Source organism: Pseudomonas sp. RL_5y_Pfl2_69, from assembly GCF_963970465.1.
Classification (GTDB): Bacteria; Pseudomonadota; Gammaproteobacteria; order Pseudomonadales; family Pseudomonadaceae; genus Aquipseudomonas.
Map to the genome: position 1 here is coordinate 112,408 of NZ_CAXAOU010000002.1, position 56,558 is coordinate 168,965.

At 57.8% G+C, this 56,558-nt stretch carries 54 protein-coding genes, 1 other RNA gene and 1 pseudogene (2 of these 56 only partly in view); 39 read left to right on the plus strand and 17 right to left on the minus strand.

Annotation, left to right across the window (positions count from 1 at the left end; genetic code table 11):
* A protein-coding gene (zapE, locus tag AACY07_RS03740) for a cell division protein ZapE (RefSeq protein ID WP_133078910.1) crosses the window boundary here: on the plus strand, positions 1-284 show its 3' portion. It extends 811 nt beyond the left edge of the window; the window shows 284 of its 1,095 coding nt (coding positions 812-1,095); its start codon lies beyond the left edge, outside the window; it ends in the stop codon at positions 282-284.
* 94 nt (positions 285-378) lie between these two features.
* On the opposite strand, the gene AACY07_RS03745 is transcribed toward zapE, so the two are convergent.
* On the minus strand, positions 379-1,314 hold the full coding sequence (locus AACY07_RS03745; RefSeq protein WP_219261008.1) for a GlxA family transcriptional regulator: 936 nt from the start codon (positions 1,312-1,314) through the stop codon (positions 379-381).
* A 325-nt stretch (positions 1,315-1,639) separates the two neighbouring features.
* On the minus strand, positions 1,640-2,680 hold the full coding sequence (locus AACY07_RS03750; RefSeq protein WP_339473508.1) for an NADP(H)-dependent aldo-keto reductase: 1,041 nt from the start codon (positions 2,678-2,680) through the stop codon (positions 1,640-1,642).
* Between the two features lie 246 nt (positions 2,681-2,926).
* Here AACY07_RS03750 and rplM point away from each other — a divergent pair, with 246 nt between their 5' ends.
* The 7 genes from rplM to AACY07_RS03785 all read left to right on the plus strand — a co-directional run bounded on the left by rplM (position 2,927) and on the right by AACY07_RS03785 (position 7,834).
* Entirely contained in the window at positions 2,927-3,355 is a 429-nt protein-coding gene (gene rplM / locus AACY07_RS03755; protein WP_007917032.1) for a 50S ribosomal protein L13, read from the plus strand.
* Positions 3,356-3,369: 14 nt separating this feature from the next.
* A complete protein-coding gene (rpsI, locus tag AACY07_RS03760; protein WP_003216038.1) occupies positions 3,370-3,762 on the plus strand; it encodes a 30S ribosomal protein S9 in 393 nt (130 codons plus the stop codon).
* 253 nt (positions 3,763-4,015) lie between these two features.
* The gene (gene petA, locus AACY07_RS03765) at positions 4,016-4,609 is read left to right on the plus strand and encodes a ubiquinol-cytochrome c reductase iron-sulfur subunit (protein ID WP_019823829.1); all 594 of its coding nucleotides are present in this window, start codon (positions 4,016-4,018) and stop codon (positions 4,607-4,609) included.
* Positions 4,609-5,820 (plus strand): cytochrome b, encoded by a 1,212-nt coding sequence (locus tag AACY07_RS03770; protein WP_019823828.1) that lies wholly within the window; start codon positions 4,609-4,611, stop codon positions 5,818-5,820. Before petA ends, AACY07_RS03770 begins: the two co-directional genes overlap by 1 nt.
* Positions 5,820-6,599, plus strand: a complete 780-nt coding sequence (locus AACY07_RS03775) for a cytochrome c1 (protein ID WP_019823826.1) — start codon at positions 5,820-5,822, stop codon at positions 6,597-6,599. The genes AACY07_RS03770 and AACY07_RS03775 overlap by 1 nt, the downstream gene beginning before the upstream one ends.
* Positions 6,600-6,785: 186 nt before the next feature.
* Positions 6,786-7,403, plus strand: coding sequence for a glutathione S-transferase N-terminal domain-containing protein (locus AACY07_RS03780; RefSeq protein WP_016779514.1), 618 nt, complete (start codon positions 6,786-6,788; stop codon positions 7,401-7,403).
* Positions 7,404-7,420: 17 nt separating this feature from the next.
* Positions 7,421-7,834, plus strand: a complete 414-nt coding sequence (locus tag AACY07_RS03785; RefSeq protein ID WP_133078913.1) for a ClpXP protease specificity-enhancing factor — start codon at positions 7,421-7,423, stop codon at positions 7,832-7,834.
* A 54-nt stretch (positions 7,835-7,888) separates the two neighbouring features.
* On the opposite strand, the gene AACY07_RS03790 is transcribed toward AACY07_RS03785, so the two are convergent.
* The 4 genes from AACY07_RS03790 to AACY07_RS03805 form a co-directional block, all read right to left on the minus strand.
* Positions 7,889-8,470 (minus strand): BON domain-containing protein, encoded by a 582-nt coding sequence (locus AACY07_RS03790; RefSeq protein WP_133078914.1) that lies wholly within the window; start codon positions 8,468-8,470, stop codon positions 7,889-7,891.
* Entirely contained in the window at positions 8,467-9,060 is a 594-nt protein-coding gene (locus tag AACY07_RS03795; protein WP_019408589.1) for a phosphoheptose isomerase, read from the minus strand. Before AACY07_RS03795 ends, AACY07_RS03790 begins: the two co-directional genes overlap by 4 nt.
* A 135-nt stretch (positions 9,061-9,195) precedes the next feature.
* The gene (locus AACY07_RS03800; RefSeq protein ID WP_133078944.1) at positions 9,196-9,561 is read right to left on the minus strand and encodes a YraN family protein; all 366 of its coding nucleotides are present in this window, start codon (positions 9,559-9,561) and stop codon (positions 9,196-9,198) included.
* Entirely contained in the window at positions 9,561-11,333 is a 1,773-nt protein-coding gene (locus AACY07_RS03805) for a penicillin-binding protein activator (RefSeq protein WP_339473509.1), read from the minus strand. The genes AACY07_RS03800 and AACY07_RS03805 overlap by 1 nt, the downstream gene beginning before the upstream one ends.
* 208 nt (positions 11,334-11,541) lie before the next feature.
* On the opposite strand from AACY07_RS03805, the gene rsmI reads away from it, so the two are divergent.
* From rsmI to lpxC, 18 genes are all read left to right on the plus strand, one after another.
* Positions 11,542-12,423 carry a 16S rRNA (cytidine(1402)-2'-O)-methyltransferase gene (gene rsmI, locus AACY07_RS03810; RefSeq protein ID WP_445261354.1) on the plus strand — a complete coding sequence of 294 codons (882 nt, stop codon included), beginning with the start codon at positions 11,542-11,544 and terminating at the stop codon, positions 12,421-12,423.
* A gap of 140 nt (positions 12,424-12,563) precedes the next feature.
* Positions 12,564-12,917, plus strand: an RNA gene (gene rnpB / locus AACY07_RS03815) — RNase P RNA component class A.
* 357 nt (positions 12,918-13,274) lie between these two features.
* Entirely contained in the window at positions 13,275-13,730 is a 456-nt protein-coding gene (gene mraZ, locus AACY07_RS03820; RefSeq protein ID WP_019408593.1) for a division/cell wall cluster transcriptional repressor MraZ, read from the plus strand.
* Positions 13,727-14,674 carry a 16S rRNA (cytosine(1402)-N(4))-methyltransferase RsmH gene (rsmH, locus tag AACY07_RS03825; protein WP_445261348.1) on the plus strand — a complete coding sequence of 316 codons (948 nt, stop codon included), beginning with the start codon at positions 13,727-13,729 and terminating at the stop codon, positions 14,672-14,674. The genes mraZ and rsmH overlap by 4 nt, the downstream gene beginning before the upstream one ends.
* The gene (gene ftsL / locus AACY07_RS03830) at positions 14,671-14,964 is read left to right on the plus strand and encodes a cell division protein FtsL (RefSeq protein WP_133078916.1); all 294 of its coding nucleotides are present in this window, start codon (positions 14,671-14,673) and stop codon (positions 14,962-14,964) included. Before rsmH ends, ftsL begins: the two co-directional genes overlap by 4 nt.
* Positions 14,961-16,709: a peptidoglycan D,D-transpeptidase FtsI family protein gene (locus AACY07_RS03835; RefSeq protein ID WP_133078917.1), complete on the plus strand. Its 1,749-nt coding sequence runs from the start codon at positions 14,961-14,963 to the stop codon at positions 16,707-16,709. The genes ftsL and AACY07_RS03835 overlap by 4 nt, the downstream gene beginning before the upstream one ends.
* Positions 16,709-18,172 (plus strand): UDP-N-acetylmuramoyl-L-alanyl-D-glutamate--2,6-diaminopimelate ligase, encoded by a 1,464-nt coding sequence (locus AACY07_RS03840; RefSeq protein ID WP_339473511.1) that lies wholly within the window; start codon positions 16,709-16,711, stop codon positions 18,170-18,172. The genes AACY07_RS03835 and AACY07_RS03840 overlap by 1 nt, the downstream gene beginning before the upstream one ends.
* Complete coding sequence (locus AACY07_RS03845; RefSeq protein ID WP_339473513.1) at positions 18,165-19,532, plus strand: UDP-N-acetylmuramoyl-tripeptide--D-alanyl-D-alanine ligase; 1,368 nt, start codon at positions 18,165-18,167, stop codon at positions 19,530-19,532. The genes AACY07_RS03840 and AACY07_RS03845 overlap by 8 nt, the downstream gene beginning before the upstream one ends.
* Positions 19,532-20,614 (plus strand): phospho-N-acetylmuramoyl-pentapeptide-transferase, encoded by a 1,083-nt coding sequence (gene mraY, locus AACY07_RS03850; RefSeq protein WP_133078920.1) that lies wholly within the window; start codon positions 19,532-19,534, stop codon positions 20,612-20,614. The genes AACY07_RS03845 and mraY overlap by 1 nt, the downstream gene beginning before the upstream one ends.
* A gap of 5 nt (positions 20,615-20,619) precedes the next feature.
* On the plus strand, positions 20,620-21,966 hold the full coding sequence (gene murD, locus AACY07_RS03855; RefSeq protein ID WP_339473515.1) for a UDP-N-acetylmuramoyl-L-alanine--D-glutamate ligase: 1,347 nt from the start codon (positions 20,620-20,622) through the stop codon (positions 21,964-21,966).
* On the plus strand, positions 21,963-23,177 hold the full coding sequence (gene ftsW, locus AACY07_RS03860) for a putative lipid II flippase FtsW (RefSeq protein WP_405046739.1): 1,215 nt from the start codon (positions 21,963-21,965) through the stop codon (positions 23,175-23,177). Before murD ends, ftsW begins: the two co-directional genes overlap by 4 nt.
* Positions 23,167-24,237 (plus strand): undecaprenyldiphospho-muramoylpentapeptide beta-N-acetylglucosaminyltransferase, encoded by a 1,071-nt coding sequence (gene murG / locus AACY07_RS03865; RefSeq protein WP_326398461.1) that lies wholly within the window; start codon positions 23,167-23,169, stop codon positions 24,235-24,237. The genes ftsW and murG overlap by 11 nt, the downstream gene beginning before the upstream one ends.
* Positions 24,230-25,690: a UDP-N-acetylmuramate--L-alanine ligase gene (gene murC, locus AACY07_RS03870; protein WP_326398460.1), complete on the plus strand. Its 1,461-nt coding sequence runs from the start codon at positions 24,230-24,232 to the stop codon at positions 25,688-25,690. Before murG ends, murC begins: the two co-directional genes overlap by 8 nt.
* On the plus strand, positions 25,687-26,643 hold the full coding sequence (locus AACY07_RS03875) for a D-alanine--D-alanine ligase (protein WP_133078925.1): 957 nt from the start codon (positions 25,687-25,689) through the stop codon (positions 26,641-26,643). Before murC ends, AACY07_RS03875 begins: the two co-directional genes overlap by 4 nt.
* Positions 26,644-26,647: 4 nt before the next feature.
* A complete protein-coding gene (locus tag AACY07_RS03880) occupies positions 26,648-27,514 on the plus strand; it encodes a cell division protein FtsQ/DivIB (RefSeq protein ID WP_019823789.1) in 867 nt (288 codons plus the stop codon).
* A 15-nt stretch (positions 27,515-27,529) separates the two neighbouring features.
* The gene (gene ftsA, locus AACY07_RS03885) at positions 27,530-28,789 is read left to right on the plus strand and encodes a cell division protein FtsA (protein ID WP_133078926.1); all 1,260 of its coding nucleotides are present in this window, start codon (positions 27,530-27,532) and stop codon (positions 28,787-28,789) included.
* A gap of 73 nt (positions 28,790-28,862) precedes the next feature.
* The gene (gene ftsZ, locus AACY07_RS03890) at positions 28,863-30,077 is read left to right on the plus strand and encodes a cell division protein FtsZ (protein ID WP_019823786.1); all 1,215 of its coding nucleotides are present in this window, start codon (positions 28,863-28,865) and stop codon (positions 30,075-30,077) included.
* A 112-nt stretch (positions 30,078-30,189) separates the two neighbouring features.
* Complete coding sequence (gene lpxC, locus AACY07_RS03895) at positions 30,190-31,101, plus strand: UDP-3-O-acyl-N-acetylglucosamine deacetylase (RefSeq protein ID WP_019823785.1); 912 nt, start codon at positions 30,190-30,192, stop codon at positions 31,099-31,101.
* Positions 31,102-31,180: 79 nt separating this feature from the next.
* Here lpxC and AACY07_RS03900 read toward each other — a convergent pair whose 3' ends face one another.
* From AACY07_RS03900 to AACY07_RS03930, 7 genes are all read right to left on the minus strand, one after another.
* Positions 31,181-32,659 (minus strand): sensor domain-containing diguanylate cyclase, encoded by a 1,479-nt coding sequence (locus AACY07_RS03900; RefSeq protein WP_339473517.1) that lies wholly within the window; start codon positions 32,657-32,659, stop codon positions 31,181-31,183.
* A 132-nt stretch (positions 32,660-32,791) separates the two neighbouring features.
* Positions 32,792-34,111: an OprD family porin gene (locus AACY07_RS03905; protein WP_339473518.1), complete on the minus strand. Its 1,320-nt coding sequence runs from the start codon at positions 34,109-34,111 to the stop codon at positions 32,792-32,794.
* 191 nt (positions 34,112-34,302) lie between these two features.
* Positions 34,303-34,527, minus strand: coding sequence for a hypothetical protein (locus AACY07_RS03910; protein WP_338649192.1), 225 nt, complete (start codon positions 34,525-34,527; stop codon positions 34,303-34,305).
* A 233-nt stretch (positions 34,528-34,760) separates the two neighbouring features.
* Positions 34,761-36,104, minus strand: a complete 1,344-nt coding sequence (locus AACY07_RS03915) for a heavy metal sensor histidine kinase (protein WP_339473915.1) — start codon at positions 36,102-36,104, stop codon at positions 34,761-34,763.
* A gap of 28 nt (positions 36,105-36,132) precedes the next feature.
* Positions 36,133-36,810 carry a heavy metal response regulator transcription factor gene (locus AACY07_RS03920; RefSeq protein ID WP_339473519.1) on the minus strand — a complete coding sequence of 226 codons (678 nt, stop codon included), beginning with the start codon at positions 36,808-36,810 and terminating at the stop codon, positions 36,133-36,135.
* The gene (locus tag AACY07_RS03925) at positions 36,791-39,895 is read right to left on the minus strand and encodes a multidrug efflux RND transporter permease subunit (RefSeq protein ID WP_133078931.1); all 3,105 of its coding nucleotides are present in this window, start codon (positions 39,893-39,895) and stop codon (positions 36,791-36,793) included. Before AACY07_RS03925 ends, AACY07_RS03920 begins: the two co-directional genes overlap by 20 nt.
* Positions 39,892-41,037: an efflux RND transporter periplasmic adaptor subunit gene (locus AACY07_RS03930; protein WP_339473521.1), complete on the minus strand. Its 1,146-nt coding sequence runs from the start codon at positions 41,035-41,037 to the stop codon at positions 39,892-39,894. Before AACY07_RS03930 ends, AACY07_RS03925 begins: the two co-directional genes overlap by 4 nt.
* Positions 41,038-41,286: 249 nt before the next feature.
* On the opposite strand from AACY07_RS03930, the gene AACY07_RS03935 reads away from it, so the two are divergent.
* Complete coding sequence (locus tag AACY07_RS03935) at positions 41,287-41,532, plus strand: hypothetical protein (protein ID WP_219260904.1); 246 nt, start codon at positions 41,287-41,289, stop codon at positions 41,530-41,532.
* Position 41,533: 1 nt separating this feature from the next.
* Here AACY07_RS03935 and AACY07_RS03940 read toward each other — a convergent pair whose 3' ends face one another.
* The 3 genes from AACY07_RS03940 to norR all read right to left on the minus strand — a co-directional run bounded on the left by AACY07_RS03940 (position 41,534) and on the right by norR (position 44,624).
* The gene (locus AACY07_RS03940; protein ID WP_339473524.1) at positions 41,534-42,007 is read right to left on the minus strand and encodes a GNAT family N-acetyltransferase; all 474 of its coding nucleotides are present in this window, start codon (positions 42,005-42,007) and stop codon (positions 41,534-41,536) included.
* A 5-nt stretch (positions 42,008-42,012) separates the two neighbouring features.
* Entirely contained in the window at positions 42,013-42,912 is a 900-nt protein-coding gene (locus AACY07_RS03945) for a chemotaxis protein (RefSeq protein WP_133078934.1), read from the minus strand.
* 167 nt (positions 42,913-43,079) lie between these two features.
* Positions 43,080-44,624 carry a nitric oxide reductase transcriptional regulator NorR gene (gene norR / locus AACY07_RS03950; protein ID WP_339473526.1) on the minus strand — a complete coding sequence of 515 codons (1,545 nt, stop codon included), beginning with the start codon at positions 44,622-44,624 and terminating at the stop codon, positions 43,080-43,082.
* Positions 44,625-44,777: 153 nt separating this feature from the next.
* Between norR and hmpA the strand changes: the two genes are divergently transcribed.
* From hmpA to cyoE, 7 genes are all read left to right on the plus strand, one after another.
* Positions 44,778-45,950, plus strand: coding sequence for an NO-inducible flavohemoprotein (hmpA, locus tag AACY07_RS03955; protein ID WP_339473528.1), 1,173 nt, complete (start codon positions 44,778-44,780; stop codon positions 45,948-45,950).
* Between the two features lie 117 nt (positions 45,951-46,067).
* Entirely contained in the window at positions 46,068-46,577 is a 510-nt protein-coding gene (locus AACY07_RS03960; RefSeq protein WP_046808694.1) for a disulfide bond formation protein B, read from the plus strand.
* 808 nt (positions 46,578-47,385) lie between these two features.
* Positions 47,386-48,324 (plus strand): ubiquinol oxidase subunit II, encoded by a 939-nt coding sequence (cyoA, locus tag AACY07_RS03965; RefSeq protein ID WP_133078937.1) that lies wholly within the window; start codon positions 47,386-47,388, stop codon positions 48,322-48,324.
* 3 nt (positions 48,325-48,327) lie between these two features.
* Complete coding sequence (gene cyoB, locus AACY07_RS03970; RefSeq protein WP_019823753.1) at positions 48,328-50,352, plus strand: cytochrome o ubiquinol oxidase subunit I; 2,025 nt, start codon at positions 48,328-48,330, stop codon at positions 50,350-50,352.
* A 3-nt stretch (positions 50,353-50,355) separates the two neighbouring features.
* The gene (locus AACY07_RS03975; protein WP_037031938.1) at positions 50,356-50,979 is read left to right on the plus strand and encodes a cytochrome o ubiquinol oxidase subunit III; all 624 of its coding nucleotides are present in this window, start codon (positions 50,356-50,358) and stop codon (positions 50,977-50,979) included.
* Positions 50,979-51,305, plus strand: coding sequence for a cytochrome o ubiquinol oxidase subunit IV (gene cyoD, locus AACY07_RS03980; RefSeq protein WP_016779556.1), 327 nt, complete (start codon positions 50,979-50,981; stop codon positions 51,303-51,305). The genes AACY07_RS03975 and cyoD overlap by 1 nt, the downstream gene beginning before the upstream one ends.
* Positions 51,306-51,316: 11 nt before the next feature.
* The gene (gene cyoE, locus AACY07_RS03985) at positions 51,317-52,204 is read left to right on the plus strand and encodes a heme o synthase (RefSeq protein ID WP_133078939.1); all 888 of its coding nucleotides are present in this window, start codon (positions 51,317-51,319) and stop codon (positions 52,202-52,204) included.
* An 81-nt stretch (positions 52,205-52,285) separates the two neighbouring features.
* Here cyoE and AACY07_RS03990 read toward each other — a convergent pair whose 3' ends face one another.
* A complete protein-coding gene (locus tag AACY07_RS03990; RefSeq protein WP_339473531.1) occupies positions 52,286-52,444 on the minus strand; it encodes a hypothetical protein in 159 nt (52 codons plus the stop codon).
* Positions 52,445-52,487: 43 nt separating this feature from the next.
* Between AACY07_RS03990 and AACY07_RS03995 the strand changes: the two are divergent.
* The 5 genes and pseudogenes from AACY07_RS03995 to AACY07_RS04015 all read left to right on the plus strand — a co-directional run.
* Positions 52,488-52,601, plus strand: a pseudogene (locus AACY07_RS03995) (IS110 family transposase); the annotation flags it as partial.
* A 469-nt stretch (positions 52,602-53,070) separates the two neighbouring features.
* Positions 53,071-53,538, plus strand: coding sequence for a hypothetical protein (locus AACY07_RS04000; protein ID WP_339473532.1), 468 nt, complete (start codon positions 53,071-53,073; stop codon positions 53,536-53,538).
* Between the two features lie 262 nt (positions 53,539-53,800).
* Positions 53,801-54,499, plus strand: coding sequence for an ABC transporter ATP-binding protein (locus tag AACY07_RS04005; RefSeq protein ID WP_339473534.1), 699 nt, complete (start codon positions 53,801-53,803; stop codon positions 54,497-54,499).
* Positions 54,496-55,692, plus strand: a complete 1,197-nt coding sequence (locus AACY07_RS04010) for an ABC transporter permease (RefSeq protein WP_445261349.1) — start codon at positions 54,496-54,498, stop codon at positions 55,690-55,692. Before AACY07_RS04005 ends, AACY07_RS04010 begins: the two co-directional genes overlap by 4 nt.
* A protein-coding gene (locus AACY07_RS04015) for a TolC family protein (protein WP_445261350.1) crosses the window boundary here: on the plus strand, positions 55,685-56,558 show its 5' portion. The gene runs 605 nt beyond the window's last position; the window shows 874 of its 1,479 coding nt (coding positions 1-874); it begins with the start codon at positions 55,685-55,687; its stop codon lies beyond the right edge, outside the window. Before AACY07_RS04010 ends, AACY07_RS04015 begins: the two co-directional genes overlap by 8 nt.

Sequence of the window (56,558 nt, forward strand, 5' to 3'; positions counted from 1 at the left end):
GCCCGCGTAGCCAGAATGACTACATCGAGCTGGGTAAAATCTTCAACGCTGTGATCATCAGCGGTGTGGAGCAGATGGACGTTAAAACCGACGACATCGCCCGACGCTTTATCAACATGGTCGACGAGTTCTATGACCGCAACGTCAAGCTGATCATCTCGGCTGAAGTCGAACTCAAGGACTTGTACACCGGCGGGCGCCTGAACTTCGAGTTCCAGCGCACCCTCAGCCGTCTGCTGGAAATGCAGTCTCACGAATACCTGACCAGGGCGCACAAACCCTAGTCGAAAAAAAGGCCTGCATTGCAGGCCTTTTTTTTACTCTCCAGAACCCGGAAGGCGTCTTCAGCATCGGGCTATCAAGCCCGTCACCTGGAATTCAAGCCACCTGTTTTACGCCCGCCTGCAAGAACTGCTGCCGATATTGGTTCGGTGACAACTCAGTGTGCTGGCGAAACAGTCGGGCAAAGAAACTCGCGTCGTCATAGCCCACGTCGTAGCTGATGGTCTTGATGCTTTTGCGCGAGGCCGAAAGCAGTCCCTTGGCCGTTTCTATGCGCAGGCGCTGCAGGTAGTGCAGGGGTTTGTCACCCGTGGCCAGCTGAAAGCGGCGCATGAAGTTGCGGATGCTCATGCCATGATCGCGAGCGACGTCTTCAAAGCGAAACTTGTCGGCAAAGTGGTCTTCGAGCCATTGCTGGATTTGCAGAATGATCACGTCCTGGTGCAGCTTCTGGCCGCCAAAGCCAATGCGCCCGGGGGTGTAGTTGCGCTGCACCTCGTAAAGAATGTCGCGGGCCACGGCCTGGGCAATGTTGGCACCGCAGAAACGTTCGATCATGTAGATGTAGAGGTCGCAGGCAGAGGTCGGCCCGCCGGCGCAGTAGAGATTGTCTGCGTCAGTGAGGTGCTTGTCCTGATTGAGGTGAACCTCAGGGTAGCGCTGGGCAAACGTGTCGAAAAAGCGCCAGTACGTGGTTGCTTCCTTGCCATCCAGAAGCCCGGCCTCTGCGAGCCAGAATACCCCGGTGGCCTCTGCGCACAGGACTGCGCCGCGAGCATGCTGCTCGCGCAGCCACGGCAGGACTTGCGGGTAGCGCTGGCAGATTGTGTCGAAGTCTTCCCCGAAAGCCGGGAGGATGATGATGTCGGAGTCCTCCAGGCCGCCATCGACGGGGAGCACTACATTGCTGAAGCTGACTGCGGGTTTGCCGTCGGGGCTCACCAGCCGCGTCTCGAAGGTGGGGGTAAGGCCGCGGCCCAATTGCTTGCCATGACGCAGGCTGGCGAGATGAAAAAAGTCCTTGGCATGCATCAGGGTCGAGGCGAATACCCGATCGATGGCCAGGATGCTGACGCGCCGCAAGGGCGTTGAGAGTTGATTAGACATAGACATATTTTGATTATTCTTATAGGTGAAATTGGTCAACTTACGGCTGGATCGTCTTATTTTTTTTCCTGTGTGTCTAGGGGGAGGTTGCGCCGCCCCTGTAGCAGCTGCCGCAGGCTGCGTCCGGCAGCGTAGCCGTCGTAAGGTCGGAGGTTGCGCACTGACAGTTAGTCGGCGCTCTCAGGTTTACGATTGCTTCGCAATCGGACGTCGCCTTCGGCAACTGCTACGAAAACGGTTTACAGCAGGATCAAGGCGCCGGGTTTGGCTGGTCCTTGTGAATCGCTTCGATGCCCGCCAGCACCTCATCCGACAATTTCAGGTCGTGGCTGGCGATGTTGCTTCGCAACTGCTCCATCGTCGTCGCCCCAATGATGTTGCTGGTAACGAACGGTTGTTGGGTGACATAGGCCAGTGCCATTTGTGCCGGATCCAGGCCGTGTTCGCGGGCCAGAGCCACGTAGCGCTCACTGGCAGCCACCGCTTGCGGGTTTGAATAGCGCGAGAAGCGACTGTAGAGGCTCAGGCGACCTTTTGGCGGTTGGGCGCCGCCACTGTACTTGCCCGACAGCATGCCGAACGCCAGGGGCGAGTAGGCAAGCAGGCCGCACTGTTCGCGAATGGCAATTTCCGCCAGGCCCACTTCAAAGCTGCGGTTGAGCAGGTTGTAGGGGTTCTGGATCGATACCGCACGTGGCCAGCCACGGCTCTCGGCCAGTTGCAGGAACTTCATGGTGGCCCACGGCGTTTCGTTGGACAGGCCTATGTGGCGGATCTTGCCGGCCTTGACCTGCTCGTCCAGCGCCTGGAGGGTGTCCTCCAGCGGCGTGAAATCCTCGTCGGCGTTGTGCTTGTAGCCAAGCTGGCCGAAAAAGTTGGTGCTGCGCTCGGGCCAGTGCAGCTGGTAGAGGTCGATCCAGTCGGTTTGCAGGCGTTTGAGGCTGGCGTCCAGGGCTTGCACGATGTGGGTGCGGTTGTGCTTGAGGTTGCCGTCGCGGATGTAGTCGATACCGTTGCCGGGACCGGCGATCTTGCTCGCCAGCACCCAGTCGGCGCGATCCCCGCGTTCCTTGAACCAGTTGCCGATGTAGCGCTCGGTGCTGGCGTAGGTTTCGGCCTTTGGCGGCACCGGATACATCTCGGCGGTGTCGATGAAGTTGATGCCGGCATTTTTTGCGTATTCGATTTGCTCGAAGGCTTCAGCTTGGGTGTTCTGCTCGCCCCAGGTCATGGTTCCGAGGGCGATTTCGCTTACTTTCAGATCGGTTCGGCCTAGCTTGCGGTAGTCCATCGGGTGCTCCTTCGGGTAAACAAACATAAAAGCAGGTTGTAATTTTTTGCGCAATCTGGATAATTGCCGACCTCTTTCTGCAGTGGAAGTGATGCGCCGCCTGCCGAAGAATCTTGCCGTTGAACGGACGCGCTGACCCGAGCCCCCGATAGCGTCTGTATCCGGCTGCCTTTGACTTGTCAAAGTACGCACTATTCAGTAAGATCTGCCGTCTAATTTACAGGGCGGCCCCTGAGGCTATAAAGAATGAAAACTTTTACTGCTAAACCAGAAACAGTAAAGCGCGACTGGTTTGTCGTCGACGCTGCTGGTCAGACCCTGGGTCGTCTGGCCACCGAGATCGCGAGCCGTCTGCGTGGCAAGCACAAGCCGGAATACACTCCGCACGTTGACACCGGTGACTACATCGTTGTTATCAATGCTGAGCAGATCCGTGTCACTGGTGCTAAAACCACTGACAAAATGTACTACTCTCACTCCGGTTTCCCGGGCGGGATTAAGTCGATCAACTTCGAAAAGCTGATCGCCAAAGCTCCTGAGCGCGTGATCGAGACCGCGGTTAAAGGCATGCTGCCTAAAAACCCACTGGGTCGCGACATGTACCGTAAGCTGAAAGTCTATGCGGGCGCTGCTCACCCTCATACTGCTCAGCAGCCCCAAGAACTGAAGTTTTAACGGAATAGTTCATTATGTCGGCGACTCAAAACTACGGCACTGGCCGTCGTAAAACCGCAACTGCACGCGTTTTCCTGCGTCCAGGTACCGGTAACATCTCGATCAACAACCGCACTCTGGAGAATTTCTTCGGTCGCGAAACTGCCCGCATGGTAGTTCGTCAGCCGTTGGAACTGACTGAGACTGTCGAGAAATTCGACATCTACGTCACCGTGATCGGTGGTGGTGTAAGTGGTCAAGCTGGCGCAATCCGCCACGGTATCACTCGCGCACTGATGCAGTACGACGAAACCCTGCGTGGCGCTCTGCGCAAAGCTGGCTTCGTAACTCGCGATGCTCGTGAAGTTGAACGTAAGAAAGTCGGTCTGCGTAAAGCGCGTAAGCGTCCGCAGTACTCGAAGCGTTAATTCGCAGCTTCGTTCAAAAAAGCCCAGTCTCCTTCGGAGCTGGGCTTTTTTTATGGGTGATGAATTATTGGTGTGACAACTTGCCACATCCAGCAAACGCCTATACTACAAGGCTTGTAGCCGCCCGAGAGCGGTAATTACCTTGTCAGAGTAGGGGCTTTTCATTACCATTCTGCAAAATTTTTATAAGTTCAGATGCAAATTTAGTAGATGCCTGATTTAACAGGCCACAAAGCTGATGGGAGAGGACTGAATGAGCAATGACGGCGTAAATGTCGGCCGGCGTCGCTTCCTCGTAGCAGCCACATCCGTGGTGGGTGCTGCAGGAGCGGTGGGGGCGGCGGTCCCGTTCGTGGGGTCGTGGTTTCCCAGTGCCAAGGCGAAAGCCGCTGGCGCACCGGTGAAAGTGAATATTGCAAAGGTCGAGCCAGGTCAGCAAATGATTGCTGAATGGCGTGGTCAGCCAGTATTCATCGTACGTCGCACCGAGGAAATCCTGGCAAATCTGAAGAAGATTGAAGGGCAGCTTGCTGACCCTGATTCCAAGCAATCTGATCAGCCTGCTTATGTGAATCCGGAGTTGCGGTCGATCAAACCAGAAATTCTGTTGTTGATCGGTATTTGCACCCACTTGGGTTGCTCGCCTACGTTCCGTCCTGAGGTCGCGCCTGTTGATCTTGGCAAGGATTGGGTAGGTGGATATTTCTGCCCTTGTCATGGTTCGCACTATGATCTGGCCGGCCGCGTTTACAAGTCGCAGCCAGCCCCGCTGAACCTGCCAGTACCGCCCTACTATTATGAGTCGGACAACATTGTTGTCGTTGGCCTCGATGGGGAGAACGCGTAATGAGCAAGTTCATGGATTGGGTAGATGCCCGCTTCCCTGCCACCAAGATGTGGGAAGACCACCTCAGCAAGTATTACGCCCCGAAGAACTTCAACTTCTTCTATTTCTTTGGCTCCCTCGCATTGCTCGTTCTGGTTAACCAGATCGTGACCGGCGTGTGGCTGACCATGAGTTACACGCCGTCGGCAGAAGAAGCCTTTGCTTCTGTCGAATACATCATGCGTGACGTCGAATACGGCTCCATCTTGCGTTATTTGCACTCAACAGGTGCATCGGCGTTCTTTGTTGTCGTCTATCTGCACATGTTCCGCGGCTTGCTCTACGGCTCGTATCAGAAGCCCCGTGAGCTGGTGTGGTTGTTCGGCATGATGATTTACCTGGCCCTGATGGCAGAAGCCTTCATGGGTTATTTGTTGCCTTGGGGTCAAATGTCCTACTGGGGCGCCCAGGTGATCATTTCGCTGTTTGGTGCGATTCCGGTTATCGGTAACGACCTGACCCAGTGGATTCGTGGTGACTACCTGATCTCCGGGATTACCCTGAACCGCTTCTTCGCCTTGCACGTAGTCGCATTGCCGATCGTGATTCTGGGTCTGGTGGTGCTGCACATTCTGGCGTTGCACGAAGTAGGGTCCAACAACCCGGACGGTGTGGACATCAAGAAGCACAAAGACGAAAACGGCATACCGCTGGACGGCATTCCCTTCCATCCGTACTACACCGTGAAAGATATCGTCGGCGTCGTGGTGTTCCTGTTTATCTTCTGCTCGATTGTGTTCTTCTTCCCGGAAATGGGTGGTTACTTCCTGGAAAAACCGAACTTTGAACAGGCTAACGCCTTTAAAACGCCGGAGCACATTGCCCCTGTCTGGTACTTCACACCGTTCTACGCGATCTTGCGTGCAATTCCGGACAAGCTGCTTGGCGTGATTGCCATGGGTGCCGCGATTGCAATGCTGTTCGTGTTGCCGTGGCTTGACCGCAGCCCTGTTAAATCCATGCGCTACAAGGGCTGGATGAGCAAGGTGTGGCTGTGGGTGTTCTGCATCTCCTTCGTGATTCTGGGTGTGCTGGGTGTATTGGCACCGACCCCGGGCCGCACGCTGCTGTCGCAGGTGTGTACGTTCCTGTACTTCGCCTACTTCATTCTGATGCCGTTCTACACCAGGCTTGAGAAGACCAAACCGGTTCCGGAAAGGGTGACTGGCTGATGAAAAAGCTATTTGCTGTATTGATGCTCGCAGTTATGCCTGTGTTCTCCTTTGCGGCTGAACAAGGTGTGCAGCTCGACAAGGTCGACATCGATGTTTCTGACAAGGCTGCCATGCAGGATGGCGCGCGCACGTTCGCCAACTACTGCATGGGCTGTCACAGTGCCAAGTTCCAGCGTTACGAGCGCGTGGCGGACGACCTGGGGATTCCCCATGACGTCATGCTCGACAATCTGGTGTTCACCGGTGCCAAGATTGGCGACCACATGAACATCGGCATGCAGCCTGCTGATGCCAAGGCCTGGTTCGGTGCTGCACCGCCAGACCTGACGCTGGTAGCCCGTGTTCGTGGTACTGACTGGCTGTACAGCTACCTGCGCGCCTTCTACGAAGACCCGTCTCGCCCTTGGGGTGTGAACAACAAGGTCTTCCCGAACGTGGGTATGCCTAACGTTCTGGCGCCGCTGCAAGGCCGTCAGGTTGTGGGTTGCAAGCAAGTACAGATCGTCGAAGACGGCAAGAAGCAGTATGATCCGCTCACCGGCACACCTTTGACGCATGAAGCGTGCGACCAACTGACAGTGCTGCCAAAAACCGGCGCACTGACTGAAGAGCAGTTCGATGAGAAGATCAAGAACCTTGTGACCTTCCTGGCCTACTCGGCCAACCCGGTGAAGCTGGAGCATCAGCGCATCGGTACTTACGTGCTGATCTACCTGGCCTTCCTCTTTGTATTCGCTTATCTGCTCAAGCGCGAATACTGGAAGGATGTGCACTGATATAGTTACACGCAATGCTGTTAATCGTGCGCGCCCGAGGGTGTCTCTGAAAAGGTAACAGTGCAGGACGGGTGGCAAGCGGGGTCCAACGACCCGGCTTGCCCAGGTTCTGCGGTTATCAGAGGCGTTCCTTGGGCGCGTTCGTTTTTCCGCTCCCGATAATTTCAACAAGCGAGGAGGACCGCCATGGGCGTGACCAATCGGTTGGCCTGTTACTCCGACCCCGCCGACCACTATTCCCATCGAGTACGCATTGTGCTCGCAGAGAAAGGTGTCAGCGCCGAGATCATCAGTGTGGAGGCGGGCCGTCAGCCGCCGAAGCTGATCGAAGTGAACCCTTACGGCAGCCTGCCAACCCTGGTCGATCGTGACCTGGCGTTGTGGGAGTCGACTGTGGTGATGGAATATCTGGATGAGCGTTACCCGCATCCGCCGCTGTTGCCGGTTTATCCGGTGGCTCGGGCCAATAGCCGTCTGCTGATTCATCGTATTCAGCGTGACTGGTGTGCGTTGGTTGATTTGATCCTTGATTCACGGACCAAGGAGCCTGCGCGTGTACAGGCCCGCAAGGAATTGCGCGAGAGCTTGACGGGTGTTTCTGCATTGTTTGCCGACAAACCTTTTTTCCTCAGTGATGAGCAAAGTCTGGTCGACTGCTGCCTATTGCCGATACTCTGGCGCTTGCCTGTTTTGGGTATTGAATTGCCGCGGCCAGCCAAGCCGCTGCTCGACTATATGGAGCGCCAATTTGCGCGTGAGGCTTTCCAGGCGAGTTTGTCTGGTGTCGAACGCGACATGCGCTAAGGCTTTAGGAGCCCTCGATGAATTCAAGTCGACCTTATCTGGTGCGTGCGCTCTATGAGTGGATCGTTGATAACGACTGCACTCCGCACATGCTGGTTAACTCTGACTACCCGAAGGTGCAAGTGCCTGCGGGTTTTGCCAGTGACGGGCAGATTGTCCTGAATGTTTCGCCAACCGCCGTGCGTCAATTGCACATGGACAACGAAGCAGTAAGCTTTGAAGGGCGTTTTGGTGGTGTACCTCACACGTTGTACGTGCCTATTGCAGCAATCCTGGGCGTTTACGCCCGCGAGAACGGCCAGGGCATGGTGTTCGACCTGGAAGAGTCTCTTGAGGCTGATGACGAGGTTGAGCCGGATGACGATGGGCCACCGCCAGGCACCGAGCCTCCGCGTCCTACGGGCCGGCCAAGCCTGAAAGTGGTGAAGTGATAAAAAAGGCGACCTGAGAAGGTCGCCTTTTTTGTGTCTGGCAGTTGGGAGCTGTCAGTCGATGTACTCGAACAGTTTGACGATTTTCTGCACCCCGGAAACCCCTTGCACCAGGCTGGTGGCGCGGGCGGCTTCCTGCTTGGTCACGAGGCCGAGCATGTAGACGATGCCGTTTTCCGTGACGATTTTGATCCGTGAACCAGGAATCGCGTTGTCGGTCAGCATCTGGGTCTTGATCTTGGTGGTCAGCCAGGCGTCGTTGTTGCGCGCAAGGATCGATGACGGTGCCATGACTTGCAGTTCGTTGTTGACCTTCTTCACGCGTTGAACGGCGGCGGCAGCTTGTTCGGCCTGGGCCTTGAGGTCTGCGCGCGGGGTCTGGCCGGCCAGCAGCACGATGCCGTTGTAGCTGGTGACAACGATATGCGAGCCGGTATCCAGGTCCGGGTTGGCCTTGGCCACGTTCACGGCGACTTTGGTTTCAATAAGGGAGTCATCGATTTTGCTGCCAAAGGTGCGGGTGCCGCGATCATCCTCAATGGGCTTGTCGCGGGTGGCGGTCAGTACCGAACTGCAACCGGCGGTCAGACCAAGACACAGGGTCAGGGCTATCAGGCCAAGGCGATTAAAAGTCATTCTTCACTCCCGAACAGTTGGCTGTCGATCAGATCGCACAAGCAGTGGATCGCCAGCAGGTGGACTTCTTGAATTCGTGCTGTGACATTGGAAGGTACGCGAATTTCCACGTCCTCGGGCAGCAGCAGTGAGGCCATGCCGCCGCCATCACGGCCAGTCATTGCGACGACGATCATCTCGCGATCGTGGGCGGCTTGAATGGCCTGGATGATATTGGCCGAGTTGCCGCTGGTGGAAATGGCCAGCAGCACATCGCCAGGTTGGCCGAGTGCGCGGATCTGCTTGGAGAAAATCTCGTTGAAGCTGTAATCGTTGGCGATCGAGGTGATCGTCGACGAGTCGGTGGTCAGTGCAATGGCCGGCAGGCTCGGGCGCTCTCGCTCGAAGCGGTTGAGCAGTTCGGACGAAAAGTGCTGGGCGTCACCTGCCGACCCGCCATTGCCGCACGAAAGCATTTTGCCCTCATTGAGCAGGGCATTGACCATGACCTGGCTGGCTTGCTCGATGTGGGGGGCAAGCACTTCCATCGCCTGCTGCTTGGTGTCGATGCTGGCTTGGAAAAGCTGGCGAATACGGGATTGCATGTCCATCTATGTGACCTTAAGTAGGGCGGCTGGTCGGGCGTGATCCAGGTGTTCCTGAGTGACTTCCCGGCACAAGAATGTGCAGCCAGCAAAGCAAAGCAAAATCGTTTAAAAAAGGGTGCTGGAATCGGTCTGGCAGCGTTATTGGCTGTCAAAGGCATTCCGTAGCCAGTTCAATTGGGGTGTTGCGCTGTCCATTGTCACCACGTCAAACCGGCACGGGTGATCGGCCCAGCGTGCTTGGCGCTGCAAAAAATGCTGGGCGGCAAGTATCAGCTTTTGACGCTTGCGTGCGTCAATGCTGGCCAGTGCGCCACCCCATTGCGCGTGTTGTCGGTAACGAACCTCGACGAATACTACTGTATCGCCGTCAAGCATGACCAGATCCAGCTCGCCGCGCTTGCATGACCAGTTTTGCGCCAGCAGGCGCAAACCCTGTTGCTCAAGATGCCGTAGCGCCATGCGCTCGGCATCCTTGCCAATGTCTTGGCTTGAGCGCTCGGGCATCAGTTTGGGGTAGCAGGCAGGCGTTGAGGCTGGCCATTGACGAACTCGGCCCACGGCAGCTGACGCTCGACACGCTGTGCCGGGCTCATGCTCAGGCTGCCGGACAAGCCGTCAATCCGGGTGTCGGGCAGTGCTTTCAACTGACCCAGGCTCGGTGCCAGGCGATAGGCGTCGATGCCCATCGCGTACAGGCGCCCCAGGCTACCGCTCGCTTGTGGCCATTGTGCGGTGACTTGTTGGCGCAGCGGGTTGGTAGGATCGAGCAACCAGGGTGTTTCACAAAAACGGATGCCGTTCATGTCGTTGTACTGGTTCTGGTCGCCACTGGCGCTGAATACGTGGGAAGTCGCGTAAACCGGGAGATCACCGGCGTACTGGTAGTTCAGGGTCGGCTTGATCTGCTGTGCCTGCTGAGGGGTCGCGGCCAGGAAGATGAACTCCATGTCCTGGCGGCGCGTCGGTTGTGCAGAGCCGCCGCCTTTGCGCAATTGCACCAGGTCTGCGACTTGCTGGGCCAGTGCTACGGGCTTGTCGATGTGTTCCGTGCCGACAATGGTGCCGCCGTGTGCTTCCCACTCCTGGCGGAATGCCTTGAGCACCCGGTCGCCCCATTCGCCGACTGGCACCATGGCGCCAGCACGGGTCAGGCCGTCGGCGCGTGCGCGTCGTGCCACTTCGCGGGCTTCATCTTCCGCTGCCAGACCAAACTGGAACAGTTGCGCCGGGCCTTGAGCGCCCTCGTTATAGTTCAGGGCCAGCGTCGTGATCGGTAATTGCGGGCGAGCACTGAGTTGTTTGACCAGGTTTTTTTCCAGTGGTCCAACGACCAGTTGCACGCCGTCGGCTTGTGCCTGGCGATAGAACTCGTCCAGGGACGTCAGGCGCGAGCTGTTGTAGAACTGAATGCTTGGCGGGTTTTGCCCTGCTTGCTGGGCCTGATAGTGCGCAGCCATAAAGCCGTCGCGCAGTGCTTTGCTCACGGAGGCCAACTGGCCGTCCTGCGGCAGTAGCAAGGCAATTTTGGTCAGGGGTTGGCTGGCCAGTTCCTTGAGCTTGATCAGGGGTGCTGGCAACTGGATGGCGGCAGGGTGAGCTGGATTCTGCGCGCGCCACTGATCAATGGCGTTCTGCTGATCCTGCAGGGTGCCCGCGCTCTTGACGGCCAGGGCCAGGGACATCCAGCCACCCAACACGTCGTTGTTTTGTGCGTGCAACTGATCGACCGGCAAGGCGGCCACCAGTGCCCAAATGGCTTCATTGTTGCTATTGGCAGCGTCGCCGGTCAGGTTTGGGCTCATTGCTGTACGTTCGCGTGCGGCCGCCAGCGTTTGGCCGTCAGCTTCGAGGGCAAGGGCATGGACGGTATGCGTGCGCACCTGCAGGTCGGCTGGCAGCTGGCCCAGGATCGACAGGCTTGGGTGGTTCAAGGCGGCCAGCGCTGACTTGTGGTCATTGCGGCTCATCGCCAGCTCGGCTGCCAGCGTGCTGGCAAACACTTGCTGGGCAGGCTTGAGTTGATCCATTGGCACCAGAGCCAAAATTTGCGCTGCACGCGCAGTATTCTGCTGGCGCTGGGCGAGGTCGGCTGCCGAAAGGCGCAACAGGGCGGCCTTTTCCGGATTGGTGGTTTCGGATGCCTGCTGGAGCAACTGCTCGAGACTGGCGTCCGGGGTCCGTGGAAGTTCGCCAAGGCTGGACGAGGGCGAGCTGGCGCAAGCCGCCAACAGGGCAGCGAGGCAGAGGGCAGTGAACAGCCGCAGGCAAGCGATCATGTAGTGTTCCTGATACTCGATCAAATGAGTGGGGAAGTGTACCCAAGCACTGGCCGGGGCGCGATGTTAGAGGCAATAAAGCCTGAATTTAGATGTGATCTGTACGTTGTGCAGGTGAAAGTTTGCCTGCATGGCGTTCTGCGGCCTGCAGGGTGGGTGCGTTCAAGAGGGCTCTACGCGCTACAATGGCGCCTTTAACTCTTATGAGGTGTGCGTTTTGACTGCTCCAGGTGATTTGAATTCCGTTCTTGGCTCACTTTATGTGGTGGCCACGCCCATCGGTAACCTGGACGACATCAGTGCGCGTGCGCTCAAGGTATTGCGTGACGTGTCATTGATTGCGGCCGAAGACACGCGCCACTCCCTGCGCCTGCTGCAGCATTTTGGTATTTCAACGCCGCTGGGTGCCTGTCACGAGCACAACGAACGTGATGAGGGCAGTCGCTTTATCCAGCGTTTGCTGGCCGGTGAGGATGTTGCACTGATTTCTGATGCGGGTACGCCGCTGATCTCCGACCCGGGTTATCACCTGGTGCGTCAGGCGCGAGCGGCGGGGGTCAAGGTTGTGCCTGTACCGGGTGCCTGCGCCTTGATCGCGGCCCTGTCTGCGGCAGGGCTGCCTTCTGATCGCTTTATTTTCGAAGGGTTCCTGCCTGCCAAGGCTGTTGGACGTCGTTCGCGTCTGGAGTTGCTGAAGGACGAACCTCGCACGCTGATCTTTTACGAAGCGCCGCACCGCATTCTTGAGTGCCTGCAAGATCTTGAGCTGGTATTCGGGCCAGAGCGCCCGGCATTGCTGGCGCGTGAGTTGACTAAAACGTTCGAAACACTCAAGGGTTTGCCCCTGTCCGAGTTGCGTGCATTTGTTGAAGGCGACACTAATCAGCAGCGCGGCGAGTGCGTAGTTCTGGTTGCCGGCTGGACTGCGCCAGAAACAGATGAAGTGGTCAGTAGCGAGGCGATGCGTATTCTCGACTTGCTGCTTAAAGAAATGCCACTCAAGCGTGCGGCTGCACTTGCCGCTGAAATAACCGGTGAACGCAAAAACGTCTTGTACCAAGTTGCACTTGAAAAGCAGAAGGCGGAGTAACAATTGATATCGAATGATGGCGTTTTGATGTCTTTGTATGTATTGCCCCGTGACTAAAGGCCGCAACTCAGGCAATTCAACCTGCCTTGCGGCGTTTAACGCTTGTTCTATACGCTCTGTACAGTTAATCTTCGCGCCGGAGAGTCGATTGGACAGTCGCTGCCCTCTATGAAAATTAGGGGGGGGAGGAAAGTCCGGGCTCCATAGGGCGAAGTGCCAGGTAATGCCTGGGAGGCGTGAGCCTACGGAAAGTGCCACAGAAAATAACCGCCTAAGCGCTTCGGCGCCGGTAAGGGTGAAAAGGTGCGGTAAGAGCGCACCGCACGACTGGCAACAGTTCGTGGCTAGGTAAACCCCACTTGGAGCAAGACCAAATAGGGTCCCAAGGCGTGGCCCGCGCTGGGACCGGGTAGGTTGCTAAAGATGTCCAGTGATGGCCATCGTAGACGAATGACTGTTCACGACAGAACCCGGCTTACAGATCGACTCTCCACCTTTTTTTCTCTTCTGCTTGCCCTGCAAGCAGATTGCTACACTCGCAATCGGTTTATCCCCCGCTATTTTTCGTAAGACAATTTTCCGACGTAATGCAGAAAAGTTCTTGCTCTTAACAAACTACTTTAAGTTTGAAGTCCAGGGCTTTGAATTTGCAGCGCGTCGCTAGTCAAAATACCTCTCCGCTTACTGTTCTACGTCTATTTACCCTCCTAAATCTCAGTTATGTAAGGCTTTTCCTGTGGGCCGCTCCTTGACGGTGTGGTGGGCGCATTCCTATAGTGTGCATAAGTGGTGGAAAGTGGCATAAAGTGGGTTTTCTAGACGTAAAACGCTAATATTTGGAGATGCGATCAGTGTTTCGCGGAGCCAACGCAATCAGTCTCGATGCAAAGGGCCGTCTCGCAATGCCGAGCCGGTACCGTGACGAGCTGATTTCGCGAAGTTCCGGACAACTGATCGTGACCATTGATGCGGTAGATCCCTGCTTATGTGTGTACCCGCTAGATGAGTGGGAATTGATTGAAACCAAGCTTCGGGCGCTGCCTTCGTTGCGTGAAGAAAACCGCCGTTTGCAACGTCTGTTGATTGGTAACGCCGTCGATCTTGAGCTCGATGGCAGTGGTCGTTTTCTGGTGCCGCCACGTTTGCGTGAATATGCCAAGTTGGATAAGCGCGCGATGTTGGTAGGCCAGCTAAACAAGTTTCAACTGTGGGACGAGGATGCTTGGGAAGCTGTTTCTGCCGCTGACCTTGCAGCCATTCAACAACCGGGCGCGATGCCTGACGAACTGCGTGATTTAATCCTGTGACTATAGATAGCGGCTTCAACCACATCACCGTACTGCTTGACGAAGCCGTAGAGGCTCTCGCCGTACGTCCTGATGGATGCTATCTGGATGGCACCTTCGGTCGCGGCGGACATAGCCGCCTGATACTCCAGAAGCTGGGCCCCGAGGGGCAATTGCTCGGGTTCGATAAAGATCCACAGGCGATTGCCACAGGGCAAGCGCTAGCGGCCGAAGACGGCCGCTTTGTTATTGTGCAGCGTAGTTTTGCTGAAATGGGATCCGAAATTGCCGATCGCGGTCTGGCCGGCAAGGTCGACGGTGTACTGCTCGACCTGGGCGTGTCTTCGCCTCAGCTTGATGATCCGGAGCGCGGTTTCAGCTTCATGAATGACGGCCCGTTGGACATGCGTATGGACCCGGACCACGGCATCAGCGCTGCCGAGTTCGTCAACACGGCATCCCAGGAAGAAATTGCCCGCGTATTCAAGGAATATGGCGAAGAGCGCTTTTCCGGTCGTATGGCTCGCGCGGTGGTAGAGCGTCGAGACATCAAGCCGTTTGAGCGCACCGGTGATCTGGCTGAAGTCTTGAAAGTGGCCAATCCGGCCTGGGAAAAGGGCAAACACCCTGCAACCCGTACCTTCCAGGGTTTGCGTATTCACGTGAACAACGAACTGGGTGACCTTGAGGCTGGCCTTGAGGCTGCATTGGAGTCCCTGGCAATCGGCGGCCGTCTGGTGGTGATCAGCTTTCACTCCCTGGAAGACCGTATCGTCAAATTGTTCATGCGCAAACTGGTCAAGGGCGAGCCTGACAACCTGCCGCGCGGCTTGCCCGTTCAGCACGTCGCTTTTGTTCCGAAAATCAAAATTCACGGCAAGGCCCAGACCGCGTCCGATGCCGAACTCAAAGCCAATCCACGTTCGCGCAGCGCTGTAATGCGCGTCGCGGAGAAGCTTCGTTGAACAAGCTCTTCGCCAAACCACTTCCCGGCGGAAGTTTTTTCATGCTGCTGCTATTTCTTGGCGTGTTGGTTTCGGCTGTGGGCGTTTCTTACAGTGCCCACTGGAACCGTCAGTTGCTCAACACCCTGTACGGGGAACTGAGTGTGCGGGACAAGGCGCAGGCAGAATGGGGGCGTTTGATTCTCGAACAAAGCACCTGGACCGCCCATAGCCGTATCGAGTCATTGGCCAGCGAACAACTGAAGATGCGCATTCCAGGCGCAGCAGAAGTTCGAATGGTGGCGCCATGATCAAACTCGAAGGCGCGCTCTACCCGTGGCGTTTTCGTGTGGTGCTGGCATTGCTGGCACTGCTGGTAGGCGCGATCGCGTGCCAGATCGTTTACCTGCAAGTGATCGACCATGACTTCCTCAAGGGGCAGGGCGATGCTCGCAGCCTGCGGCATATCCCGATTCCTGCACACCGTGGCCTGATTACCGACCGCAATGGTGAGCCGCTGGCCGTGAGTACGCCGGTGACGACCCTGTGGGCCAACGCCAAGGAAATGCAGGTTGCCAAAGACCGTTGGCCAGCCTTGGCGCACGCGCTTGGGCAAGACCCCAAAGTGCTGACGGCCCGCCTGGAGCAACAAGCCAATAAAGAATTTATCTATCTGGTTCGGGGCCTGACCCCAGAGCAGGGCCAGGTTGTGCTCGACCTCAAGGTGCCGGGTGTTTATGGCATTGAAGAGTTCCGCCGCTTTTACCCTGCCGGTGAAGTGACGGCGCACATGGTCGGCTTTACCGATATCGACGATAAAGGTCGTGAAGGCGTCGAACTGGCCTATGACGAGTGGCTGGCCGGGGTTCCGGGCAAGCGGCAAGTGATCAAGGACAGGCGCGGGCGTCTGATCAAAGACGTGCAAGTGACTAAAAACGCCAAGGCAGGTAAGACCTTGGCGTTGTCGATTGACCTGCGCCTGCAGTATCTGGCTAACCGCGAACTGCGCAATGCGCTGGTCGAGAACGGCGCCAAGGCTGGCAGCCTGGTGATCATGGATGTGAAGACCGGCGAGATTCTGGCCATGGTCAACCAGCCCACCTACAACCCCAACAACCGTCGCAACCTGCAACCGGCGATGATGCGTAACCGCGCCATGATCGACGTGTTCGAACCGGGCTCGACGGTCAAGCCGATCTCCATGAGTGCTGCGCTGGAAACCGGGCGCTGGAAGCCTACCGACAAGGTAGAGGTTTATCCGGGCACCCTGCAGTTGGGCAAGTACACCATTCGTGACGTATCCCGTTCCGAAGGTCCGGTCCTTGACCTGACCGGCATCCTGATCAACTCCAGTAACGTGGGCATGAGCAAGGTTGCCTTCGATATCGGTGGCGAAGCGATTTTCCGCCAGATGGCCAAGATGGGCCTGGGGCAAGACACCGGCCTGGGTTTCCCGGGTGAGCGTGTTGGCAACCTGCCCAACTACCGCGAGTGGCGCAAGGCTGAAACCGCGACCCTGTCTTATGGCTACGGCGTGTCCGTCACCGCTATCCAGCTGGTTCACGCGTTTTCGGCACTGGCCAACAACGGCAAGCTTGCCCCGCTGACCCTGCTCAAGACTGACAAGGACAAGCCTGTAGATGCGACTCAAGTCATGCCCGAACAAGTCGCCAAAACGGTGCAGGGCATGCTCCAGGAAGTGATCGAAAACCCTCGCGGTGTATGGCGTGCCAAGGTGCCGGCGTATCACGTTGGCGGCAAGTCGGGTACAGCGCGTAAAACATCTTCCGGCGGCGTCAAAGGCTACGCAGTGAACTCTTATCGTTCCCTGTTCGCCGGCTTCGGCCCCATGAGCGACCCGCGTTACGCGATCGTTGTAGTGATCGATGAACCGAGCAAGGCGGGCTACTTCGGTGGTCTGGTTTCCGCTCCGGTATTCAGCAAAGTCATGTCCGGCACGCTGCGTCTGATGAACGTGACCCCGGATAACCTGCCGACGGCAGCGGAGCAACAAGCAGCCGCTGCTGCGGCAGCAGCCAAAGGAGGGCGCGGCTAATGTCCCTGAGCCTGAACAAGATTTTTCCTCACGCCGGCCACGATCTGCTGATTCGTGAACTGACTCTCGACAGTCGCAATGTACGCGCAGGTGATCTGTTCCTTGCGGTACCCGGCGGCAAGCTCGATGGTCGTGAGCATATCGCTGACGCGTTGAAACGCGGCGCAGCTGCCGTTGCCTATGAAGTAGAGGGGGCAGATGTACTGCCAATCACTTCTGTTCCACTGATTCCGGTCAAAGGTCTGGCGGCTCAGCTATCTGATATCGCCGGGCGCTTTTATGGTGAGCCGAGCCGTCACCTCAATCTGGTTGGCGTGACCGGCACCAACGGTAAAACCAGCGTCACCCAGTTGGTCGCGCAAGCACTGGACCTGCTGGGCCAGCACTGCGGCATCGTCGGTACGCTGGGCACGGGCTTTTATGGCGCGCTGCAAAGCGGTCGCCACACCACGCCAGACCCTATTGCCGTACAGGCCATGTTGGCCGACCTGAAAAAGGCCGGTGCCAAGGCTGTCGCGATGGAAGTTTCCTCCCATGGCCTGGATCAGGGGCGTGTCAGCGCATTGGCGTTCGACGTTGCCGTGCTGACCAACCTGTCCCGTGATCACCTGGATTACCACGGCACAATGGAGGCTTATGCCGCTGCCAAGGCCAAGCTGTTTGCCTGGTCGGACCTGCGTTGCCGCGTACTGAACCTGGATGATGAGTTCGGTCGCCAGCTGGCCGCTGAAAAGCACGGTTCGCGCCTGATCACGTATAGCCTTGAAGACCGTAGTGCCACGCTGTATTGCCGCGATGCGACCTTCGATGACGACGGCGTTCGCGCCACCGTGGTGACGGCCCAAGGCGAGCACCTTCTGCGCAGTTCCTTGCTCGGGCGCTTCAACCTGAGCAACGTACTGGCCGCTGTAGGTGCCTTGCTGGGTCTGGATTACGCGCTGGATGAAATTCTGGCCGTGCTGCCGAAACTTGAAGGTCCGGTCGGGCGCATGCAGCGCCTGGGCGGCGGCACCAAACCGCTGGTGGTGGTCGACTACGCCCATACCCCGGATGCTCTGGAAAAAGTATTGCTGGCTCTGCGCCCACACGCCAAAGGCAAATTGCTGTGCCTGTTCGGCTGCGGCGGCGATCGCGATCGCGGCAAGCGTCCATTGATGGCGCAAGTGGTTGAGCGTCTGGCTGACGGTGTGTTGGTCACAGACGACAACCCGCGCTCAGAAGCACCCGCGCAGATCTTTGATGACATTCGTGTTGGTTTTACCGCGCCACAAAGCGTCACCTTTGTCGCTGGTCGCGGTGATGCCATTGCTCAATTGATCGCCGCTGCCAGCGCCGAAGACGTGATCGTGCTGGCCGGTAAAGGCCATGAGGACTATCAGGAAATCAACGGCGAACGCCATGATTTTTCTGACCTGGTAGAAGCCGAGAAAGCCCTGAATACCTGGGAGGCTGCCCATGCTTAAGCCTCTGTTGCTGAGTGAAGTGGCTGCTGCCCTGCAGGGGCGCCTGGTTGAAGCGGACTGCCGCTTCAATGGCGTCAGCATCGACAGTCGTGCAATTACCAAGGGGCAGCTATTTATTGCCCTGACCGGTCCACGCTTTGATGGTCACGATTATTTGAATGAAGTGGCTGCCAAGGGCGCCGTTGCCGCCCTGGTCGAGCGCGAAGTGCCTGAGTCGGCACTGCCTCAGCTGGTGGTCAAAGACACGCGAGAAGCGCTGGGTCAGTTGGGCGCGCTCAATCGTGCCGGCTTTGACAAACCGGTTGCGGCCATTACCGGCTCCAGTGGCAAGACCACCGTCAAGGAAATGCTCGCTTGCATTCTGCGTACCCGTGGTCCGGTACTGGCGACCAAAGGTAACCTGAACAACGATCTGGGTGTGCCGCTGACGCTGCTTGAACTGAGCACCGAACATACGGCTGCAGTCATTGAGCTGGGCGCTTCGCGTGTTGGCGAAATCGCCTACAGCGTGGCCTTGACCAAACCTCATGTTGCCGTGCTCAACAATGCCGGCACAGCCCATGTGGGCGAGTTTGGCGGTCCGGAAAAAATCGTTGAAGCCAAGGGCGAGATCATTGAAGGCCTGGATGCTGACGGTATGGCTGTACTGAACCTGGATGACAAGGCATTCGCCATCTGGAAGAACCGTGCAGCGGGGCGCAAAGTGCTGAGCTTTGCCCTGGAAAACCCCCAGGCCGACTTCCATGCCAGCGATCTGACCCGTGACCCACGGGGTTGCCCGGGCTTCAAGTTGCACAGTCCACTGGGTGTCGAACCGGTTCAACTCAACCTGCTGGGCAACCATAACGTGGCCAACGCATTGGCGGCCGCAGCGGCAGCCCATGCCCTGGGTGTCTCGTTGTTTGGCATCAAAACCGGCCTTGAAGCCGTGTTGCCGGTCAAAGGTCGCGCGGTTGCGCAACTGACCGCTGATGGCCTGCGAATTATTGATGACACTTACAACGCAAACCCCACCTCAATGTGCGCTGCCGTTGATATACTCGCCGCCTTTTCCGGCCGCACCGTCCTGGTGCTCGGAGATATTGGCGAACTGGGTGAGTGGGCGGAGCAAGGACATCGTGAAGTAGGCGCTTATGCCGCCGACAAAGTTTCAGCGCTCTATGCGGTGGGACCCATGATGGCTCATGCCGTCACAGCATTTGGACACCAGGCTCGTCACTTCGCCAATCAGGCTGACCTGATCAAGGCGCTTCGCGCTGAGCACGAAACAAACACCACTATTTTGATCAAGGGCTCGCGCAGCGCTGCGATGGAAAACGTCGTTGCGGCTTTGTGCGGTTCCAGCGGGGAGAAACATTAATGCTGCTGCTGCTAGCGGAGTATCTGCAACAGTTCTACAAAGGCTTCGCGGTCTTCCAGTACCTGTCCCTGCGGGGGATTTTCGGGGTGCTGACCGCGCTGACCTTGTCGCTGTGCCTGGGGCCGTGGATGATCCGCACCCTGCAAAACCGTCAGATCGGCCAATCGGTCCGTAACGACGGCCCGCAATCCCATTTGTCCAAATCCGGCACCCCGACCATGGGTGGCGCGTTGATTCTGTCTGCGATCACTGTCAGTACCCTGCTGTGGGCTGACCTGAGCAACCGTTATGTGTGGGTCGTGATGATCGTGACCCTGCTGTTCGGCGCCATTGGCTGGGTCGATGACTATCGCAAGGTCATCGAGAAAAACTCCCGGGGCCTTCCGAGCCGCTGGAAGTATTTCTGGCAGTCGGTGTTTGGCCTGGGTGCAGCGATCTTCTTGTACGTGACGGCACCAAGCGCAGTCGAAACCACCCTGATCCTGCCTATCCTCAAGGACGCCAGTATCCCGCTGGGTATCGGCTTTGTTGTACTGACCTACTTCGTGATCGTGGGGTCCAGCAACGCGGTCAACCTGACTGACGGCCTGGATGGCCTGGCGATCATGCCGACCGTGATGGTGGGCGGTGCGCTGGGTATCTTCTGCTACCTGTCGGGCAACGTGAAATTTGCCGACTACCTGCTGATCCCATATGTCCCGGGCGCCGGTGAGTTGATCGTATTCTGCGGTGCGCTGATTGGCGCCGGTCTCGGATTTCTGTGGTTCAACACCTACCCGGCACAAGTGTTCATGGGTGACGTCGGCGCACTGGCGCTGGGCGCGGCCCTGGGCACCATCGCGGTGATCGTGCGTCAGGAAATCGTGCTGTTCATCATGGGCGGTGTGTTCGTGATGGAAACCCTGTCCGTGGTGATCCAGGTAGCGTCCTTCAAGTTGACCGGCAAGCGGGTGTTCCGCATGGCGCCGATTCATCACCACTTTGAACTCAAGGGCTGGCCCGAGCCTCGCGTGATCGTCCGCTTCTGGATTATCACCGTGATCCTCGTGTTGATCGGTCTTGCCACGTTGAAGCTGAGGTAGAACCTGTGTCTCTGATCGCTTCTGACCACTTCCGCATCGTTGTCGGCCTCGGCAAGAGCGGCATGTCCCTGGTGCGCTTTCTAGCGCAGCGGGGCGTGTCGTTTGCCGTGTCAGACACGCGGGAAAATCCACCGGAGCTGGCCACGCTGCGCCGTGACTACCCGCAAGTGGAAGTGCGTTGTGGCGAACTGGATGTCGAATTCCTGTGCCGTGCCGACGAGCTTTACGTGAGCCCCGGCCTGGCACTGGCGACCCCGGCCCTGCAGGCAGCGGCGGCCCGTGGCGTGAAACTGTCGGGTGACATCGACCTGTTCGCGCGTAACGCAAAGGCGCCGATCGTTGCAATAAGCGGTTCCAACGCCAAAAGCACTGTGACCACGCTGGTTGGCGAAATGGCTGCGGCAGCCGGCAAGCGCGTGGCGGTCGGTGGCAACCTCGGCACGCCGGCCCTGGATCTTCTGAGCGATGACATCGAGCTGTACGTGATGGAGCTGTCGAGCTTCCAGCTGGAAACCACCAACCAGCTGGGCGCTGAAGTAGCCACCGTGCTCAACGTCAGCGAAGACCACATGGACCGCTACAGCGGCCTGCCTGCCTATCACCTGGCCAAACACCGGATTTTCCGTGGTGCCAGGCAAGTGGTGGTCAATCGTCAGGACGCGTTGACGCGCCCACTGATGAGTGAAGGTCAGCCGTGCTGGACCTTCGGCCTCAGTGCGCCGGATTTCAAGGCTTTTGGCCTGCGTGAAGAAAACGGCGAAAAATACCTCGCCTTTGAATTTCAGAACCTGATGCCAGTTCGCGAACTGAAGGTGCGTGGCGCTCACAACCAGGCCAATGCACTCGCGGCATTGGCACTGGGTCATGCCGTGGGCTTGCCGTTCGATGCCATGCTGGAAAGCCTGCGCAATTTCACCGGCCTTGAACACCGCTGCCAGTGGATCCGCGAGCTCGATGGCGTGAGCTACTACAACGACTCCAAAGCCACCAACGTCGGTGCAGCACTGGCTGCCATCGATGGCTTGGGCATGGACATGGACGGCAAGCTGATCCTGATCGCTGGCGGTGACGGCAAGGGTGCCGACTTCAGCGGCCTGCGTGATTCGGTCGCCAAATACTGCCGTGCCGTCGTGCTGATGGGCCGTGATGCCGACTTGATCGCAGAGGCGGTGGGCGACTCGGTGCCACAGGTGCGGGTCAGTTCGCTCGACGAAGCGATCGAGCAAAGCCGTGCGCTGGCCCAGCCTGGCGATGCGGTACTGCTGTCGCCTGCCTGCGCCAGTTTTGACATGTTCAAGAACTATGAAGAGCGCGGCCAGTTGTTTGCCCGTGCCGTGGAGGTGCTGGCATGATTTTCGGCATCCTCAAGCCTTATCCTTCGCCGCTGATCACGGGCCGTGGCATCGATCTCGACTTCCCGTTGCTGGCCGGTTGCCTGGCACTGCTGGGCCTTGGGCTGGTGATGATTACTTCGGCATCGTCCGAAGTTGCCGCCTTGCAGTCGGGCAACACGCTGTACCACATGATCCGCCACCTGTTTTACATCGTCCTCGGTCTGGGCGCGTGCATCATGACCATGATGGTGCCGATTGCGACCTGGCAACGCCTGGGCTGGTTGTTGCTGATCGGTGCGTTTGGCTTGCTGGTGATGGTGCTGATTCCAGGGATCGGGCGTGAAGTGAACGGCTCCATGCGCTGGATCGGGTTCAGCTTCTTTAACGTGCAGCCTTCCGAAATCGCCAAGGTGTTCGTGGTGATCTACCTCGCGGGCTACCTGGTGCGCCAGCAGAAGGAAGTTCGCGAGAGCTGGATGGGTTTCTTCAAGCCTTTCATTGTTTTACTGCCTATGGCTGGTCTGCTGCTCATGGAGCCGGACTTCGGTGCCACCGTTGTCATGATGGGCGCGGCGGCTGCCATGTTGTTCCTGGGTGGTGTCGGCCTGTTCCGCTTCGCCCTGATGGTGGCGCTGGCGGTGGGTGCGGTGTTTGTTCTGGTTCAGGCGCAGCCTTACCGGATGGCGCGCTTGATCACCTTCACCGACCCGTGGTCCGACCAGTTCGGTTCCGGCTACCAACTGACCCAGGCTTTGATCGCGTTCGGTCGCGGGGAGTGGCTTGGCGTCGGTTTGGGTAACAGCGTGCAAAAACAGTTCTACCTGCCTGAAGCGCACACCGACTTCGTGTTCTCGGTGCTGGCTGAAGAACTGGGCGTAGTCGGCTCGTTGCTGACCGTGGGCCTGTTTGTATTCGTCTGTGTTCGCGGCATGTACATCGGCTTGTGGGCCGAGCGCGCCAAACAGTATTTCGCGGCCTATATGGCGTATGGCTTGTCGTTCCTGTGGATCGGCCAGTTCCTGATCAATATCGGGGTAAACGTCGGTTTGCTGCCCACCAAGGGCCTGACCCTGCCATTCCTCAGTTATGGCGGCAGCTCGCTGGTGATTTGCTGTGTGTGCATGGGCTTGTTGCTGCGCATCGAGTGGGAGAGTCGAACCCACCTGGGCAGCGAAGAGACCGATTTCAAAGAAAGCGACTTCGATGAGGAGCCGACCCATGGGCGCTAATGTGCTGATCATGGCGGGCGGCACCGGCGGCCACGTGTTCCCGGCGCTGGCCTGCGCCCGCGAGTTCGAAGCTCGGGGCTACACCGTGCACTGGCTCGGTACTCCCCGTGGTATCGAGAACGAACTGGTTGAACCTGCTGGTTTCAAACTGCACCTGATCAATGTCGCGGGCTTGCGGGGCAAGAGCAAACTGTCGCTGATCAAAGCGCCCTTTGTGCTGCTCAATGCGCTGTTTCAGGCGCGCAAGATCATTCGCCAGCTCAAGCCGGTGTGTGTGCTGGGCTTTGGTGGCTACGTGACCGGACCTGGCGGTCTGGCAGCCAAAATCTGCGGTGTGCCGGTGATCATTCACGAGCAGAACGCGGTTGCCGGCACGGCCAATCGTCTGCTTGTGCCCATGACCCGTCGCGTGTGCGAAGCCTTCCCTGAAACCTTCGCGGCCTGCGACAAACTGCGTACCACCGGCAACCCGGTACGCCCTGAACTGTTCACCCTTGCGCCACGGGCCGCACTGGAAGGGCGAAAGGCGCGCCTGCTGGTGCTGGGTGGCAGCCTGGGCGCTGAACCGCTGAACAAATTGTTGCCTGAAGCCTTGGCCAAGGTGCCGGCTGACGTTCGGCCTGACGTGTTTCATCAGGCAGGCAAACAGCATGACCAGATTACAGCCGAGCGCTACACCGCGGTCGGTGTCGAGGCTGACGTGCAGCCTTTTATCAAAGACATGGCCCATGCCTATGGCTGGGCCGACCTGGTGGTTTGTCGCGCAGGCGCGCTGACCGTCAGTGAACTGGCTGCGGCCGGTCTGCCTTCGCTGCTGGTGCCTTTGCCCCACGCGATTGACGACCATCAGAGCCGTAATGCCGACTTTTTGGCACGCGAGGGCGCAGCCTTCCTGATGCCGCAAGCGACAACTGGCGCAGCCGAACTGGCTGCACGCCTGACAGAGGTTTTGATGCAACCGGAACGACTGAACAGCATGGCGGCCAATGCCCGCCGCCTGGCCAAACCTGATGCGACCCGCAACGTAGTAGATATCTGCCTGGAGGTGGCCAATGGTTGAGAATCAAAAAGCTATGCCACAACCCGAGATGCGTCGCATCCGTCGTATCCACTTTGTCGGTATCGGCGGTGTGGGCATGTGCGGCATTGCCGAGGTGTTGCTCAACCTGGGTTATGACGTGTCGGGTTCTGACTTGAATGCATCCCCTGTGACCGAGCGTCTTGAGTCGTTCGGCGCGCACATCTTTATCGGTCACCGCGCCGAAAACGCCGCCAACGCCGATGTGCTGGTGGTGTCGAGTGCCGTTAATACCTCCAACCCTGAGGTCGCGACTGCCCTGGAGCGCCGTATTCCGGTAGTGCCTCGGGCCGAGATGCTGGCTGAGCTGATGCGCTATCGCCACGGCATCGCCGTTGCCGGTACACACGGTAAAACCACCACGACCAGCCTGCTGGCTTCGGTGTTCGCGGCCGGTGGCCTGGACCCGACGTTCGTGATCGGTGGTCGCCTGAATGCAGCTGGCACCAATGCACAGCTGGGCACCAGCCGTTACCTGATTGCCGAAGCTGACGAGAGCGATGCCAGCTTCCTGCACCTGCAGCCAATGGTTGCAGTGGTCACCAACATCGACGCCGACCACATGGCGACCTATGAAGGTGACTTCAACAAGCTGAAGAAGACCTTCGTAGAGTTCCTGCACAACCTGCCGTTCTACGGTTTGGCCGTGCTGTGCCTGGACGATCCGGTGGTGCGTGAAATCCTGCCGCTGGTCAAGCGTCCGACCGTCACCTACGGCTTCAGTGAAGCGGCTGACGTGCGCGCGATCAATGTTCGCCAGCAAGGCATGCAGACGTTCTTCACTGTGCTGCGCCCGGATCGCGAGCCGCTGGACGTGTCGGTGAACATGCCGGGTAACCACAACGTACTCAATGCCCTGGCAACCATCTGCATTGCCAGCGATGAAGGCATCAGCGATGAAGCCATCGTTCAGGGCTTGTCGGGTTTTGAGGGTGTGGGTCGTCGCTTCCAGGTGTACGGCGAGCTGCCTGTTGAAGGCGGCAGCGTGATGCTGGTCGATGATTACGGTCATCACCCGACGGAAGTCGCAGCGGTCATCAAGGCCGTACGCGGTGGCTGGCCGGAGCGCCGTCTGGTGATGGTTTACCAGCCGCACCGTTTCAGCCGTACCCGTGACCTGTACGACGATTTCGTCCAGGTGCTGGCCGATGCCAACGTATTGCTGTTGATGGAAGTCTACCCGGCCGGCGAAGAGCCGATTCCGGGCGCTGACAGCCGCCAGCTGTGCCACAGCATCCGCCAGCGCGGTCAGCTGGACCCGATCTACATCGAGCGCGGCGTTGAGCTGGCGCCGATCGTCAAGCCGCTGCTGCGCGCCGGCGACATCCTGTTGTGCCAAGGGGCGGGCGATATCGGCCGTCTGGCACCGCAACTTATCAAGAGCCCGCTGTTCGCCGGTGCTGTTGTTGCTACCAGTGAAGGAAAGTTGAAATGACTGCTGCCTACGCCAACCTGTTCTCGACCATTGCCCCTGCCGATTTTGGCCGTGTGGCGGTGTTGTTCGGCGGCAAAAGCGCTGAGCGTGAAGTCTCGTTGAAATCGGGCAATGCCGTACTGGGTGCGCTGCAAAGCGCCGGTGTGGATGCCTTCGGTATCGATGTGGGCGATGACTTCATCACCCGCATCACCCACGAAAAGATCGACCGTGCGTTCATCATCCTTCACGGTCGTGGCGGTGAAGACGGCAGCATGCAAGGCCTGCTGGAGTGCCTGGGCATCCCCTACACCGGCAGTGGCATCCTCGCGTCGGCCCTGGCCATGGACAAGCTGCGTACCAAGCAGGTGTGGCACAGCCTGGGTATTCCAACGCCGCGTCACGCCGTGTTGAGCAGCGAAGCCGACTGTATTTGTGCAGCCAAGGAACTGAGCTTCCCTTTGATCGTCAAACCGGCACATGAAGGTTCAAGTATCGGTATGGCCAAGGTGAATAATGTTGACGAGTTGATCGTCGCCTGGGCTGATGCCAGCAAGTACGACTCGCAAGTGTTGGTTGAACAATGGATCTCGGGTCCTGAGTTCACCATCGCCACCCTGCGTGACCAGGTGTTGCCTCCTATTGCCCTGGGTACGCCCCACACCTTTTACGACTACGACGCCAAGTACGTGGCCAACGATACCCAGTATCGAATCCCGTGCGGCCTCGACAGTGCCAAGGAACAAGAGCTCATGGACCTCACGGCGAAAGCCTGCGAGGCGATCGGTATTGCCGGTTGGGGCCGCCTGGACGTGATGCAGGACACCGCAGGCCAGTTCTGGCTGCTGGAAGTCAACACCGCGCCGGGCATGACCGATCACAGCCTGGTGCCTATGGCGGCCAAGGCGGCGGGTCTGGATTTTCAACAGTTGGTGCTGTCGATTCTGGCGGCAAGCTTAGAGGCGCGGGGTTAAGTCCATGCAAGGTGCATCGCTTCGTCATCAACCACCTGCTCCCGGCCGCAAGCCGGTGCCGCGTGGCGCCAGCCGGATGGTGGCGAAAGAGCCGATGTCGGTGCGTTTGCCAAAAGCCAATTTTGGCTTTTTGAAAGCCTTGTTCTGGCCGGTACTGCTGGTGGCGCTGGGTTATGGCACCTACGAAGGTGCACAGCGTTTGATGCCGTATGCAGATCGGCCGATCACCAATGTCAACGTGCAGGGTGATTTGACTTACATCAGCCAGCAAGCCGTGCAGCAGCGTATCGCTCCGTATGTGGCGGCGAGCTTCTTCACAGTAGACCTGGCAGGCATGCGCACCGAGCTTGAGCAAATGCCCTGGATCGCCCACGCCGAAGTTCGTCGTGTATGGCCCGACCAGGTGGTGATTCGCCTTGAAGAGCAACTGCCGGTCGCCCGCTGGGGTGATGAAGCACTGCTCAACAACCAGGGCCAGGCGTTCACTCCGCGTGAGCTGGCCAACTATGAGCATTTGCCGCAGCTGTTTGGTCCACAACGGGCTCAGCAGCAAGTGATGCAGCAGTATCAGGTGTTGAGCCAGATGCTGCGTCCGATGGGCTTTTCAATTGCCCGGCTGGAATTGCGTGAGCGCGGTAGCTGGTTCCTGACCACCGGAGCCGGCAGTGCAGGGCCAGGGATCGAGTTGCTGTTGGGGCGCGATCATCTGGTAGAAAAAATGCGTCGCTTCATAGCCATCTATGAAAAAACGCTGAAAGAACAGATTACAAACATAGCGCGCATCGATTTGCGTTATGCCAACGGATTGGCCGTCGGCTGGCGGGAACCTGTGGCACCCACGATAGCCCAACCCGCTGTCGCGAAGAATTAAGAAGAGGCAGGACCCATGGCAAATGTGCAAAGCGGAAAAATGATCGTCGGCCTCGATATCGGCACCTCCAAGGTGGTTGCGCTGGTGGGCGAGGTCGGTGAAGACGGCGTTATCGAGATCGTCGGTATTGGCACGCATCCGTCCCGGGGCCTGAAGAAAGGCGTGGTGGTGAACATCGAGTCCACCGTGCAATCGATCCAGCGCGCCATCGAAGAAGCGCAGCTGATGGCCGGTTGCCGGATTCACTCGGCGTTTGTCGGCGTTGCCGGCAACCACATCCGCAGCCTGAACTCCCACGGCATCGTGGCGATTCGGGATCGCGAAGTCAGCTCGGCCGACCTTGAACGCGTGCTCGACGCTGCCCAGGCCGTCGCGATCCCGGCTGACCAGCGCGTGCTGCATACCCTGGCGCAGGACTACGTGATCGACAACCAGGAAGGCGTTCGTGAGCCACTGGGCATGTCGGGCGTACGTCTGGAAGCCAAGGTTCACGTAGTGACGTGCGCCGTGAATGCCGCACAGAACATCGAGAAGTGCGTGCGCCGCTGTGGCCTTGAGGTGGACGACATCATCCTCGAGCAACTGGCGTCGGCTTACTCGGTGCTGACCGATGACGAAAAAGAACTGGGCGTTTGCCTGGTCGATATCGGTGGCGGTACTACCGACATCGCGATCTTCACCGAAGGCGCGATTCGCCACACGGCAGTGATCCCGATTGCGGGTGATCAGGTGACCAACGACATCGCGATGGCGCTGCGTACGCCGACCCAATATGCCGAAGAAATCAAGATTCGTTACGCCTGTGCACTGGCCAAGCTGGCTGGCGCCGGCGAAACCATCAAGGTGCCGAGCGTAGGCGATCGTCCACCGCGCGAGCTGTCGCGTCAGGCGTTGGCCGAGGTGGTCGAACCGCGTTACGACGAACTGTTCACCCTGATCCAGGCGGAGCTGCGTCGCAGCGGCTACGAAGACCTGATCCCTGCAGGCATCGTTTTGACCGGTGGTACTTCAAAGATGGAAGGCGCGGTCGAACTGGCCGAAGAGATCTTCCACATGCCGGTTCGCCTGGGCGTGCCGCACAGCTTCAAGGGCTTGACCGACGTTGTGCGCAATCCGATTTACTCCACCGCTGTGGGCTTGTTGCTGTACGGACTGCAAAAGCAGTCAGACGGTATTTCCATATCGGGTATCAGCAACCGCGACAACTACAGCAGTGACGAACAAAAAGCCCCTGTGCTTGAGCGTCTGAAGCGCTGGGTGCAGGGCAACTTTTAAAGCTTGAGCTGTAAAAAGATTCAAAGCGGTAGAAGTAGGCGAAAAAAACTAGAGAACTGAAAGGAGAGGGACCATGTTCGAACTCGTAGACAACATCCCGCAAAGCCCGGTAATCAAGGTTATCGGTGTTGGTGGTGGCGGTGGCAATGCTGTTAACCACATGGTTAAGAGCAACATCGAAGGCGTGGAATTCATCTGCGCCAACACTGACGCGCAAGCGCTGAAAAGCATTGGCGCTCGTACCATCCTGCAACTGGGCACTGGCGTGACCAAGGGCCTGGGTGCCGGCGCGAATCCGGAGGTCGGTCGTCAGGCCGCTCTGGAAGACCGTGAGCGCATCGCTGAAGTGTTGCAGGGCACCAACATGGTGTTCATCACCACGGGCATGGGCGGTGGTACCGGTACCGGTGCTGCGCCGATCATTGCCGAAGTGGCCAAGGAAATGGGCATTCTCACCGTTGCGGTGGTGACTCGTCCGTTCCCGTTCGAAGGTCGCAAGCGCATGCAGATCGCTGACGAAGGTATTCGTCTACTGTCCGAAAGCGTCGATTCGTTGATCACGATTCCGAACGAAAAACTGCTCACCATCCTGGGCAAGGACGCAAGCCTGCTGTCGGCTTTCGCCAAGGCCGATGACGTGTTGGCCGGTGCCGTGCGCGGTATCTCCGACATCATCAAGCGTCCGGGCATGATCAACGTCGACTTTGCCGACGTGCGTACCGTGATGAGCGAAATGGGCATGGCAATGATGGGCACTGGCTGCGCCAGCGGTCCGAACCGTGCACGTGAAGCGACCGAAGCGGCTATCCGCAACCCGTTGCTTGAAGACGTAAACCTGGAAGGCGCTCGCGGCATCCTGGTCAACATCACCGCCGGTCCTGACCTGTCCCTGGGTGAGTACTCCGACGTGGGTAGCATCATCGAAGCCTTTGCTTCCGAGCACGCGATGGTGAAGGTCGGTACCGTTATCGATCCGGACATGCGCGACGAACTGCATGTGACCGTGGTTGCTACCGGTCTGGGCGCAAAAATCGAGAAGCCGGTCAAGGTCATCGACAACAGCGTTCAAGCCTCGTACGCAGCTTCTGCGGCACACAACGCACCTGCTCGTCAGGAAGCGCGTACCGAGCGTCAGGAACAGCCGGTGGTCAACTACCGTGACCTGGACCGTCCGACCGTGATGCGTAACCAGGCACAGCAAGGCGCGACGACCGCTGCCAAGCTCAATCCTCAAGACGATCTGGATTACCTGGACATCCCGGCTTTCCTGCGTCGACAGGCTGATTAATGAAATCAATCAGGGCTATTAAGGTGATTGGTGTTCAGCAAAGGCTCGGTCTGCTATTATCGCCAGCCTTTGTTGATACCAGTTCGCAATTTGCGCTGAAGCGGCCAATGCCATGATTAAACAACGCACCCTGAAAAATATTATCCGTGCCACAGGTGTCGGCCTGCACTCCGGTGAGAAGGTCTACCTGACCCTCAAGCCTGCGCCTGTGGATACCGGCATCGTGTTTTGTCGTGCAGACCTTGACCCTGTTGTGCAGATCCCTGCGCGCGCGGAAAACGTCGGCGAGACGACGATGTCGACCACGTTGGTCAACGGCGATGTAAAAGTAGACACGGTAGAGCACTTGCTCTCGGCCATGGCTGGCCTGGGGATCGATAACGCCTACGTCGAACTCTCCGCGTCTGAAGTCCCGATTATGGACGGTAGCGCCGGGCCTTTCGTGTTTCTGATTCAATCTGCCGGCCTGGAAGAACAGGACGCGCCGAAGAAGTTCATCCGTATCCTGCGTGAAGTGACAGTGGAAGATGGCGACAAGCGCGCCACTTTCGTCCCTTTCGAAGGGTTCAAGGTGAGCTTCGAGATCGATTTCGATCACCCGGTTTTCCGTAACCGCACCCAAAGTGCAACCGTGGATTTCTCAAGTACTTCGTTCGTAAAAGAAGTCAGCCGCGCACGTACCTTTGGTTTCATGAGTGACATCGAGTACCTGCGCAAGCACAACCTCGCACTCGGCGGTAGCGTAGAAAACGCGATCGTGGTCGACGCGGATGGTGTACTGAACGAAGACGGCCTTCGCTATGAAGACGAATTCGTGAAGCACAAGATCCTCGACGCCATTGGCGACCTTTACCTGTTGGGCAACAGCCTGATCGGTGAATTCAAGGGCTTCAAGTCTGGCCATGCACTGAACAACCAGCTGATTCGCAAGCTGCTTGAGCAGACCGATGCGTGGGAAGTCGTGACCTTTGAAGATGCCAGCACTGCACCGATCTCGTACATGCGTCCGGTTGCGGCAGTTTAAGTAAAACTTCTTTCTCTAGTTTTTGAAGGCCACCCTCGGGTGGCCTTTTTTTTGGTTGCGATTACGTCGTGTACCGATGTTATTCCGTGGTTTTAGGCTTCAGGGCATTGAGCCCGGTTTCATTGATATCCATGACCCGGTTTCTGCCGCGCTTCTTGGCTTGATAGAGGGCTTTATCGGCAGTGCTGATCAGTTGGTCCTGAGCGTCACCCGGTTTTGCGTAGCGGGTGCAGGCACCCAGGCTGACAGTGAGCGTGTGGGTTGCCAGGTTGGCAGGCTCCATGTGCTCCACCGCGCTGCGAATCTTTTCAGCCAGCAGGCGAGTACCCGCGGCGTCGGTCTCGGTCAGGACAACGGCAAATTCCTCGCCGCCATAGCGGGCAGCCAGATCGGCGGGGCGGCGCACGTGGGCCTTGATTGCCTGTGCGACCTGGCGCAAGGCCTCATCACCGGCCTGATGACCATAGCTGTCGTTGAAGGCTTTGAAATGATCGATATCAATCATGATCAGTGACAGCGGCGCGCCCGTGCGTTGCGCCCGTCGCCATTCCATATCCAGTGTTTTATCCAGCATGCGCCGATTGGCCAACCCGGTAAGCGGGTCGGTGGAGGCCAGGGTTGCAAGCTCCAGCTCGGCGCGTTGGCGCAGGCGCAGTTCGCGGACCAGGAGCCAGGTGAGCCATAACAGGCCCATGCAGAGCAGCAGGGTGGCGCTGCCGATCAACAGGGCCGTGTGCTGCCAGTTACTGAAAATGTGCTCGGTCGACAAGGCAACTACGACCACCATGGGCAGTTCGTTGACCTGCGCGAAGTTGTACAGGCGTTTCAGGTTGTAGGCACCGGACATGGCGGTAAAGCTGCCGTAGCGTTCGGTGAGAAAGCGCAGAAAGGTTGGCGACTGGCTCAGGTCCTGGCCGGTGTAAAACTTGGTTGTCGCCGGAGACTGGCTCAGCAGGATGCCGTCTGTGCTGATCAGGCTGATGTTTCCTGTCGGTCCAAGGTCCAGCCCGCGAAACAGATTCTGAAAGTAGCTTATTTTCATCTGGGCGACGGCAACGCCGCCAAAACGCCCGTCGGGGGCTGTAATTCTACGGCTCAAAATCAGGTTCCAGTCATTGGGGCTCTCGCTGACAAGCAGGGGGCGGCTGATGTAGAGCTCATCATTTTTTGCAGTGAGGTGGACCTTGAACCAGGGCTGCTGGCGGGCGTCGTCCAGCGAGGCCACCGGAGGGCGAGAGCTGGCAATCAGTTTGCCTTCGGCATCGAGTACAAAGAACCCGGCGTTGGAGGGCGCCTCAATAGCCCTGTCGAAGAGCACCGACTTTTGAGTCTGTGGCGAAAGAGGGGCCAATGCCTGGCTTTGCATCAAGTTGATCAGGTTGCTCAGGGAGGTGTCGTAGATCGAGAGCGTGTTGCGAATATCCCGGCTGATCAGTTGCACAATGTTCAGCGCAGCGCGTGCAGCGTCTTGCTCGGTGTTGCGGTACTCCCTGACCAGCAAATAACCAACGATGCTGAGGATGGCCAGCACCGAGAGGGCGCTGGCCCCGACCAGCATGCGTCGGGTGATGATGTGTGAACGCGGGGAAAATGGAATGGGCTTACCCTCACAGATACGATTTTTGCCCTGCCGTAAGGGGATGCCTTACAGAGATAAGGCCAGCTAAAAAGCTGGCCTTATGGTCAAGGATTAAAACACATCAATAGGATAGTCGATGATTACCCGGTACTCATCGACATCATTGTCGACGCTCTGGTAAGCCGTGTTGCCGCGGTTGGTTGCCCAGCGCAGGCTCACTGCCAGATCCTTGGCCTTGCCTTCCTGAATCACATACTTGAGCCCCAGGTCGCGCTCCCAGTGGTGGGCATTCTTGCCTTCGGGGTTGTACCAGTTGCTGTAGCCGATGCTGTTGGCGTCAGCCTTGGTCAAATCCAGTTCGCCGCGAGAGTACGAGGCGCTGGCCGTCAGCCCGGCAATGCCAAGCCCGGCGAAGTCATATTCGTATTGCAGCTTCCAGGAGCGCTCGTTCGGGCCGTTGAAGTCCGAGTACTGCTGCGAGTTGTCGAGGTAAACGCTGTCACCTTGATAGAGATAGTCAAAAGGTGTGTTGCCGTTGACCCGCTGGTAGACCGCCGTCACCTTGTGTCCGTCTACTGCGACCGCAAAGTGCAGGCTGAAGGTGTTGTTGTCGATATCACCCAGCAGCGCCTTGCCGGTGTCCTGGGTGTGATAGAAGTGCAGGCCGGGATTGAGGCTGATGCTCTCGGTCAGTGCATAGGTGTAATCCAGGTCGTAGTAGTACTGGTTCCAGATGTCCTGCAACTGCGCCGCATATAAATTGCTGGTAACGCCGGGCACGCCGCTCCAGGAAGTACCGGCCCAGGTGATGTGCTTGCTGCTCTGATCGTCAAGATTGCCGTAGGTGGTAGTCAGGCGGCGCATGCCGCTCTGGTTGTAGGGCTTTTCAAAACTGACCTGGCCGCCTTCGAACATCCAGCCATCGACACTGTTGTTGGTCAGGCTGACACCGCGAAAGGTCTGGGGCAGCATGCGGGTTTCGCCGCCGGCAATCACCGGGTTGGTCAAAAACAGATCGCCTGCCTTGAGCTCGGTATCAAAGGCACGGATTTTCAGTGCCGCTCCGGCAGACGAGAAAGAGGTGGGCGCTTTGCCGTTGCCATCACTCACCGGCAGGATGCTGCTGCCATCCGTTCCGCCACCGCCATCGAGCTTGAGCCCAAGCAGGGCGTAGGCATCCAGGCCGAAACCGACCGTGCCCTGGGTGAAGCCCGACTCAAATTTGCCAATAAAACCCTGGCCCCATTCCTTGCTGTCTTCAGCATGGGGGCTGCGGATATCGTGGTTCATGTAGTAGTTGCGAGTGTTGATTTTCAGGCTTGAGCCTTCGATAAAACCGTCTTTTGCGGCGTCGTCACCTGCATGGGCGAAAGGGGGGATCGTTGCAGCCAGGGCAATGAATAACGGACTGAGTTTGAGTGAGTACTTCACCAGTGAGTTGCTCCTTGAAAGTGGCGGCAGTTGTTATTTTGATCAAAAAAACAGGTTGTCCCTGATCGCACTCCAGAGAGGCAGTGCTTTTTTTTAAAACAAAAAAAAGCCGCTATGGTAGCGGCTTTTGAAACAATCAGTCACATGCTTGGCAAATGACTGACTGGGTCGGGAAGTCTGGAGGGGGGGAATCAGCTGTCTTTGGCTTCATCCGAAACACTGGCTTTAGCTTGTGTTTGCGAGTGGTCGGCGTCGTTTTGATGGCGTGCCGTCAGCTCTGCCTGGTTCTGTTCAAAAGAAGCTGCGCGTGCCGCATTTTGTGCGACGAATGCCGGTGATTCTTCCGCCATGGCCAAAGGCGACAACAACAAAGACGACAAAACGAAAACGCTGGCCATACCCATACTGCTGGACATTTCAAAGACCTTCTTGCTTAGCAAGTGCTGTGTGATGGGCTAAATCTATAGTGGCAGGCGGGGTCGAAAAAGCCTTGTTTTAGACAAGGACTTTTGCGTTTTAGGTAACAAATGTGAGGAGTGCGGGCTAGACCCTTTGCCACTGTGGGAGCGGGCTTGCTCGCGATGGCATCACCTTGATTGACCTGGTCGACCGAGGTGATGCCATCGCGAGCAAGCCCGCTCCCACAAGGTTAAATCGGTAGATAAATCCCGAACGTATTGCGTCCACCACCGCTGCGTACAAACACTTCGCCACCGTGCATTTGCGCAATGGCTTTGACGATGGCCAGCCCCAGGCCGTGGTTGGCACCACTGTTATAGCGGGCCGCATCCACCCGATAAAAACGCTCGAACAGCCGTGGTAAATGCTCTGGCGCAATCGGCTCCCCAGGATTGCTGACACTGATGGTCACCTGATCCGCCGTGTGGCTGATCTGAACCTCAATCGATTGTCCGGCTTCGGTATGTTGCACCGCATTGTTCAGCAAGTTGATCAGCGCCCGGCGCAGGTGGGCTTTTTCGATATTGACCTGGGCATCGCCGCTGACCTTCACCTCAACCTGCGCGTCCTCAAGAATGAACTCCAGGTAATCGAGGGTCGTGGCCACTTCGTCTGCCAGGGAGGCGTGGATCAGTTTGTTCGCTTTGCTCCCTTGGTCGGCGCTGGCCAGAAACAGCATGTCATTGATGATGCTGCGCAGGCGCTCCAGTTCCTCGAGGTTGGATTGCAGCACCTCGAAGTAGTGCTCGGCCGAACGTCCCCGCGTCAGTGCGACCTGGGTCTGGCCAATCAGGTTGGTCAGCGGGGAGCGCAGTTCATGGGCCACGTCGGCATTGAATGACTCCAGGCGGGTGTAGGCCTGCTCGACCCGGTCCAGGGTGGCATTGAAGGCACTCACCAGTTGGTCCAGCTCCGGCGCCAGCGGCGCAAGGTGCAAGCGCCCGGACAAGCGCGGCGGAGCCAGTTTTTGCGCTTCCTGGGATAAATCGTTCAACGGTTTGAGGCCAATTCGCGCCACCCAATAGCCGAGCAGCGAGGCCAGAAGCACGCCAACAGCCGCCAGGCTGACCAGCGCGATCAGCAGGTGATGCTGGGTCTGGCGAAAGGTGTGCGTATCGATGGCAATCAAAAAGCGCAGTGCCGGGCGCTGTTCCTTGGCTGCAATCTCGCTGATGAGTACCTTGAACGGGTCAGCCTGGCCAGGCAGCCGCAAGTCCCGCACGCCGACCGGGCCTTGGGCGAATTCGCGCACTGTGGCCTCGGGGTTGCCGTATTCATAGGACGGGTCAGCGCTGATGGCCCAGAACCGGATGCGTTTGTCCTCTTCGCTGAGCAGCTTGAGCTTGGCGCTGATCTTGGCCCAGTGTTCGGGCGTGCCGTAACGATTGACGGACGATTCCAGCACGCTGTATCGCGCATCCAGTTCCGCTTCGGGCAGGCGCCCGATGCTTTTGTCGACCTGCTGGTAAAGCGCTCCGCCAATCAACACAAACACCAGCAGTGCGACGAGGGCGAACATCGCACTCAAGCGCATGGCGATGGAGTCCAGGGCCTTGATCCGCTTAATCACCGCGCCGCTCCAGCACATAACCCATGCCGCGGATGGTGTGCAGCAACTTGTGCTCGAACGGTCCGTCAAGCTTGGCGCGCAAGCGCTTGATCGCCACTTCGACCACGTTGGCATCGCTGTCGAAATTGATGTCCCAGACCATCTCGGCAATGGCCGTCTTGGACAGGATTTCACCCTGGCGCCGCGCCAGTACGCTAAGCAACGAAAACTCCTTGGCGGTCAGGTCCAGGCGGGTTCCGGCGCGACTGGCCTTGCGGCTGATCAGATCTATCCACAGGTCGTCGACAGTGACCTGCACCGGTTCGTGACCACCACCGCTGCGACGGGTCAGGGCTTGCAGGCGGGCCACCAGTTCCAGAAATGAAAACGGTTTGCCCAGATAGTCGTCGGCGCCTTCACGCAATCCGCGAATCCGGTCTTCGACCCGCTCCCGTGCCGTCAGCATGATCACCGGGGTTTGCTTGCGCCCGCGCAGGGCCCTCAGTACCCCGAAGCCATCGAGGCCGGGCAGCATGACATCGAGCACGATCACCGCGTAATCGTTCTCCATCGCCAGGTGCAGGCCTTCGATGCCGTCGCGGGCAACATCCACCGTATAACCTTGCTCGGTCAGCCCGCGGTGCAGGTAGTCGGCGGTTTTCTCTTCATCTTCAACGATCAGAACGCGCATAACCTGCCTCAGTGATCGGTTTGGAACGATGGAACAGCCGCTCAAGCCACAAGTATATGACCGGCGTGGTAAACAGGGTCAGGGCCTGGCTCACCAGCAGCCCGCCAACCACGGCAATCCCCAGGGGCTGGCGCAGTTCTGCGCCAGTGCCATAGCCGAGCATCAGCGGCAAGGCGCCGAGGAGGGCGGCGAGGGTGGTCATGATGATCGGCCGGAACCGGGTGATACAGGCTTCATAGATGGCATCTTCCGGGCTCAGGCCGCGATTGCGCTGGGCATCCAGGGCAAAGTCGATCATCAGAATGCCGTTTTTCTTGACGATACCGATCAGCAGCACCAGCCCGATCAACGCCATGATTGAAAAGTCCTGCCCGCATATCCACAGCATCAGCAGCGCACCGAGCCCGGCTGATGGCAGGGTCGAAATGATCGTCAACGGGTGTACAAAGCTTTCATAGAGCACCCCCAGAATGATGTACACCGCCACCAGCGCCGCCAGGATCAGCCACGGCTGGCTGGCCAGCGAGCTCTGGAACGCCTGCGCGGCGCCCTGGAAGTTGCCGCTGATGGTGCTCGGCATGCCGATTTCGTTTTTCGCCTGATTGAGCATCAGCACGGCATCGCCCAAGGCCACGCCGGGCGCGAGGTTGAACGACAGGTTGGCTGCCGGGAACATGCCGTCATGACTGATCGAAAGCGGCCCGCTGGCAGGCGCGTCTACCTTGGCCACGGCTGACAGGGGCACCATGTCCCCGGTCAGCGGCGAGCGCAGGTAGAAGTAGCCCAGGCTTTCGGCTTTGCCTCGCTGCTGCGCGTCCACCTCCAGAATGACGTTGTACTGGTTGGTCTCGGTCTGGAATTCATTGACCTGGCGCTGGCCGAACGCGTCGTACAGCGCCTCATCGACATCGGTGGCGGTCAGGCCGAAGCGGGCTGCAGCGTTCCGGTCGATGCTGATGTGGGTGATGCTGCCGCCCAGTTGCAGGTCGTTGGACAAGTCGCGAAAGGCCGGATTGGCGCGCAGTTTTTCGGTCAGGCGCTGGGTCCAGGTGGTGAGCGTCGGACCGTCGTTGCTTTTGAGCACGTATTGATACTGGCTGCGGCTTGGCCCCGAACTGAGGTTGATGTCCTGGCCTGCGCGCAGATACAGCACGATGCCCGGCACCTTGGCCAGTTGCGGGCGAATCCGGTCGATGAATTCGCTGGCCGACACATCGCGCTGGCTCCGGTCCTTGAGGGCAATCCAGAAGCGGCCGTTGGCGATGGTCTGGTTGCTGCCGGTGACGCCCACGGAGTGGGAAAAAGCCTGGACCGCAGGGTCGTTGCTGATGATGTTGGCCAGCGCCAGATGCTTTTGTGTCATGTCAGGGAACGATATATCGGACGCCGCTTCGCTGGTGCCGAGCACGAAGCCGGTGTCCTGTACCGGGAAGAAACCCTTGGGGATCAGCACGTACCCGGCGATGGCCATGGCCAGCGTCACGCCAAAAATGCCGAGCATCAACCGCTGGTGCGCCAGGGCGCGCTTCAAGATCTTTTCGTACCCCGCCAGCAAGCGTTCGCCAAAGCCCGGCCTGGCATCCGGCTTGTGCACCGGCGAGCGCATAAACAGGGCCGCCAGCGTCGGGGCTAGGGTCAGTGACACCAGTACCGAAATCAGGATGGTCGAGGTCGCGGTCAGGGCGAACTCCTTGAACAGCCGCCCGACCACGCCGCCCATAAACAGCAATGGAATAAACGCGGCCACCAGCGAAAAGCTGATGGAGACCACGGTAAAGCCAATCTCGCTGGAGCCCTTGATCGCGGCGTCGCGCATGCTTTCGCCTGCTTCCAGATGGCGGTGAATGTTCTCCACCACCACGATCGCATCGTCGACCACAAACCCCACGGCGACCACAATCGCCACCAGCGTCAGGTTGTTGAGACTGAAGCCCAGCACATACATCAGGGCAAAGCTTGCGATCAGCGAAACCCCGAGCACCGCCGACACAATCAGCGTCGCGGACCACTGGCGCAAAAACAGCGCCATCACCGCAACCACCAGCAGCACGGCAATCAGCAGGGTGATTTCAACTTCATGCAAGGACGCGCGAATGGTCTTGGTGCGGTCACTCAGCACGGTCACTTCGACGGAGGCGGGGAGCATGGCTTGCAGGCCGGGCAGTGCGGCCTGGATGCGGTCTACGGTTTCAACGATGTTCGCCCCCGGCTGGCGGGAGATCACCAGATTCAGGCCCGGCTGGTGCCCGGACCAGGCTTGTACGTAATCGTTTTCTGCACCGTTGACCACTCGCGCCACGTCGCGCAGTTGCACGGGCGCGCCGTCCTTGTACGAGACGATCAATTGGCCGTATTCGTCCGCATCAAACAACTGATCGTTGGTCGACAGGGTGGAGATGCTCGACGGGCCGTACAGCGCGCCCTTGGCCAGATTGAGGCTGGTTTGCTGGATAGCCAGGCGAATATCGGCCAGGGTCAGGCCAATGGCAGCCAGCTTGTCGGCCGAGGCCTGGACCCGGATCGCCGGGCGTTGCTGGCCGGTGATGTTGATCAGACCCACGCCATCAATCTGGCTGATCTGGCGTGCCAGCAGGGTTTCGACGTAATCGCTGAGTTCTGTGCCGGGCATGTGCAATGAACTGATGCTCAGTATCAGCACCGGGCTGTCGGCCGGGTTGACCTTCTTCCAGGTCGGCAGGGTCGGCATGTCCTTGGGTAACTTGCCGGACGCGGTGTTGATGGCCGCCTGAACCTCTTGCGCGGCGGTGTCGATGCTTTTGTCGAGGGTGAATTGCAGGGTCAGGGTGGTCGAGCCCAGCGCGCTGCTGGAGGTCATCTGGGTCATGCCGGGGATTGCGCTGAACTGCACTTCCAGCGGCGTGGCCACGGACGACGCCATCGTGTCCGGGCTGGCGCCCGGCAGCTGTGCCGACACCTGGATGGTCGGAAACTCGGCTTCGGGTAATGGCGCGATTGGCAGGCGTGGAAAGGCAATCAGCCCCACGAGCACCAGTGCAAACGTCAGCAGCACCGTGGCGACGGGGTGGTCGACGCACCAGGCGGACAGCGAGCGGCTGTTGGTCATGGCTGCACCTGAGCGGGCGTTGGCTCACTCAATATTTCAACCCGCGAGCCTGGCTTGAGCCGCGACTGGCCATCGCTGACCAGTGTGTCCCCGGGATTGACGCCGGTGATGATGCTCTGCTCGGTGTCTTGATAGACCAGCAACACAGGCACCGTTTCGACCTTGTCTGCCTGGACCCTGTACACGAAGTAGTTGTCCAGCCCGCGCTGCACCACCTGAGGCGGGACCACCAGCGCATTCTTTGCCAGCCCTGACTGGATCTGGACATTGACCAGCTGGCCGGGCCACAGGGTTTGTTTGGGGTTGTCGAACTGGGCTTTGACCTTGATCGTGCCTGTAGTTGCCGAGACCTGATTGTCGATCAGGCTCAAGCGGCCCTCACCCAGCGGCGTGCCGCTGCTGTCGGCGTTGCCGATAAAGGCTTTGACCCGGGCCGGGTCTTTGGCCGTAAGCAAGTCGTGCAACAGGGGGAGCTGTTGTTGGGGCAGCGAAAACTCTACGGCGATGGGGTCGATCTGGGTGACGGAAAACAGCCCCTGAGAATCGCTGACCCGCAGGAAGTTACCCGCGTCTACCGTTCGAATCCCCACGCGGCCGGTGACGGGTGATTGAATTTGCGTATACGACAACTGCACCTGCGCCGCCGTAATAGCCGCCTGATTACCTTGCGCCGACGCCTTGAGCTGGTTGACCAGCGCTTGTTGCTGATCGAGGGTTTGCCTGGATACGCCGTTGTCCACGCTCAACAACTGGTAGCGCTTGAGGTCGACCAATGCCACTTGCAGCTGCGCCTGATTCTGTCCCAGTTGGGCCCTGGCCTGGTCGAGGCTGGCCTTGATCGAGCGGTCATCCAGGGTTGCCAGAAGATCGCCAGCCTTGACCTCCTGGCCTTCCTTGACCCGTATCTCGGTGAGAATGCCGTCGATTTGCGGGCGGATCATCACGCTGTGCAGTGACAACACCGCGCCAATCCCGCTGATATAGCGCGGTACGTCTTGTTGCAGCACTTGAACAACCCGTACCGGCACTGGAGCTGCGCCCGCGGACTTGCCGGGTGCGGGGCGGTTGAGCCAAAAGAGTGAAGCACCGATCAGGGCTACAACGAGGGTGCCCAGCAAGATTTTTCTAGTTGTGGTCGGCATGCCGGATAGACGCCATGTGCGTGGAGTGGGGGCTGATCATTCAGTTATAGCGCGTCGACCCGGTCAGCACGGTGACGGCAAACTGACAGTGCTGACAGTTAGCCCTGGGTAAAACACCCTGCTGGTCATTTTGGTGGGAGCAGATTGATGATTTTTACGACCAGTGAGTGCAACGCACAGGGGGCGCGCAGGTATACTGCGCGGCATTGCGCCACTTGGCCTGACTTTTTACCGCATTTCGGAGCTTTCATGACTACTCCTACACAATCGACGGCTCCTGATGCCTTGGACGCTGAACTGGTTGAGAATGAAACCACTGTGGAGACCCCGAAAAAACCGGTCATCCCGGCGTTCACTTTCCCGTTCAAGCCTTCCGAGTTTGCCAAGGCCAAGTCCCAGGGCAAGGCGTACTACCAGAAGAGCGGCCTCGGCGGCCACGACACAACCCCGGGCGCACCGCCACACGGCACACGTAAAACCATGGGCAAGCGCTGATTTATAGCTCGATGCGCTGTACCTGAATCATCCCGGCCCGTTCGTACAAACGGCGGGCCCTGGTGTTGCCCTCCATGACCTTCAGGTCAACCCAGGGCTCACCGCGTTGTGCGTACACCGCAAACACCTTCGCCAGCAGCGCCTGGCCAATGCCTTGCCCTTGATGCCGGGCATGCACCACCAAATCCTTCAGATAAGCGCTGGTCCAGCCTTGCGCAACCCCCACCACAACGCCTGAACGCAGTGCGATCAAGCACAGCTGCGGGTCGAATTCGGCGTCGTGCAGCAGGCTATGGCTCCACTCCCCGAATGAATCAACATGGCCACTGCCGTCGCTGTAGCCCTGGATAAGCAAGGCATGCACCGGTTGCAACAGGTCATCGCTCAGGGGCACAAGGCTTACATCTTCAGGCCCGGGCGCGGCTGCCAGCGGGCGAGTCAGGTCTTTGCGCAAGAGCAGGCAGTAATCGCTCATGTCCCTCAGTAACCTTGCTCGGCAACGGTGCGCGCCGCCAGGATCAGGCACTGTGTCAACTCGGGTGACGAGAACTTGGTCAGCACTGCATTGGCCCCGGCCAGACGGGCTTTTTCGCTGTTCATCGAGCTGTTGAGCGAGGTGTGCAGCAGCACGTAAAGGTGTGCAAAGTCCGGGGTGTCGCGCACGGTGCGGGTAAAGGCATAACCGTCCATTTCCGACATCTCGATATCGGACACCAGCACATTGATCTGGTCCGGTGTGCCTTGCAATTCCAGCAGGCGTTCGATGGCTTCCTTGGCGCTGCGCGCCGTGTGGCAATGCAGGCCAAGATTGCGCAGGGTAATGACCGATTGTTGCAAGGCCACCTGACTGTCATCGACGACCAGGATCCGGGCGTTGGCCAGCAGTCTGGAGTCTTCCTTGCTGAGGTCCTGGTCGGCGCCTTCGACTTTTGCCGGAGCGATGCCGTGGATCACCTTTTCGATATCCAGCACCTGCACCAGCACGCCGTCGACCTGGGTGACACCGGTGATGTACGAACGTTTGCCGGAGCCGTAGGGCGGTGGACGAATGTCCGTGCTCAGGCAATGCACGATTTTGCTCACGGCTTGCACATGCAGGCCCTGCTTGGAGCGGCTGACATCGGTCACGATCAGGCAGCCGCCATCCGGGTCGAGCAGCGGTTGCTCGCCGATGGCCCGGCTTAGATCAATCACCGACAACGCCGTGCCACGCAACACCGCAATGCCTTTCACGTTGGGGTGCGACTCGGGCATTTTGGTCAGCGGCGGGCAGGGAATGATTTCACTGACCTTGAGCAGGTTGATCGCCAACAACTTGCCGCTGCGCAGAGTGAAGAGCAGAAGGGAAAGTGAGTCTGCGCGGGCATTGTTCGATGACATAAAAACCTTCTGTGGTGGGAGCGATACAGGGTTATCGACCTTAACGCAGTTTCCTGTAGCCGCTGACGAGGTACGAGGCTGCGATGTGGGCCGCAGGACCACCGCTTAGGGCCGCTGCGCAGCCCATCGCAGCCTCGTACCTCGTCAGCGACTACAGGTTCAGCGGCTTACTTGAGGCCCAGTCGTTTGGCCATGCGCCCCAGATTCGCCCGGTCCAGGCCCAACTCCCGCGCAGCACTGGCCCAGTTGTGTTGATGGCGTTCAAGGCAGGCGCTGATCAGCTGGCGCTGGTAGTTCTCTGTCGCCAGGCGCAAGTCGCCAATGGTCTGCGGTGCGCCCTGAGGCTCAATCACCGCAGCGCTTGGCGGGGTCGTTGGCAAGTCCAGGTCGGCGGCGGTCAGGGTCAAAATGCGTGGTCGCGTGCTGCAACTGCCCAGGGCTTTAAGGGCGCTGCGGCCAATCAAGTGCTCCAGTTCGCGCACATTGCCAGGCCAGGAATACTGCACCAGTGCAGCTTGCGCGTCCGGGCTCAGGCGCAGGCTGCCAAGGCCCATGCGCGAACGGTTTTGTTCCAGGAAAAAACCGCTCAACAACAGCACATCCCGCCCGCGCTCACGCAATGCCGGCACCCTGATCGGGTAAACGCTCAGGCGGTGATAAAAGTCCGCCCGCAGGCGCCCGCAACGCACTTCTTCGGCCAGGTCGCGGTTGGTTGCCGCGATCAGCCGCACGTCGACCTGATGCTCCTGATCCGAGCCCAGGCGCTGCAACTGCCCGCTTTGCAGCACCCGCAGCAACTTGGCCTGCACGGTCAGTGACAGCTCGCCCACTTCATCCAGAAACAGGGTGCCACCGTTGGCCAGTTCGAATTTTCCGCGCCGGTCATTGGTTGCCCCGGTGAAGGCGCCGCGCACATGACCGAACAGTTCGCTTTCAACCAGGGTGTCGGGCAGGGCGGCGCAGTTCAGGCTGATCAGCGGTTTATCCGCCCGTGGCGAGGCGGCGTGAATGGCCTGTGCCACCAGCTCCTTGCCGACACCGGTTTCGCCGGTGATCAGCACCGTCAGGTCACTGCCGCCCACCAGGGCGATTTCTTCAAGCAGGCGTTTGTGAATCTTGCTCTGGCCGATCAGCTCTTTATTGGGTGAACCGTTGGCCTGTCGATAGAGTTCTGCTTTCTGTTGTTCATCTTCCACCCGCAATGCCAGGCGCTCGATGCGTTGAGCCACGTTGACCGTGGCTGCGGCCAGACTGGCAAAGGCCTGCAGGTCGTCCAGCTCGATCGGCTCAAAGCGTTTTGGGTCCAGAGCATCAAGCGTCAGCAGCCCCCAGGGACGCTCGTCCACGAATAGCGGGCAGCCCATGCAGTCGTGAACCTCCAGGTGCTCCGCCAACCCGTCTACCAGCCCGTCATAGGGATCTGGCAGTTCGCAATTACTGGGGAAGCGTGTCGGGCCGGGGCTGGCGAGCAGTGCTTCAAAACGCGGGTGCTCGCTGACTTTAAAGCGTCGCCCCAGGGTATCCAGGCTCAAGCCGTCGACCGCCAGCGGCACCAGCCATTCACCGTCCAGGCGCAGCAGTGCCGCCGCATCGCAGGGGAGCAGGGCGCGCAAGGCTTGCAGCAGGCGTCGATAGCGTTCGCTTTCGGGCAGATCGCGGGACAAGTCCGCCACAAGCGGTAGCAAGGTGGTGAGTAGCAGTTTTGCAGTCATTTTGACCTCGTATAGTCGTTATGACTATAAATCAGATTGAGTCAAAATGACTATATGTGTTTTAAGTCATTGATTTTAAACGGTTTAAATGTTGGCACGAAAGCTGATAGGTAAAGGGTAATTGTTAAAGCCTACGTGCTCAGGAGTTACCTTATGCTTACTGCTCAGGATCGTGCCATCGTTAAATCCACCGTGCCATTGCTGGAAAGCGGCGGTGAGGGGCTGATCACTCATTTCTATCGCATGATGCTGTCGGAGTACCCGCAGGTGCGCTCGCTGTTCAACCAGGCCAACCAGGCCAGTGGCGACCAGCCCCGTGCATTGGCCAACGGCGTATTGATGTATGCACGGCACATCGACCAGCTCGACCAGTTGGGCGATCTGGTGGCCAAGATCATCAACAAGCATGTTGCGCTGCAAATCCTTCCTGAGCATTACCCGATTGTCGGCAGCTGCTTGCTGCGGGCGATTGAGGAAGTTCTGGGCAGCGATATCGCGACCCCTCAAGTATTGAGTGCCTGGGGCGCGGCCTATAACCAGCTGGCCGATATCCTGATCGGTGCCGAAGCCGCCATCTACGACGAAAAAGCGGCTGCCCCCGGCGGCTGGCGCGGCGGGCGAGCGTTCAAGCTGGCGGCCAAGATCCAGGAAAGCGCTGAGATCACCTCGTTTTACTTCCGTCCGGTCGATCAGCAGCCAATCCTTGAATTTGCTCCGGGTCAGTACATCGGCCTCAAGCTGATGATTGATGGTCAGGAAGTGCGCCGCAATTACTCCCTTTCTGCGCTGGCCCAGGTCGGTCGCTACCGCATCAGCGTCAAGCGCGAGAGCGGCGGGGTCGTCTCCAGCTTCCTGCATGACCGGATGAACGTAGGCGACACCCTGGAACTGTTCCCGCCTGCGGGCGACTTCACCCTGACCGACAGCGAAAAACCGCTGGTGCTGATCAGCGGTGGCGTGGGTATTACGCCGACCCTGACGATGCTTGAGGCTGCGTTGGCGACTCAGCGTGCGATTCACTTTATCCACTGTGCCCGCAATGCCGATGTGCACGCCTTCCGCACCTGGGTAGATGAACTGGCCGATCAGCACCCTCAATTGCAGCGTTTTTACTGCTACGACGAGCAGGGCGAATCTGCAAATCATGTAGGGCTTTTGACTGAGGAAGTGCTGGCGCAATGGCTACCGCAAGAGCGCGACCTGGATGCATATTTCCTGGGGCCCAAAGGCTTCATGGGGGCGGTCAAGCGTCACCTCAAAGCACTGGGTGTGCCTGAGGAGCAAAGTCGCTACGAGTTCTTCGGCCCGGCGGCAGAGCTGAAGTAACCTTAATCCCCCATTAATCCCCTTGCGCGACCTTTCCGGTAACGTTCAGATACATCCAGGCATCAGGTCTGGGTGTAAACTGCGCGGCTTACACACAATCAGGCTAAGGGACGCGGGATGACGAATGACATGTTGCAACTGGGCCGGGAGAAGCGCTTCCTGGTTCTGCTCGGGCTGATTTGCCTGGCGCTGATCGGCGGCGCCCTTTATATGCAGATCGTGCTCGGCGAGGCGCCTTGCCCGCTGTGTATCCTGCAGCGCTATGCCCTGCTGCTGATCGCGATCTTTGCCTTTATCGGCGCCGCGATGCCTACCCGGCGCAGCCTTACGGTGCTGGAAGTGCTGGTGGTGCTGAGCGCCATTGGTGGAATCGCCGCTGCCGGACGTCACGTCTATATCCTGGCCAACCCGGCAGTCAGCTGCGGTCTTGACGCGTTGCAGCCGATTGTCGATGGCTTGCCGCTGGCGGCGATCTTCCCGCTGGGGTTTCAGGTGGACGGCTTTTGCTCAACCCCTTACCCGCCCGTGCTCGGCCTGTCGCTGGCGCAGTGGGCGCTTGTGGCCTTTGTGATGACTGCCGTGCTGGTGCCTCTGGGCATTTACCGCAACCGTCAAAAAGCCAGCTAAGCAAAGCGTTAAATTTGGCATGAGGCGCCTCGTTCTTCCTCTGGATGTGCGGGGCGTTTTTTTGTCCGCGCACAAATGTAAAGAGGGTGTTATCCGGGGGGCGAAAATGGGTGCGCAGCACTGCGACATATTGTCACGGAGAGTTTGTCGCAGGGCGTGTCTTCGTCTGACAGACGGTCTTTTAAACGTATGACTTCGTGTAACGGCTCTGAGGCGTTTTGACGCTGATGACGGGGTTGAAAAGTACGTGGCGAGACTCAACGCAAATCGGCTGTAGCCCTTTTTATTTGGGCGTTCAGGAGGGGTAGGGGGGGGGGTTGTCGTGCGCTAAAAAGGGGCGTTGAAATCGAGGGGTAATGGCGTGCTACAGCCACGAGTAAGGGGGGTGTCAAAGCGCGGGGCGTAATAATAGGTAGGGATTGTTACCGGTGCCGAGATGAATTATTTCCGGATGAGACATGGTTTATAGAGAGCTACCTAACTACAATCGCCCGCACTGAACGTCCAGCCTGCTCATCCCTGAGCCAAAGCGGGAAGTTGAAGGCCGACTGGGTTGTTCAATACAGGCGTCCCATGCGACTCCCAGGTACTGGCAACCCTTCTAAGTTCCGCACCAAATGGAATTGGTCGACAAGGCCATTGACCACGTATCGAATAAGAAATCACTGCTAACCCGGAATTTGCCCGTTCGCCTGATGGTGATAGAGCAGGCTTTTATTCAATTCCGGAAAAGAGCCAACCCTTGGCAGGGCGAAGTGTTGGCGAAAAAAACCAACTGCATTGTGCAAGCTGTTTTAGAGGTCGTGAGATGACTAAAAAAAGGTACCCCAGACTCCTTGGCTTTTTGCCACTTTTCGGCATGTTGCTGCTGGGAGGTTGCAAATGGACACTACTGGATCCGGTGGGGCAGGTCGGGGTCGAAGAGCGTAATCTGATCATCACTGCAACATTGCTGATGCTTCTGGTCGTAGTGCCGGTCATCATTATGACCCTGGTTTTCGCATGGAAATACCGTGCGTCGAACACCAGCGCTACCTACACACCGAAGTGGTCGCACTCCACCAAGATCGAAGTTGTGATCTGGACCGTGCCGATTTTGATCATCATCGCCCTGGGCGTGATCACCTACAAATCGACCCACGCGCTGGACCCGTATCGTCCGCTCGAATCTGACGTCAAGCCGATTACCATCGAAGTGGTGGCAATGGACTGGAAGTGGATGTTCATCTACCCGGAACAGGGTATCGCCACCGTCAACAAGATCGTGTTCCCGGCCAATACCCCGGTCAATTTCCGTATCACCTCTGACACGGTCATGAACTCGTTCTTCATTCCGGGCCTGGGCGGTCAGATCTACGCCATGGCCGGTATGACGACCAAGTTGCATCTGATTGCCAACCGCAACGCTGAAATGGAAGGCATCTCTGCCAACTACAGCGGCGCTGGTTTCACCGGCATGAAATTCAAAGCGATCGCGACTACTCAGGCTGACTTTGATGCCTGGGTCAGTGAAGTCAAAGCATCACCTAAACAGCTTGACCAAGCTGAATACGAAGCCTTGAGCAAACCAAGCCAGAACAACCCGGTTGAGCTGTTCTCCTCGTACACACCGAACCTGTTTCAGAAAATCGTCGACAAGTACGAAGGTATGACGCCAGGCAAGCCGGTCAAGCACGAGAAGAAAGAAGTAGCCGTGATCGATGGCGTGGACACAAGTTCGCATTCAGCTGCCGGGGCAGAGGAGTAAACGATGTTTGGTAAATTAAGTTGGGAAGCGGTCCCGTTCCACGAGCCGATTGTCATGGTCACCATTGCCATGATCGCGCTCGGTGGTCTGGCGCTGTTTGCGGCAATCACCTACTTCAAGAAGTGGACTTACCTGTGGACCGAATGGCTAACGTCAGTCGACCACAAGAAAATCGGCGTGATGTACATCATCGTTGCCATGATCATGCTGCTGCGCGGCTTTGCCGACGCCGTCATGATGCGTACCCAGCTGGCCATGGCCACCGAGGGTTCGCCTGGCTACCTGCCACCTGAGCACTATGACCAGATCTTCACCGCTCACGGTGTGATCATGATCATCTTCATGGCGATGCCATTCTTCACCGGCCTGATGAACCTTGCAGTGCCGCTGCAGATCGGCGCCCGTGACGTGGCCTACCCGTTCCTGAACTCCCTGAGCTTCTGGCTGCTGGTGTCCGGCGTTGTGCTGGTCAACCTGTCCCTGGGCGTCGGCGAATTCGCCAAGACCGGCTGGGTTGCTTATCCGCCGCTGTCGGGCTTGCAGTACAGCCCTGGCGTGGGGATGGACTACTACATCTGGGCACTCCAGCTGTCGGGGCTAGGTACGACGTTAACCGGGGTTAACTTCCTGGCGACCGTACTGAAAATGCGCGCTCCTGGCATGAAGCTGATGGACATGCCGATCTTCACCTGGACGTGCACCTGGGCAAACGTTCTGATCGTGGCTTCGTTCCCGATCCTGACCGCTACCCTGGCGCTGCTGACACTTGACCGCTACATGGATTTCCACATTTTCACCAATGAACTTGGTGGCAATCCAATGATGTACGTCAACCTGTTCTGGGCGTGGGGTCACCCTGAGGTATACATCCTCATTCTGCCGGCGTTCGGTATCTTCTCCGAAGTGATCTCCACGTTCACCGGCAAGCGTCTGTTCGGTCACCACTCGATGGTCTACGCCTCCGGCGCGATCTCGGTATTGGGCTTCATGGTTTGGCTGCACCACTTCTTCACCATGGGTTCGGGTGCAAGCGTCAACGCCTTCTTCGGTCTGGCGACGATGCTGATTTCGATCCCGACAGGGGTCAAGCTATTCAACTGGCTGTTCACCATCTACCAGGGCCGTCTGCGCTTCACCAGCCAGGTTCTGTGGACCCTGGGCTTTATGGTGACCTTCGCTATCGGCGGCATGACCGGCGTACTGCTGGCCATCCCGGGTGCTGACTTCGTACTGCACAACAGCCTGTTCGTAATTGCTCACTTCCATAACGTGATCATCGGCGGCGCGGTATTCGGTTACATCGCAGGCTTCAGCTTCTACTTCCCTAAAGCGTTCGGCTTCAAACTGAACGAGAAGTGGGGCAAGGCAGCGTTCTGGTTCTGGTGCGTCGGCTTCTTCGTAGCCTTCATGCCGCTCTACGCGCTGGGCTTCATGGGCATGACCCGTCGTCTGAACGCCAGCACCAACCCTGAGTGGGTGCCTTACCTGTACGTTGCTCTGTTCGGCGCAGCACTGATCGCTATCGGTATTGCCTGCCAGCTGATCCAGCTGTACGTCAGCGTGCGTGACCGCAAGCTGCCAGAGAACGCCTGCGAGCACGGCGATCCGTGGAATGGCCACACCCTGGAATGGTCGACTTCGTCGCCACCTCCGTTCTACAACTTCGCTGTAGTACCACGAGTCGACACTATCGACGCGTTCACCGAAGCCAAGGAAAACGGTACTGCGTACAAGGCCCCGGCCAAGTACTCGCCGATCCACATGCCTAACAACACCGCAACTGGTGTGTACATGGGTGCTTTGCTGACCGTGTTCGGTTTCGCAATGATCTGGCACATCTGGTGGTTGGCTATCGTTGGCCTGGTCGGCACTGTCGTGGTCTTCGTTGCCCACGCTGCCCGTGATGACCAAGGCTACATGGTGCCGGTTGAGACCATCGAGCGTATCGAGGCTGAGCAGCACAAGCGTCTGGTAGCCGCCAAAGCAATCCCGGCTTCCCGTGTTGAAACCAAGTTGGAACAGGCTTAAACCATGTCGAACTTAGCGACCACTGCTGGACACGCTCATGGTCACGACCATGAGCACGAGGAACACCACGACGCGGGCGAGACAACCATATTTGGTTTCTGGCTTTACCTGATGACCGACTGCATTTTGTTCGCGTCGATCTTCGCGGTATATGCAGTTCTGGTTAACAACGTAGCGGGTGGCCCGTCGGGCCACGACATCTTCGAGCTGCCATACGTACTGGGTGAAACTGCCCTGTTGCTGTTCAGCTCGATCACCTACGGCTTCGCCATGCTGGCGTTGTTCAAGGGCAAGAAGCAGCAAGTGCTGTTCTGGCTGGGCATGACCTTCCTGCTCGGTGCAGGCTTCATCGCCATGGAAATCAACGAGTTCCACCTGTTGATCTCCGAAGGCTACGGCCCTAGCCGTTCGGGCTTCCTGTCCGGGTTCTTCACCCTGGTAGGTACCCACGGTCTGCACGTGACCAGCGGTCTGATCTGGATGGCGATCATGATGTATCAGGTGCAGAAAAATGGCCTGACTTCGACCAACAAGACCCGTCTGAGCTGCCTGAGCCTGTTCTGGCACTTCCTGGACGTGGTCTGGATCTGCGTATTCACCGTTGTTTACCTGATGGGGACTTTGTAATGGCTAACGCACATTCCGACGGCGCCAATCATGGCAGCGTGAAGTCCTATGCAATCGGCTTCATCCTGTCGGTGATCCTGACCGTTATTCCGTTTGGGCTGGTGATGTATCCATCGCTGCCAAAATTCACCACGCTGGCGATCGTACTGTTGTTCGCCGTGGTGCAAGTAGTTGTTCACCTGGTGTACTTCCTGCACCTGGACCGCTCGCCTGCTCAACGCAACAACGTCACGGCGCTGGTGTTCGCGGCCCTGGTTATTGTGCTGCTGGTGGGCTTGTCCCTGTGGATCATGTTCAGCATCCACACTGAAATGATGGCGAAGTGAGGTAAGACCCGATGTCCTTTAAGCACTTTATCCAAATCACCAAACCGGGGATCATTTTCGGTAACGTGCTTTCTGTGGCAGGCGGGTTTTTCCTGGCCTCGAAGGGGCATTTCGATCTTGCCCTCTTCCTGGCCGCGGTAATCGGCACCTCCCTGGTGGTAGCGTCCGGTTGTGTGTTCAACAACTGCATCGACCGCGACATTGACATCAAGATGGACCGCACCAAGAACCGCGTATTGGTCCAGGGTCTGATCTCCCTCAAGGTGGCACTGGTTTACGCCACCTTGCTGGGGGTCGCCGGCCTTGCCCTGCTGTATCGCGTAGCCAACCCGCTGGCGGCTCTGTTCGCAGCGATCGGCTTTGTGATCTACGTCGGTCTGTACAGCCTGTACTTCAAGCGCAAGTCGGTTCACGGCACGCTGATTGGCAGTCTGTCGGGTGCGATGCCACCGGTTATCGGCTACGTCGCAGTGAGCAACAGCTTCGACATGGCCGCACTGACCCTGCTGGTGATGTTCAGCCTGTGGCAGATGCCGCATTCCTACGCCATTGCGATCTTCCGCTTCAACGATTACCTGGCTGCATCGATTCCGGTGTTGCCAGTGAAGCGCGGGATCAAAGTTGCCAAGAAGCACATCCTGCTCTACATCCTCGCGTTCCTGATCGCGACCCTGATGCTCACCCTCGGCGGTTACGCTGGCATGAGCTACATGGCCGTGGCTGCTGCGATGGGCATGTACTGGCTGTACATGGCGTGGACGGGCTACAAGGCTGTCGACGACAAGGTCTGGGCACGCAAGCTGTTCGTGTTCTCGATCTTCACCATTACCGCACTGAGCGTCATGATGTCCCTGGATTTCAAAGCGCCCGCCGAGTTGCTGCTGACTTACGCGCATTGATTTAGCCAGACCCGAAAAACCCCGCCTTCGCAAGAAGAGCGGGGTTTTTTTATGCCGGTGTGAAACCTTGTGAAGCCGGGCTCACGCAGTCCGCAGCTTGCCCGCCGGTAACATCGTCAGCGCACTGGCCAGCCCGGCTGCAATCCCGTAAGGGCGCAACACACTGAACAACAACCCGCTCGCCAGCAAGTAACCGCCGGAACAGATCACCAGCGACCAGCGCAGGGCATTGACGCCCATCCGCGGGGTCAGATGAATGCCGCGCTGCGTCGTGGTGATGGAGGCCTCGCGTTCCTCGATGCTTTTGGTTGCGCCCCAAACCGAATCCCGGCAAACCCTCTCCGTGCTGCACCGGAGGCGCGAGACGCTGGTGCACGAGCGCACCAAAACGGCTAATCACTCCAATGTAGTGGCGTGAGCCTTGGCCAATAAGCTGGAGCGTATCGCCTAGGCGATAGCGGCCCACCCTGCGCAATACGAAACGGGTGCAGTCCATTTTAAGCGGACGCGATAGTCCTTAAATGCGCCAGCGAAGCTCATCTCCCAAGTCGTTCAAAGCCCAGGTTGTTCAGGAGTGCCTGCAACGCTGCCAGCGTTTGTTCCGGTATAGGCTGCGCCGAAAAGACCCGCTGAAGCCTCGACGATCGTCGAGCTGTCATTTGGCGAGCAAACCACCACGGTGAAATAGCGGGTCTTCCGATCCTGGGGGCTGCGCCCGCTTTCTCCGTGGACTTGCCGTGGTTTTTTGCCCTACATATCGGTCAGATTTTACTTGCATATATCCATACGGTGAGATGATCAAATTGACGTTCTTGGTTGCAGTCTATGAACTAAGTCAATGACTACTCTAAATATAGGTAAGCATGATGATTAATCGATCTTTTAGGTTGGCCTTGGTTGCTTGTTCGCTTGCGAGCAGCGCTATGTTTGTCAGTGTTTCTGCGAATGCTAACTCTAATTTGATAACCAAAGAGTTTGCGCTTGGTTGTAGCAATGGTAATTTTGTTGGGCGTGCGTCTGGTATATATACTATAGACCCAAAAACGCGTGCCGTTTCGGCGCATATACAAAAGTACAAAATCACAAGGTTAGGGCTTCAGAACGGTGGTAATAAAGCCAATCTTAATATGGGCATGAGCAATTCGAGTAGTACCGTCGCTATGGGTGTTTACTCGCTGGATAACTTGAGGCAGGACGACTGGTGGCGTGAGGTGGCTTTGAGCAGGTGGTTGACTCGCGTTCCAGGCTATCCGGTTAGTGTTGGTATTGAGTTTGTTTTTGATAAGTCTGGGGCGGATCCGAAGTGCAAGGCTTCTAAAGTACTTACTCTGTAAGTTATTTATGTCTGTGCGGGCAGTGCTGATGACTGTCTGCGGATAGTGCAGTGGCTGCGCGCTCTTGTCGGTGTGAAGTCACCCGCAGGTGCGCGCGGCTTGAAAAGTAAAATTTCTTGCTGTTGTTATGTGCATCTAAAGAGATTGCTTGATGTTTAAATTCTAGTGATTACGTTCTCCTGCCATGCAGTTGTCGTATTCGCGTGCTCTCCCTCTCCTGGGCTAACAACGAGTCACTGTTTTTAAAGGGTTAATGGTTGTCATGGATAATTTGATATGTATTTCTATGAAAGGTATCAGTAAAAGTTACCGTCATGACGCAAAGACCCTTCAGGTTATAAAGCATGTCGACTTTCAGGTGGGTGCGGGAGAAACTTGCGCTATTGTTGGGCCGTCTGGCTCAGGTAAAAGTACGCTTCTGAGTATTATAGGTTTACTGGATTTTCCTGATGAGGGCGACTATCTACTGATGGGGCATTCAGTTGCAAATGCTCAGAGTGATGAGCTGGCAATGCTTAGAAAGTTAGAAATAGGATTTATTTTTCAGAATTATAATTTAATTGCCCGCTTGAGTGTTCTGGAGAATGTGGCCTTACCGCTCCGCTATAGGGGGGTTGATCGTGCGCGCGCTCTAGAACAAGCCATGCAGATGTTAGACAGGGTTGGTATGGCGGATCGTGCCCGCTTCAAACCTGCCGATTTGTCAGGGGGACAAAAGCAACGAGTGGCGATTGCACGCGCGCTCATAGGTCAACCCTCCTTGATTCTTGCCGATGAACCGACGGGTAGCCTGGACAGTGAAACTGCCCGTGAAATACTTGAGTTATTGTTGTCGATACAAAAAAAACAACGGGTCACGTTGTTGATTGTGACCCACGACAATCAAGTTGCGCATCTGATGCAAAAAAAAATCAGGGTGCGTGGTGGCAGGGTTGAGGAGATGGGAACATCCGTCCTTTGAGTACGTTAATAATGCTCCCATTGAATCAGGCTGTTGAAGATGCACTTGACAGTTTTCGCACATTGTCCAGACGTTCGGCCTTGGCGCTTCTGGGTATCGTAATAGGCAGCGCCTCCATTGTTGCGATCATCAATATCGGGCACAACGCGGGACTCGATGCGGCCTCTATATTTCAGGGTATGGGGACCGATACGTTAGTCGCACAGTTGCCGGATAAAGAGGAAGCGCAGGTGTCGTTGCTCTCTATAGATGCTGCGAAAATCGAGGGGTTGGATCTCCCAGGGCTGCGGATAACACCGACAGTATTAGCCTCCATCAGCCTGGTGTTTAATAATCGTTCAGTCAATGCCCGCCTTGTCGGTACCGAGTCTTCTTTATTTGATGTGATCACGCTATCGTTACTTAAGGGGCGATTCCTGCATGAGTTTGATCGTGAAGAAAACGTTGTTGTTCTCGGTCATCAAGTCGCCGTCTCGTTGAGTGAGGCCGGTTCTAGAATCCAAGTAGGTGATTGGCTTAATATCAATAACTACTTGTTTAAGGTTGTGGGTATTTTGAAATCGAAGACGAACTCGATTGTCAGTCCTGTTGTTGTCGACGATTCGGTCTTTATACCGTTGCATGCTATTTCCCGAGTAGAAAGCCAGACCGCGCTGCGTGATCTGATTGTCCGTGTTTCTCCCCCACTCAATATTGAAATTGCTGCCCTGCGGTTACATGATCAGTTGGCCCGTGCTTTTGAATTTCGTTCAGTTCAAATCATGGTTCCACAACAGATAATCGAGGGTATGAACCGCCAAAATAGAACGTTCCATTATCTGTTGATTGCACTCGGTGCTATTGCTCTGGTGGGCGGCGGTGTGGCTGTTATGAATGTTATGTATATGAACGTTTCCGAGCGACGTGTTGAAATCGGTTTGCGGATGGCTATTGGCGCTCGCCGCCAGGACATACGCAATCTGTTTCTAATCGAAGCGCTCGCGCTCAGTACGCTGGGTGCTGTGTTGGGTGCGGGCGTGGGTATAGCGCTGGCCTGGCTGTATGCCGTGATATCGGGGTGGGCATTTGAGTTGGCGATGCTGTCCATCCCGTTGGGTGTTTTAAGCACGTTACTGGTCGGCGTTTTCTTTGGGTTGAAACCTGCAATTGCGGCTTCGCGCCTTACGCCTGTAGAGGCGCTCCGTGATGATTAAATTAGCGGTTGTTACAAGCGCTGCGTGCTGTGTTTTGATCTTGTCGAAACAGCTGGCAGCCGCCCCGGCTCGAGTCGACGCCAGCGTGCCGCACCAGAGCGAGTTGCGCAGTGACTTGTTGAGTCAGCACTCCATCGATCTGTCCCTGGCTGAAGCTGTTTCGTTGGGCCTGCGCCGCAACTACAGCATCCGCAACCTCAAGCTCCAGCGTTTGCGGGAGAAGTTCGATTTGCTCGTGGCAGATGACCTGTTCAACCCAAAACTCAAGCTCAGTGGTACTCACCGGCTATCCAGGGGCAGCGTCGACAGCAGTCGCTCTACTGGCATTACGCCCAAGGTGAGCCTGCTGGGTGAGTATGGGACCAACATTGATCTGAGCTGGAACCAGCAGCTCAATGCCACGAAAAATTCGGGTGACATCAGCAGTGATGGCCTGGGGCTGACGTTGACTCAACCGTTGCTCAGGGGGGCAGGTAAAGAAGTCACGACGGCACCCTTGCGCCTGGCCAAATTGACCGAGCAAGTCAACCAGTTGAATGTGAAGGCGAGCGTCTCCAAAACCCTGTACGACATCATCGCGGCCTACCGTACGCTGATGAAATCCCAGACTCAGGTAACGCTTGCTATGGAGGCGCTTGGTCGGGCCGTCTCGCTGCTCAATATCAACAAACAGCTGATTGGTGCGGGTCGAGTAGCGGAGTTTGACGTTGTCCAGATCGAGGCGGATATCGCGACACAGGAGTTGGCGGTAGAAGAGGCGAAAAATCAGTTGGAGGCGAGTCGATTAGTGATGCTCAAGCTGTTGGCACTCGATCTGGAGACGCCTGTGCGTGCCAGTGACACCCTGCAAGTGACTCGGCTTGATA

Bases quoted from the DNA above. Each gene is read 5' to 3' on its own strand.
- AACY07_RS03835 (WP_133078917.1), top strand. From the start codon at position 14,961: ATGATCAAACTCGAAGGCGCGCTCTACCCGTGGCGTTTTCGTGTGGTG.
- AACY07_RS04000 (WP_339473532.1), top strand. From the start codon at position 53,071: ATGATTAATCGATCTTTTAGGTTGGCCTTGGTTGCTTGTTCGCTTGCG.
- AACY07_RS03875 (WP_133078925.1), top strand. From the start codon at position 25,687: ATGACTGCTGCCTACGCCAACCTGTTCTCGACCATTGCCCCTGCCGAT.
- murC (WP_326398460.1), top strand. From the start codon at position 24,230: ATGGTTGAGAATCAAAAAGCTATGCCACAACCCGAGATGCGTCGCATC.
- AACY07_RS03775 (WP_019823826.1), top strand. From the start codon at position 5,820: ATGAAAAAGCTATTTGCTGTATTGATGCTCGCAGTTATGCCTGTGTTC.
- AACY07_RS03800 (WP_133078944.1), bottom strand. From the start codon at position 9,561: ATGCCCGAGCGCTCAAGCCAAGACATTGGCAAGGATGCCGAGCGCATG.
- AACY07_RS03920 (WP_339473519.1), bottom strand. From the start codon at position 36,810: ATGCGCGTTCTGATCGTTGAAGATGAAGAGAAAACCGCCGACTACCTG.
- AACY07_RS03840 (WP_339473511.1), top strand. From the start codon at position 16,709: ATGTCCCTGAGCCTGAACAAGATTTTTCCTCACGCCGGCCACGATCTG.
- cyoA (WP_133078937.1), top strand. From the start codon at position 47,386: ATGACTAAAAAAAGGTACCCCAGACTCCTTGGCTTTTTGCCACTTTTC.
- AACY07_RS03745 (WP_219261008.1), bottom strand. From the start codon at position 1,314: ATGCATGCCAAGGACTTTTTTCATCTCGCCAGCCTGCGTCATGGCAAG.
- AACY07_RS03750 (WP_339473508.1), bottom strand. From the start codon at position 2,680: ATGGACTACCGCAAGCTAGGCCGAACCGATCTGAAAGTAAGCGAAATC.
- cyoD (WP_016779556.1), top strand. From the start codon at position 50,979: ATGGCTAACGCACATTCCGACGGCGCCAATCATGGCAGCGTGAAGTCC.
- murG (WP_326398461.1), top strand. From the start codon at position 23,167: ATGGGCGCTAATGTGCTGATCATGGCGGGCGGCACCGGCGGCCACGTG.
- lpxC (WP_019823785.1), top strand. From the start codon at position 30,190: ATGATTAAACAACGCACCCTGAAAAATATTATCCGTGCCACAGGTGTC.
- AACY07_RS03780 (WP_016779514.1), top strand. From the start codon at position 6,786: ATGGGCGTGACCAATCGGTTGGCCTGTTACTCCGACCCCGCCGACCAC.
- norR (WP_339473526.1), bottom strand. From the start codon at position 44,624: ATGACTGCAAAACTGCTACTCACCACCTTGCTACCGCTTGTGGCGGAC.
- AACY07_RS03770 (WP_019823828.1), top strand. From the start codon at position 4,609: ATGAGCAAGTTCATGGATTGGGTAGATGCCCGCTTCCCTGCCACCAAG.
- ftsZ (WP_019823786.1), top strand. From the start codon at position 28,863: ATGTTCGAACTCGTAGACAACATCCCGCAAAGCCCGGTAATCAAGGTT.
- AACY07_RS03805 (WP_339473509.1), bottom strand. From the start codon at position 11,333: ATGATCGCTTGCCTGCGGCTGTTCACTGCCCTCTGCCTCGCTGCCCTG.
- ftsA (WP_133078926.1), top strand. From the start codon at position 27,530: ATGGCAAATGTGCAAAGCGGAAAAATGATCGTCGGCCTCGATATCGGC.
- AACY07_RS03790 (WP_133078914.1), bottom strand. From the start codon at position 8,470: ATGACTTTTAATCGCCTTGGCCTGATAGCCCTGACCCTGTGTCTTGGT.
- rpsI (WP_003216038.1), top strand. From the start codon at position 3,370: ATGTCGGCGACTCAAAACTACGGCACTGGCCGTCGTAAAACCGCAACT.
- AACY07_RS04005 (WP_339473534.1), top strand. From the start codon at position 53,801: ATGGATAATTTGATATGTATTTCTATGAAAGGTATCAGTAAAAGTTAC.
- AACY07_RS03795 (WP_019408589.1), bottom strand. From the start codon at position 9,060: ATGGACATGCAATCCCGTATTCGCCAGCTTTTCCAAGCCAGCATCGAC.
- AACY07_RS03975 (WP_037031938.1), top strand. From the start codon at position 50,356: ATGTCGAACTTAGCGACCACTGCTGGACACGCTCATGGTCACGACCAT.
- AACY07_RS03990 (WP_339473531.1), bottom strand. From the start codon at position 52,444: ATGGGCGTCAATGCCCTGCGCTGGTCGCTGGTGATCTGTTCCGGCGGT.
- AACY07_RS03925 (WP_133078931.1), bottom strand. From the start codon at position 39,895: ATGACCAACAGCCGCTCGCTGTCCGCCTGGTGCGTCGACCACCCCGTC.
- AACY07_RS03785 (WP_133078913.1), top strand. From the start codon at position 7,421: ATGAATTCAAGTCGACCTTATCTGGTGCGTGCGCTCTATGAGTGGATC.
- cyoE (WP_133078939.1), top strand. From the start codon at position 51,317: ATGTCCTTTAAGCACTTTATCCAAATCACCAAACCGGGGATCATTTTC.
- AACY07_RS03880 (WP_019823789.1), top strand. From the start codon at position 26,648: ATGCAAGGTGCATCGCTTCGTCATCAACCACCTGCTCCCGGCCGCAAG.
- AACY07_RS03945 (WP_133078934.1), bottom strand. From the start codon at position 42,912: ATGTCATCGAACAATGCCCGCGCAGACTCACTTTCCCTTCTGCTCTTC.
- AACY07_RS03935 (WP_219260904.1), top strand. From the start codon at position 41,287: ATGACTACTCCTACACAATCGACGGCTCCTGATGCCTTGGACGCTGAA.
- AACY07_RS03845 (WP_339473513.1), top strand. From the start codon at position 18,165: ATGCTTAAGCCTCTGTTGCTGAGTGAAGTGGCTGCTGCCCTGCAGGGG.
- AACY07_RS03900 (WP_339473517.1), bottom strand. From the start codon at position 32,659: ATGCTGGTCGGGGCCAGCGCCCTCTCGGTGCTGGCCATCCTCAGCATC.
- AACY07_RS03910 (WP_338649192.1), bottom strand. From the start codon at position 34,527: ATGTCCAGCAGTATGGGTATGGCCAGCGTTTTCGTTTTGTCGTCTTTG.
- AACY07_RS03930 (WP_339473521.1), bottom strand. From the start codon at position 41,037: ATGCCGACCACAACTAGAAAAATCTTGCTGGGCACCCTCGTTGTAGCC.
- petA (WP_019823829.1), top strand. From the start codon at position 4,016: ATGAGCAATGACGGCGTAAATGTCGGCCGGCGTCGCTTCCTCGTAGCA.
- AACY07_RS03960 (WP_046808694.1), top strand. From the start codon at position 46,068: ATGACGAATGACATGTTGCAACTGGGCCGGGAGAAGCGCTTCCTGGTT.
- ftsW (WP_405046739.1), top strand. From the start codon at position 21,963: ATGATTTTCGGCATCCTCAAGCCTTATCCTTCGCCGCTGATCACGGGC.
- cyoB (WP_019823753.1), top strand. From the start codon at position 48,328: ATGTTTGGTAAATTAAGTTGGGAAGCGGTCCCGTTCCACGAGCCGATT.
- AACY07_RS03940 (WP_339473524.1), bottom strand. From the start codon at position 42,007: ATGAGCGATTACTGCCTGCTCTTGCGCAAAGACCTGACTCGCCCGCTG.
- mraY (WP_133078920.1), top strand. From the start codon at position 19,532: ATGCTGCTGCTGCTAGCGGAGTATCTGCAACAGTTCTACAAAGGCTTC.
- rplM (WP_007917032.1), top strand. From the start codon at position 2,927: ATGAAAACTTTTACTGCTAAACCAGAAACAGTAAAGCGCGACTGGTTT.
- hmpA (WP_339473528.1), top strand. From the start codon at position 44,778: ATGCTTACTGCTCAGGATCGTGCCATCGTTAAATCCACCGTGCCATTG.
- AACY07_RS03915 (WP_339473915.1), bottom strand. From the start codon at position 36,104: ATGCGCTTGAGTGCGATGTTCGCCCTCGTCGCACTGCTGGTGTTTGTG.